Raw genomic sequence first — 42,506 nt, 5'->3', positions numbered from 1 at the left:
GCTCAAGCTCGTCCCGCTGCATGTGAGGATCGAATCAGCCAACCCGCTCCTGCGCAAGGGGGGGGTGGGTAATTACGCGGCTTCTACAAGATCGGCCTATATTCCTCGCATATGACCGGCGCGGTCTCGACCATGGCGGACCGGCTGGCGCTCGGCGATGCGGTGGGGGCGCTGGTCTGCCTCGGCCTGGTGGCGGCCTTCATCGCGGGTGCCGCCCTCTCCACCCTGCTCGCCAATGAGGGGCTGCGGCGGGGCCTGGCCGGCATCCATGCTCTGAGCATCCTCGCCGAGGCGGTGCTGCTGGCAGGCCTCGCCGCGGCCGATGCCTGGGCGCCGGGCTTCGGCGGCGGCTTCGGCTTCGTCCTCGGGATGAGTGCGCTGATGGGGCTGCAGAACGCCGTCGTCACCCGCATCTCCAATGCCCGGATCCGCACCACCCATGTGACTGGGATGGTGACCGATATCGGGATCGAGCTCGGCAACCTGCTCGACATCGCGCTGCGCCGGCGGCGGCAGTCGGAGACGGCGGCGAATCTCGAGAAGCTCGGCCTGCATGTGCCGACCGTGCTGGCCTTCTTCCTCGGCGGGGTGCTGGGCGTCTTCGCCTATCGCGCCATCGGCTCGGGGATGCTGCTGGCCGTCGCGCTCGGCCTCGCGGCGCTGGCGCTGCCCGGCATCCTGGCGACGCGGCGGCCGGCCGCTAGCGCCGCTCCCCCCGAGGGTCGAGCGCATCCCGCAGCCCGTCGCCCATCAGGTTGAAGGCCAGCACCACCAGGAAGATCGCCAGGCCGGGGAAGACGGCCAGCCAGGGCGCCTGGGTCAGGAAGCGCTGAGCGCTGTTCAGCATGCTCCCCCAGGAGGGCGCCGGCGGCTGCTGGCCGAGGCCGAGGAAGCTCAGCGAGGCCTCGGCAATGATCGCCTCCGCAATCGCCAGCGTCGCCTGCACCAGCAGCGGCGGCACGATATTCGGCAGCACATGCACGAGGCCGAGCCGCCAGGGCGGGTTGCCCAGCGCCCGCGCCGCCTCCACCCAATCCGTCGTCCGCGCATCCAGCGCCATCCCGCGCGCCAGCCGGACGAAAATGGGCGAGGCGGTGACGGCGATCGCCAGCATCGCATTCTCGAGCGCCGGGCCGAGGAAGGCGGCCAGCGCGATGGCAAGGATCAGGAACGGGACGGAGAGCATGGCATCGGCGATGCGGGCGATCACCGCATCCACCCAGCCGCCGGCGAGCCCTGCCAGCAGCCCGATCGGCACGCCGATCAGCAGCGCGACCGAGACCGAGATCACCCCCGCCGCCATCGAGGCCCGCGCGCCATACAGCACGCGGGCCAGCACATCCCGCCCATTCTCGTCCGTCCCGAACCAATGCGCCGCAGAGGGCGGCTTGCGGATGGCGGTCCAGGAGGTCTGCAGGGGATCGGCCGGGGAAATCCAGGGCGCCAGCAAGGCCGCCAGGACGAAGACAACCACTACCACCAGGCCGAAGACAGCCAGGCGGTGCCGCAGGAAGCGCCGCAGCGCTCGGCGGAACGGACTGTCCGGCGCCGTCATGCCGTGCGCAGCCGCGGATTGACGGCCATGTAGAGAATATCGGCGATCAGCGAGAGGCTGACGAAGATCAGCGCCGTCGCCATCACCACGCCCTGCACAACGGGATAGTCGCGGTTGAAGACGGCATCGACGATCAGCTTGCCGAAGCCGGGGATAGTGAAGATCTGCTCGGTCAGCACGGCGCCGGCCAGCAGCCGGCCGAATTCGATGGTGCCGAGCGTCACCACCGGGATCAGCGCGTTGCGTAGCGCATGCTTGCCGACCACCGCCCGCTCGCCCAGCCCCTTGGCCCGCGCCGTCCGCACATAATCCTGGCCAAGCGCGCCCAGCATCGCCGCCCGGGTATGGCGCATGAGCACGCCTGCAATGCCGGAGCCGAGCACGAAGGCCGGCATGATGGTGGTAGCGAGGCTCTGCACCGGATCCTCCGTCAGCGGGACATAGCCGGAGGGCGGCAGCCATCCGAGCTGCACGCTGAACAGCAGGATCATCATGATGCCGAGCCAGAAATTCGGCGTCGAGATGCCGAAGAGCGCAAAGCCATTCACCAGCCAGTCCACCGGCCGGTCCCGCCGCACCGCGGAAAGCACCCCGGCCGGGATGCCGATCACCAGCGCGATCAGGAAGGCCATGGTGGCAAGCTGGAAGGTGACGGGCAGCTTCTCCAGGATCAGCTTCGCCACCGGTTCCCGGATGCGCCAGGAAAAGCCGAAATCGCCCTGCACCGCGCGGCCGATCCAGTGCAGGTATTGCTCGGGCAGGGAACGGTCGAGGAAGAGCTCGGCCCGGATCTGCGCCAGCACCTGCGGATCGCCGCGCTCCTCGCCGGCCAGGATCAGCGCCGGGTCGCCCGGCATCAGCTGCTGCAGCCCGAAGATCAGCACCGAGAGGATCAGCAGCGTCGGGATGATCTGCCCGAGCCGGCGCAGGAACCAGATGAGCATCCTAGTTCAGCCGCAGCCCCTGCGGCCGGATCAGCCCGTCCGCGATGGGGACGAAGCCCGAGAGCCGCGCGGTATGGGCGACGATATTCTTGCGATGCCAGAGATAGATGCGGCTGCGGTCCCGACGCAGCGCGATCTCGAAGACCTTGGCATAGAGCGCCCGGCGCGCCGCCACATCCGTCTCGGCCCGTGCCTGGTCGAGCAGCCGGTCCACCTCCGGGTTGCTGTATTTGCCGTCATTCTGCCCGCCCTGGCTGTGGAGGAAGGTCCAGGTATTGCCGTCGGGGTCGACCCGGCCCGACCAAGCGGTCAGATAGGTCTCGAAATCCCCGCGATTGGCGGACTGCAGGCTGCTGGCGAATTCCATGGCGTTGAGCTTCAGGGCGAAGCCCGCCTCCTGCACCATGGCCTGGATCACCTCGGCCGCCTGGCGGAGATCGGGGTTGTTCGGCACCGTCATTTCGACCGGCACCGGGCCGGTCACGCCCGCCTCGCGCAACAGGGCGCGGGCGCGCGCCACATCGCGCGCCTCCGGCACGAAGCCTGGGGCGTGGTAGGGGTTTTCGGGCGGGACGGGCTGGGCGGTCGGGGTATAGGTGCCCTCATAGACCACCTGGTTCACCGCCTGCCGGTCGATCGCCAGCTCGAAGGCGGCGCGGATGCGCGGATCGCGGGCGAGGGCGGTATTGGCCCGCGGACCGTTGCCGATATTGAGGGCGATGCTCTGATAGCCGAGCTCATCATAGCTCACGACCTTCAGCCGGCTATTGCGCTGCAGGGATTTGGCATCGTCCGGCTCGATGGTCTGGACCATCTCCAGCGCGCCGGATTGCAGATTGGCCAGCCGCACCGTGTTGTCCGGAATGGGCAGGTAGGTGATGCGCTGGATCTGGATGCGGCCGGCATCCCAGTAGCCGGGGAAGCGCTCGACCACGATACGGTCCTGCGCCACCCGTTCGACCAGGCGATAGGGACCGGCGCAGACCGGCGCATTGCCGAAATTCCGCCCCGCCGCCTCGGCGGCCTTGGGGCTGACGATCATCCCCGCCCGGTCCGTGAGCTGGGAGAGGAAGGGCGCCGAGGCCTCGCGCAGCCGGATGCGGATGGTGAGCGGATCGACCACCTCGATCGCCTCGGCAATGCCGATCTCGCTGCGGCGGAAGCTGCCCTGCAGCGTCAGGTGGCGGTTCAGGGAATAGCGCACCGCCTCCGCATCCATCGGCTCCCCGTCATGGAAGCGCACGCCCTCGCGCAGCGTGATCCGCAGGGTCTTCGGATCCTCCCAGACATGGCCGGTGGCGAGCTGCGGGACGATCTCCAGCTTCTCGTTGATGTCGAAAAGCTTGTCGCAGAGCGCGGCGAAGACGATGCGGCCGACGAAGGTGCGGGCCAAGGTCGGGTCGAGGATGTCGGGATCCTCCCGCAGCCCGATGCGCAGGTTCTGCGCCTCGGCCGCCCCCGCGAGGCCGAGCGAGGCGAGGGCGGCAAGAAGGGTGCGTCGGATCATGCGTCGGTCCCCGCGGGTTGGAAGAAGGCCTGCAACCGGCGCAGCCGGTCGCCGCCGGGCTCCGCATCGCGCAGGGGCGGCGCCGGCGGCAGCCGGTCTTGCAAATGGCAGGCCGCGCGATGCTCGCCACCGACCAGGGCCGGGGCCTGCTCGCGGCAGAGCGCCTCGGCATGGGGGCAGCGGGTGTGGAAGCGGCAGCCGGCTGGTGGGGCGATCGGGCTCGGCACATCGCCCTCGATCGGCGGCGCCTGGATGCCGCGGCCCGGCACGGCCGCGAGCAGCGCCCGGGTATAGGGATGGCGCGGCGCGGCAAACAGGTCGGCCGCCGGCCCTTCCTCGACGATGCTGCCGAGATACATCACCGCCACCCGGTCGGCGATGTGCCGCACCACGCCGAGATCATGGCTGATGAGGACGAAGGTGAGGCCGAGATCGCGGATCAGGTCCGCCAGCAGGTTGACCACCTGCGCCTGCACCGAGACATCGAGGGCGCTGATCGGCTCGTCGCCGATGACGAGCCGTGGTCCGCTGGCGAGCGCCCGGGCGATGGCGACGCGCTGGCGCTGCCCGCCGCTGAACTCATGCGGCCAGCGCCGGGCGCTCTCGGGCCGCAGCCCGACCCGTTCCAGCAGCTCGGCGACGCGGGCGGCCTCGCCGCTGCGGGGCACGATGCGGTGCAGCCGCAGCGGCTCGGCGATGGCGGCGCCCACGGTCATGCGCGGGTCGAGGCTGGCGAAGGGGTCCTGGAAGATCAGCTGCATATCGCGCCGCCGGGCGCGCAGCGCGGCCGGCGAGAGGGCATGCAGATCCTCGCCATCGAAGCGGATGCTGCCGGAATCCGGCTCGATCAGCCGTAGCGCCAGCCGGCCGAGGGTCGACTTGCCGCAGCCGCTCTCGCCGACGATGGCAAGCACCGTGCCGCGCGCGACCGAGAGCGAGACGCCATCCACCGCCCGCACCGCACCGCGCGATCGTCCGAGCGCATCGCGCACGGGGAAATAGCGCTTGAGGTCGCGCAGCTCGAGCAGCGGCTCGCTCATGCCGCGAGCACCCGGTCGAGCGGCGCTCGCCAGCAGGCCGCGGCATGACCCGGCTCGATCTCGGCCAACGGCGGCTGGCGGGCGCAATCGGCGCCGCGGAAGGGGCAGCGCGGGGCGAAGCGGCAGCCTTCCGGCGGGCGCAGCAGGTCGGGCACCGTGCCCTCGATGCTGGCGAGGCGGCCGGCGCCACCCTCGATCCGCGGCGCGGCGCCGAGCAGGCCGACCGTGTAGGGATGCTCCGGCCGGGCAAACAGGCGCGCGGCGGGCGCCCGTTCGGCGACCCGGCCGGCATACATCACCACCACCTCATCGGCATGGTCGGCGACGACGCCGAGATCATGGGTGATGAGCACCACCGCCATGCCCGTCTCGCGCTTCAGCTCATCCAGCAGGGCGAGGATCTGCGCCTGCACCGTGACGTCGAGCGCGGTGGTCGGCTCGTCGGCGATCAGCAGCCGCGGCCGGCAGGCCAGCGCCATGGCGATCATCACCCGCTGGCGCATGCCGCCCGAGAGCTGATGCGGATATTGCCGCGCCCGCCGCGCTGCATCGGGGATGCGGACCCGGTCGAGCAGCGCCACGGCGCGGTCGAAGGCGGCGCGGCGGCCGAGCCCCTCATGCACCCGCAGCGCCTCGGCCACCTGGTCGCCGGCGGTGAAGGCAGGGTTCAGGCTGGTCATCGGTTCCTGGAAGATCATGGCGAGGTCGCGGCCGCGGCGATCGCGCCATTCCTCCGGCGTCAGCGAGGTCATCTCCCGCCCGAGCAGGCGGATCGAGCCATCGAGCCGCGCGGCGGGGGGCAGGAGGCCCATCGTCGCCAGCGCGGTGACGGACTTGCCGCAACCGCTCTCGCCCACCACCGCGAGGGTGCGCCCGGCTTCGACGGAGAAGGAGATGCCATCCACGGCCCGCAAGGGGCCGCGATCCGTGGCGAAGGTGACGCCGAGGTCACGAAGCTCGAGCACCATCAAGGCGTGGTGCCCGGGCAAGGGTCAGGGGGCGGCGGGAACCTCGGCATGCCCCACTACAGCCATGCCGGCAGCGGGGCGCAAGGGGCCGTCAGCGGCGCGGCATGGCCTGGGCGCTGCGCAGCGGCTGGAGCCCCTGCAGGGCGAAGCCACGGCCCTCGGGCGCCTCGGCCACCTGCTCGTAGCGGGCGCTGCTGCGGAGCTGCATGCCGGCATAGGCGGTGCCGGTGTTCACGCCGTCATCCGGCCGGTTGTAGATGAAGCCGAAGGTCGGATAGGTGCGGCCGAAGCTGTCATTGTCATAGCCGACCTGGACCTTCACCGCCGACCAGTCATTGGCATCGGAGACGTCGATCACGCTGACGCCCTGCATGACGCTGCCGCGGCGGATGCCGGGGCCGGCCCAGTTGGCGTGGTCGATCAGCACCTCGCGCGGGCTGACGATCCGGCGCACCACGGCGACATGGCCACGGGACATGCCGCTGGTGGCACGGAAGGCCATGACGGCGCCCGGCTCCGGCCGATGGCCGCGGTCATAGAGGCCGGCGGCGTTGCCCCACCAGTCGCCGCCATTGCCGGTGACCTGAAGGCCGCTGACCGCGCGGGCATAGGGGACGCAGGAGATGCCGCCGCTGCTGGCCACCGCGACCGCACGATTACGGCGGTGGGTGGCGAGGCCATGCCGCTTACCCCCCGCCCGGTGCGGCATGGCCTGCGCGCGGTGCATGGCGGGCTTGCGCACCGCTTCCCGCCCTGGTCGACCGGCAACGCTCTGGTCCCGCCGCGCCGCCATCGCGTCCCCCGACACGGTCAGCGCACCGATCACCATGCAGCATGCCAGAGCCGTCCGATGCATCCCCATACCCATCCCCTCATAGGCGTGGACCACCTCGCGAGGCCGTAACCTCGTGACACAGATCGGTTACCTGGGGTGGGCGGGAGCGGCAACCGGGGGTGGCGAAATACTGTGAAATGCGGGGTGATTTGTTCAATCGGGCGATGCTTAACCGTTCGTGAACGGAGGATCGTCCTAGGACTGGTCTCAGAAATGAGCCATGCCACAGTGTGGTGGCAGATATGCAACAGAAGCAAAGGAGGCGGCACCAAGCCCTGGCGCCGCCCCGGCTGGACGGAGTCTAGGCCTGCTCAGCGGCAGGCATTGACCATGATTTCAACGAGGTGGCGCGGATCGGCCATATTGGCCTGGACGCAGGCGCGGGCCGGACGGCCGGCATCGCCGAGCCATTCCACCCAGACCTTGTTCATGGCTTCGCGGTCGCGGATGTCCTTCAGCCAGATCTGGGCATTCAGCAGCCGGGTCGTGTCGGTGCCATTGGCCTCCAGTGCGGCGGTGATCTTGGCCAGCACCTGGCGGGTCTGGCCGGTGATGTCCTGCGAGAGGTCATCGGCGGTCATGCCGGCCAGGAAGACGAAATTATGATACTCGACCGAAGTCGACAGGATGGCATTGCTGCCCTGGCGGGTGATCTTGGACATCCTCTGCCCCTCCTCCGTTGCGGAAGAGAGGTTCTAGGGCCCGATCACGGAGGCGACAAGCCGGGGCGGCCAAGGTGGGGGTCACTATGCGACGGCGTAGGAACTGCCCGAAGCCGCGGCACCGATCATCGCTTCGAAGACCGCGACGCCATGGATCGCCTGCTCGGCCGGCAGGGGATAGGCGAGGCCGCCGGCGACCGCGGCGGCGAAGGCCTCCAGTTCGGCCGCCTCGATATCCACCTTCTCGAAGTCCCGCGCCCAGCCCTGGCCCTCGACGGGCGTGAAGACTAGCCGGTCCTGGCCCTGCATCTCCAGATGCCCCTTGGTCCCGAACAGGGCGACGCGCCAATAGCGCGCGGTGAGCGAGAGCGTGGCGAAATTGCAGGTGGCGCCGGAGGCGAAGCGGGCCAGCATCGCCGTCGTGTCGTCGATATGCTCCGAGACGCGCGGGAAGGATTGCACGGTGACCTCGGCAAAGGGGCCCATCAGGTTCACCAGCATGTCGATCATATGGATGCCCATGGCGCCCATGCCGCCGAGCGGGCTTTCCTCGCGGTCGGCGCGCCACATGCCGGGCTTCCAGCCGAAGGCGCCGGGGCCGCTGATATGCCCCTCGGCATGCAGCACCGTGCCGAGCTCGCCGGCCTCCAGCATCCGCTTCATCTCGAGCGTGGTCGGCAGGAAGCGGCGGTTATGGCCGAGCGCGAGCACCACCCCGGCCTGGCGGCAGGCGGCGACGCAGGCCTCGGCGCTGGCCTTGCTGAGAGTGAAGGGCTTCTCGACGAAGACATGCTTGCCCGCGGCGGCGGCGGCGATGACCTGCTCGGCATGCTGCTTGTGCGGCGTGGCCAGCGCCACGGCCTGCACCGCGGGGTCGGCCAGCACCGCGGCGTAGTCGGGATGCAGGCGGATGCCCTGCTCGGCCGCCCAGGCCGCGGCCTTCGCGGGCGTGCCGGTAGTGCCGGCGACGAAGCGGAGCCCCGCCCCATTCTTCCGCTGCACGCTCTCCACCAGGGTGCGGCCCCAGCGGCCCATGCCCACGATCGCGGTGTTCAGCATCATCGATTGTCCTGAGTGTGGCGGCGCAGCCTATCCGCGCCGCTGCCGCTCAGGAAGCCGTGAGGAATTCCCGCAGCAGCGCCACGGTGCGCTCCGGCTGTTCCTGCTGCACCCAATGCCCGGCGCCCTCGATCAGGTGGCAGCCGACCATCCGGGCACAGGCCTCCCCCTGCATCCGCTCCAGGCTGCCCGGCACCTGGTAGACGCCCCAATCGCTGGAGCCGGCGAGGAAGACCGAGGGCTGCTCGATCCGCCGTCCGGCCATGAGCTGCAGCTCCGCCTCGAAGCGGCCCTCGGTCCGGCAGCGGTACCATTGCAGCCCGCCCTGGAAGCCGGTGCGGGCATATTCCCCGGCATAGACCGCCAGTTCGGAGTCGGGCAGCCAGGCATTGGCGGCGACGGCCTCGGGCGGCGGCAGGTCGGGCGCCACTTGCTCCGCCATGCCCTTGCCGAGATCCATGATGTAGTAGCCAGGCATCTCCGCTAGCGCCTCGGCGGTCCAGCCGGCGAGGCGATAGGGGCGGTTCGCCGCCCAGTCGGCGCTCTTCACATGGTAATAGGCGCGGAGGAAGGCCGGCAGGCCGCCCGGCGCCGCCATCATCTCCTCATTCGCGCCGCGGGTGGAGTAGTGCCACTGGTAGTGCTTGCGCGGCCGCGGCAGCGCCGCCAGCGCGGCATGGATATCGGGTCCAGGCGCACGGCGCGGTGCCCCTTCCGGCAGGCCGGGCGGGCCGCCGAATGGTGCGCTCATCAGCGCGACGCGGCGGAAGATGTCGGGCCGCAGCAGCGCGCACCAGGCCGCGACCGGCGAGCCGAAATCATGCCCCACCACCGCCTCGACCGAGGCGTGGCCGAGCGCGGCCAGCAGCCCCATCGCGTCGCGCACCAGGTTGAACATGCGGAAGGGGGCGAGGTCGCCGTCGTAGTCGGCGCTCCAGCCCGTGGTGCGGCCATAGCCACGCTGGTCCGGGGCGACGACGTGGTAGCCGGCCTCCGCCAGCGGCAGCATCACCTTGCGCCAGGAATAAGCCAGTTCCGGGAAGCCGTGCAGCAGCAGCAGGCAGGGCGCCTTCGGATCACCCGCTTCGAGCACATGCATGCTGAGGCCGTTCACGCCTTCGATGCGGCGCGTCCGGATGCCGGGCGGCAGGGGCAGGTCCTTCATCGGGCGTATCCTCCTCGCGGGCGCCGTTCAGCCGCGCCCTTCCAGCTCCGCCACCATCCGTGGCTTGCGGCTCCAGCCCCAGGTGACGACCAGCAGCGCCAGCAGCATGGCGGAGATGGTCGGCCAGCGCAGCCCGAAGATCTCGCCGGCCGTGCCGAGGGCCAGCGCGCCGCTGGCCGGGCAGGCGCGCACGATCATGCCCCAAAGGCTCAGCACCCGGCCGCGCATGGAGGGATCGGCGGCGTTCTGCACCAGGGTCTGGGTCGAGATGCCATGCACCGAGCCGGCCGCGCCCATCAGCGCGGCGCAGAGCAGGGCGAAGGGGAAGAAGCCGGTGGCGACAAAGCCGATGGTGCAGACCGCCTGGCAGGCCACCGCCCCGACCGAGAGCGCGACCGCGCCTTCCAGCTTGCCCCGGCTCGCCACCCAGAGGCCGGAGCAGAGGGCGCCGATGCCGATGCTCGCGGTCAGCATCGCCAGGCCGTCGGCGCCGCGCTCGAACAGCCGCTCGACGAAGGGTGGCAGGATCTCCTGCACCCCGCGCATGAGGATGGAGGCCACGGCCGCGAAGCCGAGCAGCGGGCCGATCCCCGGATGCCGCCCGGCATAGCGGAAGCCCGCCAGCGTATCCGCCCAGACGCTGCCGCCCGAGGGCTGGCCGCGACGCTGCGCCGCCTCGACCCGGAGGCTGGGCATGGTCAGCGTCGCAGCGAGATAGGCAAGGCTGTTGAGGAAGACCGCCGGGGCGACGCCGGCGACGGCGATCAGCGGCCCGGCGATGGCTGGCCCGATGAAGCGCGCCACGTTGAAGCAGAGCGAATTGCAGGCGACCGCGGCCGGGAGGTCGCTGCGCGGCACCAGACCCGGCATCAGGCTCTGCCGCGCCGGCTGGGCGAAGGAGGAGGCGATGCCCTTGCCCATCTCCAGCGCCAGCAGCAGGCCGATGGTGAGCTGGCCGGTGGCGATCAGCAAGGCGATGGCCGCCGCTTCCAGCGCGATCGTCGCCTGGGAGGCCATGGTGAGCTTCACCCGGTCCATCCGGTCGGCGACCGCCCCGGCGATCGGGCTGAAGATCACCGCCGGCGCCAGGTCGCAGAAGGAGACCATGCCGACCCAGAAGGCGCTCTTCGTCATCTCCCAGGCCAGCCAGGCGACGGCGATCTGGTGCACCCAGAGCCCGGTCCAGGAGGTGAGCGAGGCGCCGAAGAACAGCCGCGCATCGCGGTGCGAGAGGGCCCGCCCCAGCGCGCCGAAGGCGGTGAGGCCGCGAAAGGCCATTCCCGGCGTCTAGCGTCGCCGCGACGCGCCCGTATTCGTCCTCGCATTCGGCGGTGGGGCTGCCGCCGGGGCAGCTGCCGCAGGTGTCGCTGGAGTCGCCGCTTGCGGTGGGGTGGTGGTGTTCTGCTGCACGCAATCCTCGGCGATCCGGTCGCGCTCGAAGATGCGGCCCAGCCGGTCGGTCTCGGCGCGGCGGGCATAGATGCTGGCATCGGTGCCGATGCGGGCATCCCGCTCATCCTCGCGCATCAGCTGGCCGCGGTCGCGATAGGTGACGATGCGGTCGGCATCGGCCCGGCAGGCCGCGGCCAGCGCCGCCTGGTCGCGCACCGCCGCATTGGCGGGCGGGGCGACATAGCTGTTGGGCGTGCCGCGCGGGACCGGGGGCCGGGCCATCATCGCGGCGCCGCCCGAGGCGGGCGCGGAGGCGGCCGGGTCGCGGTCGCTGCAGCCGATCGGCCCGGCGGCAAGCACGGCAAGCAGGATCAGGCGCTTCATGCTGGTTCTCGTCATGCGGTGCGGCCGAGGCCGGAAATCCCGCCCCCGGCCGGCTCGGCCCGGGGCAGTCGCCGCGACAATAGCCTGCGCAAGCCGGATTCGTCGAACCGGGCCCCGGCATCGAGCGGCATGGCCGCCGCCGCCCCGAGCAGGGCAGGGTGGAGGTCGATCCCCGAGGGCGTCACCGCGAAGAGGGCGGTGAGCCAGCGCGCCCGCCCCAGCAGTTCAACGAGGGCCAGCAGCCGCAGGCAGAGGCTGAGCCCGGCCATGGTGTCGAGGCCGATCGCGGCATCAATCGCCTCCGCCCAGGCCCCGGCATCGCGGTCGGCGATGGCGAGCTCGGACGGGCTGCCCTCGGCGGGCGGGAAGAGGAGAAGGCGCGGCTTGCCCCATTGCTGGCGGTCGGCCGCTTCCCGCGCCAGTTCCCAGGCGGCGAGGAGCTGGCGCGGCGCGACCGGCGGCAGGGATTGCGGCGGCACGGGGATGGCATAGGTCAGGGCGCCATTGGGCGCTTCCGCCACGCGGATGGAATGCGGCATCGGCCCAATCTGGGGTCGCGCCGGGGCTGGCGCCAGCGATGTTGCGGCCTAAGCTGGGTTCATGAGCGATCCCGCCACCCTCTCTGCCCTCGATGCCAGCCAGCGCCTGCGCGACGGCCGGCTTTCCGCCACAGCCCTGACCGAGGCGCTGCTCGACCGCATCGCCGCGCGCGAGCCCTCCATCCGGGCCTTCGTCCATCTCGACCCGGCCCTGGCGTTGCGCCAGGCGGCGGCGCTGGATGCGCGGGCGAAGGCGGGGCGGGCAGGGCCGCTGCATGGCCTCGCCCTCGGGGTGAAGGATGTGCTGGATACGGCCGACCAGCCCTCGCAATACGGCTCGCCGATCTGGGCCGGGCATCGGCCGCGCGGGGATGCGGCCTGTGTCGCGCTGGCGCGGCGGGCCGGAGCGGTGATCCTTGGCAAGACCGTGACCACGGAATTCGCCACGCGCCATCCGGGGCCGACTGCCAATCCGCGCAAGCCGGGGCATACGCCGGGCGGCTCCTCCTCCGGCTCGGCGGCCGGGGCGGCGGCCGGCTTCTTCCATGCCGGCTTCGGCACCCAGACCGCCGGCAGCATCATCCGCCCCGCCGCCTATTGCGGCGCGGTCGGCTTCAAGCCGAGCTTCGGCACCCTGCACCGGGCCGGGATGAAGGTGATGAGCGAGAGCCTCGACACGATCGGGGTGATCGCCGGCAGCGTCGCCGATGCGGCCCTGGTCATGGCGGGGCTGACCGGCGGCGATTACGGCGCCCCGGCGCAGCGGCTGGACCGGGCGCCGCGGCTTGGCCTCTGCTGGGGCCCGGCCGCCGACCAGGCATCGCCGGAGACGCGGGCGCTGCTGGAACGGGTGGCGGGGGCCGCCTCACGCGCCGGAGCGGAGGTGACGCCGGTCGAGATGCCGCCTGCCATCGCCGCCGGCTATGAGGCCCATGCGGCGGTGATGAATGGCGAATCGGCTGAGGCCCTGTGCTGGGAGATGGACCATGCCGCGGCCCAGCTCAGCAAGGGGCTGCGGGAGCGGCTGGGGTGGGGCGGCGGCCTCGGCGCCGCTCGGATCGCAGAGGGGCGGGCGGCCTTCGCCACCGCCCGCGCCGCCTTCGCCGATGTGGTGGCGCCTTTCGATGCCATCCTGACCCCGAGCGCCCCGGGCGAGGCGCCGGAAGGGCTGGGCTGGACCGGCGATCCCGCCTTCAACTCGCTCTGGACCCTGCTCCATGTCCCCTGCGTGACGGTGCCGATGGGGGAGGGGCCGCGCGGCCTGCCGCTCGGCGTGCAATTGGTGGCGGGCTTCGGCCGGGACCGGGAGGCGCTGGCCTGGGCCGGCTGGGTGGGCGCGCTGACCGTCTGAAGAAGGGCGTTTTTCACATCGCGGCCTCGCGATGTATGCTATCTGGGCCGCGGAGACCGCAGCCTTGCTCAATATCGTCATCCCCATGGCCGGGGCCGGAAGCCGGTTCGCCAAGGCCGGCTATGCGTTGCCGAAGCCGCTCATCCCCGTGCATGGCGTGCCCATGATCCGGCTGGTGGCGGAGAATATCCGCCCCAGCCGGCCGCACCGCTTCATCTATGTCTGCCAGCAGGCCCATATGCGGGAGCACGGGCTGCGGGAGCGGTTGCTGGCCTGGACGCCGGGCGCCGAGATCATCGAGACCGACGGCCTGACCGAGGGCGCCGCCTGCACCGTGCTGCTGGCCCGGCGCTTCATCGACAATGGCGACGCTCTGATGATCGCCAATGCCGACCAGTATGTGGACACCGCGATCGACGCCTATCTGGCGGAGCAGGACCGGCGCGGGCTCGACGGCCTCATCATGACCATGACCGCGGACGACCCGAAATGGTCCTTCGCCGCGGTCGATGCGGAAGGCTTGGTGACGCAGGTGGCGGAGAAGGAGGTCATCTCCCACCACGCGACGGTCGGCATCTATAACTTCCGCGCCGGCCGCGACTTCGTCCGCTTCGCCGAGGAGATGATCGCGCTCGACCTCCGGGTGAACAACGAATTCTATGTCGCGCCGGTCTACAACCGCATGATCGCCGCCGGCGGCCGCATCGGGATCTTCGATATCGGCGCCGAGGCGGCCGGGATGTATGGCCTCGGCATCCCCACCGATCTCGACCTTTTCCTTGGCCTGCCCCTGTCGCGCCGCGCCACCGCCGGGATCGGGGACGCGGCATGATCATCCTCAGCCATCGCGGCTATTGGCGCGAGGCGGCGGAGAAGAACCAGCCCGTCGCCTTCCGCCGCTCCTTCGATCTCGGCTACGGGACCGAGACGGATGTGCGGGACAGCCTCGGCCGCCTTGTCATCGCACATGACATGCCGCGCGGGGGCGAGCTGGATCTCGCCGGCATGCTCGGCATCCTCGGCGGACGCGACCTGCCGATGGCGATGAACATCAAGGCGGATGGCCTCGCCGCGCCGCTCGCCGCGGCGATGCGGGAGGCAGGCCTCACCCGCTGGTTCACCTTCGACATGTCCGTCCCCGAGATGCTGGTGCAGCTCCGCCTCGGCCTGCCGGTCTTCACCCGCGCCAGCGAGTTCGAGCGCGTCCCGGCCTGCTATGACCGCGCCATCGGCGTCTGGGTCGATGATTTCGGCGCCGGCTGGTACGGCGTGGCGGAGATCCGTGGCTTCCTCGCCGATGGCAAGCAGGTGGCGCTGGTCTCGCCGGAGCTGCATGGCCGCGACCATCGCGCCCTCTGGTCGATGCTGCGCGCGGCCGGGCTGGTCGGCGCGCCGGGGCTGATGCTCTGCACCGACCTGCCGGAGGATGCCACTGCCTATTTCGGGATGAAGCCATGATTCGGGCCGTGATCTTCGATATGGACGGCGTGCTGATCGAGGCCAAGGACTGGCATTACGAGGCGCTGAACCGCGCCCTCCGCCTGTTCGGCTACGAGATCAACCGCCTCGACCACCTCACCACCTTCGACGGGTTGCCGACCCGGCGGAAGCTCGAGATGCTGACGGTGGAACGCGGCCTGCCGCCGCAGCTGCACGGCTTCATCAATGAGCTGAAGCAGCAATACACGATGGAGATCGTGCACACCCACTGCAAGCCGCGCTTCAACCACGAATACGCCCTGTCGCGACTGCGCGCCGAGGGTTATCGCCTCGCGGTCTGCTCCAATTCCATCCGCAGCACGATCGAGGTGATGATGCGGGCCGCGGCGCTGGAGCAGTATCTGGAATTCACCATCTCGAACCAGGACGTCACCCGGCCGAAGCCGGATCCGGAGATGTATGCGACCGCCATCGCCCGGCTTGGCCTGGCGCCGCATGAGTGCCTGGTGGTGGAGGACAACCAGAACGGACTGCGCGCAGCCCAGGCCGCCGGCGCCCCGGTGCTGGAGGTGCGCGACGTGGCCGAGGTGACCTATCCGGCCATCATGCGCCGCATCCAGCAGTTGGCGGTGGAGCAGGCGGCATGACGATGCGCGTCCTCATCCTCGGCGGCGGCCATGCGACCGTGGCCGAGGGCCCGCCGGTGCTGCTGGCCGAGAATAACGGGGAGCTGCTGCTGGAGCGCTTCGTCCGGCTCTGCGCCGGGCTCGATGCCAGGCTGATCTTCGCCATCCGCGAGGCCGATCTCCGGCGCTATCATATCGACAATGTCGTGGCGCTCGCCGCGCCCGGCGCCGCGGTGGTGCCGATCAGCGGCGAGACGGGGGGCGCCGCCTGCACCGCGCTGCTCGCCATCGCCCATATCGCGCCGGAGGAGGAGCTGCTGGTCCTCGCCTCCAACGAACTGCTCGAGATCGACTTCCGCGCCGCGGTGGACGAGATGCGCGGGCGCGGGCTGGATGGCGGCACGGTGGTCTTCCCCTCGCTGCATCCGCGCTACGCCTATGTCGCGCTGGACGAGGCGGGATACATGATCGAGGCCTCGGAGAAGAATCCGATCTCGCGCCTCGCCACGGCCAGCTTCTACTGGTTCCGCCGCGGCGCCGACTTCATCGCGGCGGTGCAGGACATGATCCGCAAGGACGCGCATGTGAACGGCGCCTTCTACATCAACCTCGCCTTCAACCAGATGATCCTGCGCCAGCGCCGCCTCGGCGTCGTGCAGATCGAGGCGCGGCACTACCGGCCGCTGAAATCGCCGCGGCAGATCGCCGCCTATGAGGCCGAGGATGCCATGGCGGGGGCGCTGCCATGAAGCATGCCCGGCTCGAAGATATGGTGAAGGGCTGGTTCGTCGGCGACTTCGCGCCGAGCGTGCTGCGCACCACCGCCTGCGAGGTGGCGGTGAAGCGCTACAAGGCAGGCGAGGCCGAGGCGGCGCATCTGCACCGGGTGGCGACCGAGGTGACGCTCGTCCTCTCCGGCCGGGTCCGCATGCTCGGCCGGGAGTGGAGCGAGGGGGACATCATCACCATCGAGCCGGGCGAGGCGACGGACTTCCTCGCCCTGACCGACGCGGTGAACGTCGTGGTGAAGCTGCCCTCCGCGGCCGGGGACAAATACCCGGCCTAGACCACGAGCCGCGATGATTGGATCGCGGATCACGGTCTAGGCTTTCGTTTGGTCGCATGATTCACGCCTTCGGCCGTTTCGGCCTTTGGCGATCATGCTCTAGCGCACGCCGGCGAAGCCCGGCGCCTTGCGCAGCGCGTCGGTGGTGTCGAAATCCCGCAGCACGGCGTCGTCGGCCATCTCGACCTCCGCCACCCGGTCGGCATGCAGCCCGACCAGGTGCCGGGCACCGACATCGCCGCTGATCGCCATCATCTCCGGCAGGAATTCCATCGACCAGAGCATCGGGTTGCCCTGCTTGCCGCGGAAGGTCGGCATGACGATAGCGCGTCCTTCCTCGGGGTCGAAGGCGGTCATCAGCCGGTCGATCATCGGCCCCGCCACCAGCGGCATGTCGCCGAGGCAGATGACGACGCCGTCCAGATCCTTGGGCAGCGCCGCCAAGCCGGCCTTGAGGCTGGCCGAGAGGCCCTCGGCATAATCCTCGGCATGGGCGAGGATCACGGCGCGGCCGGCCAGCGCCGCCTCGACCCGTGCCCGCTCATGCCCCGTCACCACCACCACCGGTCGTGCGCGGGAGGCGAGGACATTGTCCACCACCCGTGCCACCATCGGCATGCCCTGGTCATCCGCGACCAGCAGCTTGTTCAGCGGCGCCATCCGCCGGCTGCGCCCGGCCGCCAGCACCAGCGCAGCAATCTTCCGCCCGCGCCGTGGCGCCTGGGCGGCACCCGCGCCCTGCCCGGCCTGGTCGCGCGGCAGCGGCCGCGCCTCCATCTCCTTCAGCAGGCCGCCGACCCCCATGCCCATGACATCGGCCGGCGTCACCCGCAGCCCGGCAAACAGGCGCTGCAGCACCCAGTCGATGCCGTTCAGCTTGGGCGACTTGGCGCAGCCGGGCAGGACCAGCGCCGGAATCTCGTCGATATGGCCGAGGCAGATCAGGTTGCCGGGATCGACCGGCATGCCGAAATGGTCGATCGCCCCGCCCGAGCGGATGATCGCGGCCGGCCCGACATCGCGCCGGTCCACCACCGCCGAGGCGCCGGCGACCAGCAACAGCTCCGCCCCCGCCCGGCGCAGCCGGTTCAACGCATCGGCGATGGGCTGGGTCTCGTGCCGCACCCGCTCCGGCGGCAGCAAGGTGCCGCAGAGGCCCTCCACCCGGTCGCGCGTCGCCTCGACCGCACCCTCCATGACGCTTTCCTTCACCCCCGGCAGCTCGGACAGCACCAGCCCGACCTTCAGCGGCCGGAAGGGATGCACCGCGAGGGCAGGGGGGCCGCTGCGGGCCAGCAGCTCCGCGACTTCCAGCACCGCGCCGGGGACGGCGAAGGGGATGACCTTGATGGTCGCCAGCATCTCCCTCGCCGAAACCGGGACGTAGGAGGGAAGCGTCGCGACCGTCAGCGATTCGTCGAGGGCGTTCAGCCGGTTCACCACCGTCGGGTCCACCACCAGCAGCCCCGCGGCATCGGCGAAGAGGTTCACCCGTCCGGTCGAGGCGCGGGAGCGCGCCAGCAGCGGCCCCATCAGCGCATTGGCCAGCCGGTCCGCCGCCTCATCCTCCGGCACGTCGCCAGCTTCGAGCCGGGCGGCGATGACGTTGCCATGGCCGCCGGCCTGGAGCGCGCTGATGGCCGCCGCATCCAGCACCGTGCCTTTCTTCAAGACACGGCCACTGAGCCGGACGGTATGCGCGAGGACGGCGCCGCGCGCTTCCTCGATCGGGGTGGGGCCGAAGATCATGCCGCGAGCACCGGTCGGCGGGAGAGTGCGGCGCCGCGCCGCGCCGCGACGATCTCGGCCAGGATCGAGAGCGCGATCTCGGGCGCCGTCACCGCTTCGATGTTGAGGCCCACGGGGGCGTGGATGCGGGCGATGGCGGCCTCGCCATGGCCCATCTCCTGCAGCCGCGCCACGCGCTTGGCATGCGTCCGCCGGCTGCCGAGGGCGCCGATATAGAAGCAGTCGGATTTCAGCGCGACGTCGAGGCCGGGATCGTCGAGCTTCGGGTCATGCGTCAGCGTCACCACCGCCGTCCGGCTATCCGGCGCCAGGGCGGCGACGGCGTCGTCCGACCATTCATGGATCAGGGTGATGCCCGGGAAGCGGTCGGCCGTCGCCCAGGCACGCCGCGGATCGACCACGGTCACGGCGAAGCCCACCGTCTGCGCCATCGGCACCAGCGCCTGGGCGATATGCACGGCGCCGACGACGATCAGCCGCAGCGGCGGGTTGTGCGGATGGATGAACCAGGCCGCGCCCTCGAGGGTGAGGTTGGCCGCGGCATCCTCGCGCAGCGCCTCAGCCGCAGCCTCGGCCAGCGCTTCCGGCACCTCGGCGCCCGGCCAGAGGAATTGCGCGCCATCGGTCAGCCGGGTCAGCAGCGCGACCGGACGCTTCGCCGCCTTCGCCGCTTCCAGCGCCGCCAGGATATCCGGTGTCACGAGAGCTTCTCCACGAAGACCTTCAGCTTGCCGCCGCAGGCGAGGCCGACTTCCCAGGCCCGTTCGTCGGAGATGCCGAAATCCAGCAGCTGCGGCGCCCCGCTGGCCATGGTCTGCTTGGCGGCATCGGCGACCGCGCCCTCGATGCAGCCGCCGGAGACGCTGCCGGCGAGCCGGCCCGAGGCGCTGACCGCCAGGCGCGATCCGGCCGGGCGCGGCGAGCTGCCCCAGGTTTCCACCACGGTCGCCAGCGCCACCGTCTCGCCGGCGGCACGCCAAGCGGCGGCCGTTGCCAGCACATCCTCGGAATCGCTCATGCGGCACTCCCTCCGATCGGCCTGCGGACGGGTTGCGGCCCGCTGAGGGTCGCCACCAGACTGCGCAGGCTTGCCAGGTTATGCACCGGGCGGAACTCGTCCACATGCGGCAGCATCGCCCGGATCCCCTGGGATCTGGGCTGGAACCCCTCCCAACGCAACAGGGGGTTCAGCCAGATCAGCCGCCGGCAGGATCGCCGCAGCCGGTCGGTGGCCTCGGCGAGGCCCTTGGCACCCTCGCGATCCAGCCCATCGGTGATGAGCAGCACCACCGCACCCTGGCCGAGCACCCGCCGCGCCCAGTGCCGGTTGAACAGCTCCAGGCTCTCGCCGATCCGCGTGCCACCCGACCAATCCGGCACCACATGCGCCACCAGTTCGAAGGCGACCTCGGCATCGCGGCTCTTGAGCTGGCGGGTGACATTGGTCAGGCGGGTGCCAAACAGGAAGGAACTGACGCGGTCCCGGTCATTGGTCACCGCATGCAGGAAATGCAGCAGGATCTGCGCATAGCGGGACATGCTGCCGGAGATGTCGCAAAGCGCGACCAGCGGCGGCGGCCGCTCGACATGGCGGCGGCGCTCCAGGCTCAGCACCTCGCCGCCCATGCGGAGGCTCTCTCGCAGGGTTGCGCGGAGATCGACCACCGGGCCGGCACGGTCGGGGCGGAAGCGGCGGGTCCGGCGTTCGTCGAGCGGCAGGACCAGGCGCCTGATCTCCTGCTTGGCGGCGGCGATCTCGGCGGCCGACATCGCCTCGAAATCCATGCTCTGGAGGCGTTCCCGCTCGCTGACGGTCATCGCCACCTCGACCGGCGGGCGTTCCTCCGGCGGCTGGGGCGGGCTTGGCTGGTGGGCGGGCGGGGTCATCGCCTCGGCGAGGCGTCGGCTGGTCGGCGGTGGCTTGTCGCGTTCCTTGAAGCCTTCGAGCATCGCCATGGCGGCGGCATTGCGCCCCGCCTCCGGGTCCCGCCAGAACAGCAGGAAGGCCTGGTCGAAGACCTCGAAATGCTCGCGCCGGTGGACCATCACGCCGCGCAGCGCCGCATGGACCTGCCGCCGGTCACCGATCTCGACCAGGCTCAGCGCCTCGGCCGCCGCGAGCACCTCGGCCGGGCCGACCGGCACCCCGGTCCGGCGCAGCAGCCGGCCGAAGGCGAGCAGGTTGCCGGCCAGCGCCCCCCGCCCGGCGCCGATGCCGGCGCTGGCGAGCTGCATCGCCTGGCCGAGATGGGACGGCATGTCGCTCATGCGGCGATCACGCCGCTTTCGCCTCCGCGACCAGCCGGGCCGCTTCCGCCCCGCGCAGCTTGGCGATGTCGTCCTGGTATTTCAGCAGCACGCCGAGCGTCTCATCCACCGCCGCCGGCTCCAGCTCGGTGGCATCGAGCGCGGCCAGGGCAGAGGCCCAGTCGATGGTCTCCGCGACGCCGGGCAGCTTGAAGTAGTCGCCGCCACGCAGCCGCTGCACGAAGGCGACCACCTGGGCCGAGAGCGCCTCCGGCACATGCGGCGCGCGGATCTGCAGGATCGCCCGTTCCCGCACCGCATCCGGGTAGTCCACCCAGTGATAGAGGCAGCGGCGGCGGATGGCGTCGTGGACCTCCCGCGTGCGGTTGCTGGTGAGGATGACGACGGGCGGCACCTCGGCCTTCACCGTGCCGAGTTCCGGGATCGAGAGCTGGAAATCGGCCAGGATCTCCAGCAGGAAGGCCTCGAAGGGCTCGTCGGCGCGGTCCAGCTCGTCGATCAGCAGCACCGCCGGGCCGCCCTCCGGGCTCAGCGCCTGGAGGAGGGGGCGTTCCTGGAGGAAGCGGCGGTCATAGATGCCGCGCTCCAGCGCCGCCCGGTCGGCCTTCTCGCCGCTCGCCTCGGCCAGGCGGATCGCCATGAGCTGGCGGGCATGGTTCCACTCATAGGCCGCGGCCGAGAGGTCGAGCCCATCATAGCATTGCAGCCGCACCAGCCGGCGCGGCAGGCCGGCGGCCAGGACCTTGGCGATCTCGGTCTTGCCCGTGCCCGGCTCGCCCTCGAGGAAGAGCGGCCGGCCCATCTTCAGCGCCAGATGCACGGTGGTCGCCAGCGCTCGGTCGGCGACATAGCCGCCGGCGGCGAGCAGGCGCTGGGTGGCCTCGACGCTGTCCGGCAGGTCGCTCACAGGAAGAGCAGCGCAAGGATAACCAGCATGATCGCGCAGCCGCCCCAGAATTGCAGCGGCAGGCCGAAGGGCTGGAAGGAGCCGAGCAGGCGCAGCGGCTGCGCTGCGACCGGGTCGATCGGGCGCGGATTCGGGCGGTGCACCGGCTTGCCGGCGGCGCTCGGCCCCTCGGCGCCGTGCTGGGTCAGCGGGCCCGGGCCGCCGATATCCCGCAGGTATTCGGTATCGGTGTTCTGGACCGGCTGGGCGGTCACCACCCCATCGGCCTGGGGCGGGGCGCCATTCGCCGTGGCCATGGCCGGGGCCGGCTCGGCCACGGGCTCTGCCGGCGGCGGCGGCGTGAGGTGGGCGGCAAAGCGGTTGAAGAACTGGTCGGCCATCTGCTTCGCGGTGCTGTCGATCAGCCGTCCCCCAAGCTGCGCCATCTTGCCGCCGACCTGCGCCTTCACATTGTAGGTCAGCAAGGTCTCGGAGGGCCCGATCTCCTCCAGCGCGACATCGGCGCCACCCTTGGCGAAGCCCATCGCGCCGCCATTGCCTTCACCGGTGATGGTGTAGCTGGCCGGCGGGTTCAGGTTCTCGAGCTTCACCTTGCCGCCGAATTTCGCCGACATGGGCCCGAGCTTGAGGGCAACCTTGGCCTGGAACTGGTCGTCGCCGACCCGCTCCACCGATTCGCAGCCGGGGATCGAGGCCTGGAGGACCTCCGGGTCGTTCAGGGCTTCCCAGACTGTCTGGCGCGGCGCGGGGATGCGCCGCTCGCCGGTCATTTCCATGCTCTGCTCCCGAGTTTGCGGCGGACCTTAGTGGCCGGGCCAGGGAAGGGGAACCCCACCCCCGTATCGAACCGATACGGCCCGGCCGGGCCCAGACGATGATCCGCGCCCAACGCAGCGCCAAGCGGGTGGGTTCACCCCCGGTCCGGTCTGCCCTAAAGCCCGATGGCAGGATGGAGAGATCGGATGGCCTGGCTGGCCCTGGCGATGCTGCTGCTTGGGGCCGGACCGGCCGCGGCGGCGGAGGCGGTGGATGGCGCGGCGCTGTCCCTCGCCTGGGGGGTGCCCTTCCTCGGCCTGCTGCTCTCGATCGCCCTGCTGCCGCTGCTGGCCGGGCGGCTCTGGCACGATCACGACGGCAAGATCGCGGCCGGCTGGGCGCTGCTGCTGCTGCTGCCCTTCGCCGCCGTCTTCGGGCCGGCAGCGGCGGCGGCGACCGTCTGGCACGTGCTGCTGGAGGAATACCTGCCCTTCATCGCCCTGCTGCTCGCCCTCTACACCACCGGCGGCGGGGTGCTGCTGACGGGGCGGCTGGTCGGCACCCCAGGGGTGAATACCGCGCTGCTAGCGATCGGGACGCTGGCCGCGAGCGTCATGGGCACCACCGGCGCTTCCATGGTGCTGATCCGGCCGCTTCTGCGAGCCAATGCGCACCGGGCGCGGAAGACCCACAGCTTCGTCTTCTTCATCTTCCTGGTGAGCAATATCGGCGGCTCGCTCACCCCGCTCGGCGATCCGCCGCTTTATCTGGGCTTCCTCCAGGGGGTGAGCTTCTTCTGGACCACCGAGCACCTGCTGGCGGAATTCCTGTTCTGCGCCGCGCTGCTGCTGGCGATCTACTGGGCGATCGACAGCTGGATGTGGTCGCGGGAACGGCCGGCCGACCTCGCGGCGGAGGAGGCCGACTACCAGCCGCTGCGGATCGAGGGCTGGTGGAACCTGGCGCTGCTGGGCGGAATCCTTGGCCTGGTGCTGATGCAGGGTCTCTGGCAGCCAGGAGAGGTGGTGCTGCTCGGCCTGCCGGTCGGCGCGGAGCGGCTTCTGGCCATGGCCGGCTTCCTCGCCATCACCCTGGCCTCGATCCGCGTCACGCCGCGGCCGTTGCGGGAGGCCAATGGCTTCGCCTGGGGAGCCATGGCCGAGGTCGCCCGCCTGTTTGCCGCGATCTTCGTGTGCATGGCGCCGGTGCTCGCGATCCTGAAGGCGGGCGAGGCGGGGGCGGCCGGGCCGCTGGTGGCGCTGGCTTCGGACGGCGCCGGGCGGCCGATCCCCTGGGTTTATTTCTGGGCCTCCGGGACGCTGTCCAGCTTCCTCGACAATGCGCCGACCTATCTGGTCTTCTTCAACCTGGCCGGCGGCGACCCGGTGCGGCTGATGGGGGAAGGGGCGGCGACCCTCGCCGCCCTGTCCTGCGGGGCGGTCTTCATGGGGGCGAACAGCTATATCGGCAACGCGCCCAATTTCATGGTCAAGGCCATCGTCGAGGAGCAGGGGGTCCGCATGCCGAGCTTCTTCGGCTATTGCGCCTGGGCGGTTGCCTTTCTGGTCCCCGTGTTCATCCTGGCGACCTTCGTCTTCTTCCGCTGAGGAACAGCCCCATGCCCTATGTGATCGGCGCCGACATCCCGGAGGAACCCGCCGGCCGGCGCTTCGCCCGGCTGCTGGAACGGCCGCAGATCCTCCAGCTTCCCGGCGCCCATAACGGCATGGCCGGGCTGCTGGCCAAGCGCGAGGGGTTCGAGGGGCTTTACCTCTCCGGCGCCGCCATGACCCTCTCCATGGGCATCCCCGATCTCGGGATGATCACGGTCGATGAGGTCGCCTTCCATATCCGCCAGATCACCCGCGCCACGGCGCTGCCGCTGCTGGTCGATGGCGATACCGGCTATGGCGAGGCGCTGAACGTCATGCACATGGTCCGCACCTTCGAGGATGCGGGCGCCGCCGCGGTGCATCTCGAGGATCAGCTCCTGCCGAAGAAATGCGGCCACCTGAACGACAAGAAGATGGCGGATGCGCATGACATGGCAGCCAAGGTGGCGGCGGCGCGGAAGGCGCGGCGGCACCTCTATATCATCGCCCGCACCGATGCCGCAGCCAGCGAGGGCATGGATGGCGCACTCGCCCGGGCCAAGCTCTATCTCGACAGCGGGGCGGATGCGATCTTCCCCGAGGCGCTGAACAGCCGCGAGATGTTCACCGAATTCTCCCGCCGCATCCGGGCCGAGGGCTATCCGGACGTGAAGCTGCTGGCGAACATGACCGAGTTCGGCCGCACGCCCTTCTTCACCGCCCAGGAATTCCAGGAGATGGGATACCAGATGGTGATCTGGCCGGTCTCCGCCGCCCGCGTCGCCAACAAGGCGATGCAGGAGCTGTTCCAGTCGATCCGCGAGAATGGCGGCACCCACAAGCTGGTGGACCGCATGCAGACCCGCGCCGAACTCTACGACGTCATCAACCTGCATGCCTATGAGGCGCTGGACAGCAGCCTGATCCAGACCGTCATCCCGACGGCGATGCCGCAGCGATAAGGAGCGAACCTATGCGCACCGGCGTCTTCTACTTCCCGACCGAATACGGGATCGAGACCGGGGAGCTGGCCCGGGCGCTGGAGGAGCGGGGCTTCGATTCGCTCTTCCTCTGCGAGCACACGCATATCCCGACCAGCCGCCGCTCGCCCTTCCCGGGCGGCGGCGAGCTGCCGCGGCGCTACAAGCACACCCATGATCCCTTCGTGGCGCTGAGTTTCGCAGCGGCGGCGACCAAGACGCTGCTGCTCGGCACCGGCGTCTGCCTGGTGCCGCAGCGGGATCCGATCATCACCGCGAAATCGGTCGCCAGCCTCGACCGCCTCTCGGGCGGGCGCTTCGTCTTCGGCGTCGGTGGCGGCTGGAATGTCGAGGAGATGGAGAATCACGGCGCCCGCTACCCGACGCGCTTCAAGCTGATGGAGGAGCGCATCCGGGCGATGCAGGCGCTCTGGACCGAGGAGGAGGCGAGCTTCCACGGGGAGTTCGTGAATTTCGACCCGGTCTGGTGCTACCCGAAGCCGGTGCAGAGGCCGCATCCGCCGGTGCTGCTGGGCGGCGAGACCGACTACACGCTGAAGCGCGTCGCCGCCTTCTGCCAGGGCTGGTTCCCGCGCGCCGGCGGCGATTTCGACCCGCAGATTGCGCGCGAGCGGCTGCGCCGGGTGGCGGAGGGCGCCGGGCGCGACCCGGCCAGCCTCTCCATCACCGTCTTCCGGGCCCCGCCCGAAGCCGGGAAGCTCGAGGCCTATCGCGCGGCGGGCATCGAGCGGGTGCTGCTGGAGGTGCCCGATCTCGACCGCGACGGCATCCTGCGCCGGCTGGATGAACTGGCGGCGCTGATCGCCTGAGCGCAGGGAACCGGGCGGGGCCCCGGGCATTCCCCAGATGTGCCCTTCCTCGATCCCGAGTCACGTGAGTTGCTGCGTCAGGCCCTTGGCCTTGACCGCGCCGCGGTGCCGTATCGCAACCACTACCCGGCGGCGGCCGACGACCCGATCGCCACGCGGCTGGCCAGCCTCGGCCTGCTGCACCGGGGCGAGGCGATCGCGGGCGGCCGGGTCATCTTCCAGGTGACCGAGGCCGGCGCCCGCCAGCTTGGGGCGACCCTGCCCGGCCCCGACCCGGCCCGCTGAGCCTCCCCCGGATGGCCGAAGCCGCATTGACCGCGGCGCGGGAACATGCGGCACTCCGCCCATCGTGAAGGGGAGGGAACCGATGTTCCTCGAACAGCGCATCTACACCATGCATCCGGGCAAACTGCCGGCCTGGCTGAAATGCTACCAGGAGTGCGGCGGTCCCGCCTCCTCGCGCACGCTGACGCCGCTGATCGGCATGTTCACGGTCGAATTCGGCCAGATCAACCGTATCCTCTTCGTCCGCGGCTATGACGACATCGACGAGCGCGAGCGCGGCATGGGCCGCCGCGACGCCGACCCCGAATGGCAGCGCTTCCTGCGCGAGAGCCGCGACACCGGCGCCCTGATGGCGCAGGAGGCGAAGCTCCTCAAGACCGTGCCATTCTCGCCGCTGCAGAAGGTCGGCCAGGCATTCGAGCGGAAGATCGAGGGCCCGGAGATGTGGGTCGATCACCGCACCTATGATTTCGTGCCGGGCAAGGCGCAGGCCTGGATCGATCTCTATCGGGATCTGGGCAAGCCGGTGCAGGACCGCCTGCTCGGGCAGCTGCTCTGGTTCGCGGTGACCGAATGCGGGCCGATCAACCAGGCCGTCTTCGCCTGGGCCTACAGCTCGCTCGGCGACCGGGACAAGCGGCGCGCGGCGATGGCGGCCGATCCGGGCTGGGCGGAGTTCCAGAAGGCAACGGCCCCGCTCGGCGCGCTGAAGCAGCAGACGACGATGGTGCTGAAGCCCACCTCCAACTCGCCGATGCGCTGAGGCCATGATGCTGAAACGCCTTCTGGCCGGCGCGGCGCTCGCGCTCGGCCTTTCCGCCTCCGCCCAGGCGGGCCAGACCTTCGAGGCCGTGAAGGCGCGGGGGATGCTCAATTGCGGTGTCAATGTCGGCGTCGCCGGCTTCTCCCTGCCGGATAGCCAGGGTGTCTGGCGCGGCATGGATGCCGATCTCTGCCGCGGCGTCGCGGCAGCGGTCTTCGGCGACCCGAACAAGGTCCGCTTCGTGCCGCTGACCGCGGTGCAGCGCTTCACCGCCCTGCAATCGGGCGAGATCGACGTGCTGATACGCCAGACCACGTTGACCATGACGCGCGACACCACGCTCGGCCTGCGCATGGTCGCGGTGAACCTCTATGACGGCCATGGCTTCATGGTCCGCAAGGATGCCGGCGTGACGGAGCCGAAGGGGATGGATGGCATGACCATCTGCCTTTCGCCCGGCACGACGAATGAGCTGGTGACGACGGACTGGTTCCGCGCCAACAACCTGCGCTTCACCCCGCTGCTGCAGGAGCGGATGCAGGACAATGCGACCGCGCTGCAGGCGGGCCGGTGCGATGCCATCGGCACGGATGCGACGCAGCTCGCGGCGCTGCGGAGCCAATTTACCAATCCCGGCAATTTCGTGATCCTGCCGCAGCGCTTCAGCAAGGAGCCCTATGGGCCGGTGGTCCGCCGCGACGACCAGGAATGGTTCGACGTGATCCGCTGGACCCTCTCCGCGCTGATCCAGGCGGAGGAGCTGGGCGTGGCCAGCACCAACCTTGATGCGATGAAGGCCAGCCCGAACCCGGAGATTCGCCGCCTGCTCGGCACCGATCCGGTGCTCGGCCAGGCGCTGAAGCTGGACCCGGCCTGGGCCTTCAACGCGATCAAGGCGATCGGCAACTATGGCGAGCTGTTCGAGCGCCATCTGGGACAGAAGACGCCGATCGGGCTGGAGCGGGGCATGAACCGGCTCTGGACCGATGGCGGGCTGATGTATTCCTGGCCGATGCGGTAATCCCCGGCGCGGCGGCAGCCTCCATGGTTGCCGCCGCGCCGCCGAACGCCTAGTTTGCGGCCCGGTCGGGGCGTGGCGCAGTCTGGTAGCGCATCTGCTTTGGGAGCAGAGGGTCGGAGGTTCGAATCCTCTCGCCCCGAGACCGGCTTCGCATCGAGGACGCCCTATGTCGCAGCTTGCCCGCATCTTCGTCGTCCCGCGCTCCGCCATGCAGTCCGGCCGGGGGCGCTCCCAGGGCTGGACCCTGGCCTATGAGCCGGGCGAGCGGCAGCTTATCGACCCGCTGATGGGCTGGGCCGGGTCGGGCGATACCAATGCCCAGGTCTCCCTGCATTTTGCGACCAAGGAGGACGCCATCGCCTATGCCGAGGCGCATGGCATTCCCTATGAGGTCGAGGAGCCGAAGCCGGTCCGCATCAAGGCCAAGGTCTATGCCGATAATTTCCGCTTTGGCCGGCCGGAGAACTGGACCCACTGACCGATTCGCGCCCGTAGCTCAGCTGGATAGAGCACGCGCCTTCTAAGCGTGTGGTCGTGGGTTCGAATCCCGCCGGGCGCGCCACCTTCTAGCCGAGCGTCACCGACCAGCCGGCGCGGAATTCGCCCCCCGGCGGGATGGAGACCACCCCGGGCTTCTCGGCGAAGTCGCCATCCCAGCCCTCGGGGCTGTGGAAGCCCTGCCAGGGCTCGATGCAGAGGAAGCCCGCACCCGGCCGGCACCAGAGGGCGAGCACGGGAAAGCCGCTGAATTCGAAGCGCAGCCCGGCACCGCCCGCCGCGCGGTAATCAAGGCCGCGGCTGGCGACGCGGTCGAGGATCAGCGCATCCGCCGCGAACAGGCCGGGCTCGAGATCGAGCCGCCGGTCCTGGATCGGCGTCGGCACCGGCGCCGCTTCCAGCAGCCCGCCCGAGAGGCGCCGGACCGGGGCCGGCTCCGGCTGGTCGAACAGGATCGCATGCGGCTCGCCTTCGGCGCCCGGCAGGGGCCAGCGGAAGGCCGGATGGGCGCCGAGCGAGGCGGGCAGGGCCTCCTCGCCTGAATTGGACAGCACATACTCCACCCGCAGCCTGCTGCCGGCGACGGCGTAATGAAGCTCGAGCGCGAAGGCGAAGGGATAGGCCTCCCGCGTCGCGGCGTCGTCGGTCAGGCGGAAGGCGCAGCGATCCGCCTCGGCGGCGATGGGGGTGAAGTCGCGGTCGCGGGCAAAGCCGTGCTGGGTCATGGCGTACCGCTGGCCGGCATGGCGGTAAGCGTCGCCCGCCAGCTTGCCGATGATGGGGAAGAGCACCGGCGAATGCCGCGGCCAGGTCGGGCCGGCCTCCCAGAGGAAGTCCCGGCCGGCCCCATCCTGCAACCGGCAGAGCTCCGCACCCTGCGGCTTGATCTCGGCGGCGATGCCGGCGGCGGCGATCCGCATCAGACCGGCTCCAGCCGCCGGTGGGGCGGCGGCGGCAGCTCGACCGTGATCGCATCCCCGGGCCGCACCGGCCCCCCTGTCACGACGACCGCCATGATCCCCGCCTTCCGCACCAGCCTGCCATCGGCGTCGCGGTCGAGCACTGCAGCCAGCAGCCCAGGTTGCCAACGCTCGATCTGGCTGCAGGGATTGCGCAGCCCAGTGACCTCCACCACGGCCTCCGCTCCGAGCCGCAGCCGCGTCCCCGTCGGCAGGCCAAGCAGGTCGATGCCGCTTGTGGTGACATTCTCCCCCAGCTCGGCCGGCGCGACCCGGAAGCCGCCCGCCGCGACCTCCTCGAACAGCTCGGCCTGGAGCAGATGGACCTGGCGCAGATTGGGCTGGCTCGGGTCGCGGGCGACGCGGGAGCGGTGCTTCACCGTGATGCCGGCATGCGCATCGCCGGCGATGCCGAGCCCTTCGACCAGCGTGATCTCGGGCGTCAGCCCCTTCGAGAACCGATGCGCGCCATCCAGCGCCACCGCCACCACCTGTCCCATCAATGCCCCCGGATCACCGTGCGAATGGCGAAGCTCGACTGGATGCGGGCGACGCCGGGCAGGCGGGAGAGCACCTCCTTATGGATGCGCTCGTAATCCGCCGCGTCGCGCGCCTCGACCCGCAGCAGGTAGTCGGCGATGCCGGTCATGAGATAGCACTCCCGCACCTCGGCGCAGCGCCGCACCGCCTCCTCGAAGCGCTTCAGATGCTCATCGGTCTGGCGGTCGAGGGTGATCTGCACGATCACCACCACCAGGTCGCGCGGCGCGGCCTCCTCGATCAGGGCGGTATAGCCACGGATGATGCCGCGATGCTCCAGCAGCCGGACCCGCCGCAGGCAGGCCGAGGGCGAGAGCCCCACCGCCTCGGCGAGGTCGGCATTGGTCATCCGCCCGTCGGCGCGGAGCAGGCGGAGGATGACGCGGTCGGTCTCGTCCAGGGCGAGCATCGAAGACTCTGCGAATTCGCCGCAGATCATGCCGAAAATTCGAGGCTTTGTGCAGGACCATCGAAGCTCTGGCGTGAAATTCGCATCTCCTGACGCCTAGGCTCGTTTGGACAATGAGGCGGAGGGGGCGATGCGGGTTCTGGTGCTCGGCAGCGGCGTGGTCGGGGTGACCAGCGCCTGGTATCTCTCCCGCGCCGGCCACCAGGTGACTGTCATCGACCGCCAGCCGGCGGCCGGGATGGAGACCAGCTTCGCCAATGCCGGCCAGGTCTCGCCCGGCTATTCCGCCCCCTGGGCCGGCCCGGGCATCCCGGTCAAGGCGCTGAAATGGCTGATGATGCGCCACCGGCCGCTGGTCTTCTGGCCGCAGGCCAAGGGCGGGCTCTATCCCTGGCTGGCGCGGATGCTCGCGAACTGCACCGAGGATGCCTACGCCACCAACAAGGCGCGCATGGTGCGGCTGGCGGAATACAGCCGCGACTGCCTCCGCGATTTGCGGGACGAAACCGGCATCGCCTATGACCAGCGGACCCAGGGCACGCTGCAGCTTTTCCGCACCCAGAAGCAGCTCGACTCGGTCGGCGGCGACACCGCCGTGCTCGATGCCTTCCATGTCCCCTATGAGCTGCTGGACCCCAAGGGCTGCGTCGGCGCCGAGCCGGCGCTCGGCCTAGTCGAGGGCAAATTCGTCGGCGGCCTCCGCCTTCCAGGCGACGAGACCGGCGATGCGCATGTCTTCACCCAGCGGCTCGCCGCCATGGCGGCCGAGGCGGAGGTCGAATTTCGCCAGGGCGTAACCATCCAGGCGATCGAGAGCGAGGGCGACCGCATCACCGGCGTCGCCACCGGTCAGGGCCGCTTCACCGCCGACGGCTACGTGGTCGCGCTCGGCAGCTACTCGACCGCGCTGCTGCGGCCGCTCGGCGTGCAGGTCCCGGTCTATCCGGTGAAGGGCTATTCGCTGACCCTGCCGGTCACCGAGGAAGCGGCGGCGCCGGTCTCGACCGTGATGGACGAGACCTACAAGGTGGCGATCACCCGGCTCGGCGACCGTATCCGGGTCGGCGGCACGGCGGAGCTGGCGGGGTTCAACCTGAAGCTCCGCGGCCCGCGGCGGGAGACGCTGGCGCATTCGGTGGGCGATCTCTTCCCCCATGGTGGCGACCTGGCTCAGGCGCAGTTCTGGACCGGCCTGCGGCCGATGACGCCGGACGGGACGCCGGTGGTGGGGCCGACACGCTACCGCAACCTGCATCTGAACACCGGCCATGGCACGCTCGGCTGGACCATGGCCTGCGGCAGCGGCCGGCTGCTGGCGGACCTCGTCACCGGCCGCACCCCCGAGATCGCTGCCGACGACCTCGCGCTCACGCGCTACGCGGCGGCTTGACGGGCCTGCCGGGGGCGGCCTGACTGGCCGCCTGGAGCGTGATCGCCGGAGGCTGGAAGGGCCGAAGGCGTGAATCACGCGACCAAAAAAATGCGTTGGATACCGCGCCGCGATCCCTGCATCGCGGCGCGTTGTCCAACGGGAGGCTAGTCATGGAATACCGCACCCTCGGCCGCAGCGGCCTCAGCGTCAGCCGATTCTGCCTTGGCACCATGATGTTCGGCGGCCCGACCGATGCCGCCACCAGCGCGCGGCTGATCGACCGTGCGGCCGAGGCCGGGATCAATTTCCTCGACACCGCCGATGCCTATAACGGCGGCCGGTCCGAGGAGGTGGTCGGCCAGGCCATCGCCGCCCGGCGCCATGCCTGGGTGGTGGCGACCAAGATCGCCAACAAGGTCGGCCAGGGTCCGAACGAGGGTGGCCTCTCCCGCAAATGGGTGGTCCAGGGGACGGAGGCCTGCCTCCGCCGCCTCGGCACCGATTTCATCGACATCCTCTACCTCCACAAGGAGGACCATGCGACGCCGCTGGAGACCACCGTGCGGGCACTGGCGGATCTGGTGCGGTCGGGGAAGATCCGCCATTTCGGCGTCTCCAATTACCGCTCCTGGCGGATCGCCGAGATTTGCCGCCTCTGCGACCAGGCGGGGATCGACCGGCCCGTCGTCTCCCAGCCCTATTACAATGCCATGAACCGCCAGCCGGAGGTGGAGCAGCTGCCGGTCGCCGCCCATTACGGCCTCGGCATCTTCCCCTATTCGCCGCTCGCCCGCGGGGTGCTGACGGCGAAGTACCGCCCCGGCGCCGAGCCCGAGGCCGGCAGCCGCGCCGCCCGCCGCGACAAGCGCATGCTGGAGACCGAGCTGCGTCCGGAGTCGCTGGAGATTGCCCAGACCATCCGCGAGCATGCGGAGCGGGCTGGCACCACCCCGGTGCATTTCGCCATCGCCTGGGTGCTCAACAACCGGCTGATCACCGGCAGCATCCTCGGCCCCCGCACCGAGGCGCATCTGGAGGACTACCTGGCCGCGCTCGACTATCGCTTCACCGCCGAGGACGAGGCGCTCGTCGACCGGCTGGTGCCGCCCGGACATCCCTCGACGCCCGGCTACAACGATCCGCAATACCCGATCGAGGGGCGGGTGCCCGTCGTCAGCTAGGCCTCAACCCTCAGCCAGCGCCACGTCCAGGAGCCGTTCCAGCACTTCCGGCTCCTGCGCGCCGGCGATGGCGCTGCGGCCGCCGACGACGAAGCAGGGCACGCCGTTGATGCCGAGCCGATGGGCGCGGAGATTGTCGGCATGCACCGCCTCGACCTCGGCGACGGTCGAGAGAAAGCGGCGGGCCAGCGGCCCATCCAGCCCCTGATGCGCCGCGATGCCGGCCAGCGCATGAGCGTCGCCGATATCCGCGCCCTCGGTGAAATAGGCCTCGAAAATCGCCTCGACCACCGCATCGGCGGCGCCGAAGCGACCGGCCCAGCGGACCAGCCGATGCGCATCGAGCGAATGCGGAATGCGGCGGATGCGGTCGAAGCGGAACTCGATCCCCTCTGCCCGGCCGAGATCGGTGATGGTGCCGTGCAGCCGCCGCGCCCGGTCCTCGCCGCCGAATTTCCGCGCCATGTAGTCCTGGCGCGGCACGCCCTGGGGCGAGAGATCAGGGTTCAGCAGGAAGGGCCGCCAGACCAGCTCCGCCAGCACATCCGGGCGGGACCGCAGCATGCGCCGCAGCCGCCGGATGCCAAGATAGCACCAGGGGCAGACGAGGTCATAGACAACCTCGATCGGCAGCCGGGCGCGGGGAGGGGCGAGCAGGTTCACGCGCGCATCATAGGCCCAAGCCTGCGGCCGGGCGAAGGCCCCGCTACAGCGTCGTGACCACCGTATCGCCCCCGGCACGGCGGGCCGCCCGCCGTAGCCCTTGCGCCCGGGCGAGCAGCGCCGGCCCATCCTCCTCATGCCCGCGGCTGAGGGCGAGGCCGATGCTGCAGGTCACCGGCAGGGCGCCGAAGGGCGTCGGCACCGGCTGCAAGCGCACCGCCCGCAGCAGCCGCTGGGCCGCGCCATGCGCCTGGGCGGGGAAGATCTCGGCCAGGCAGATGCCCAAGCCCCCATCGACCAGCCCGATCAGGTCCTGGATCCGGATGCGTTCCTGCATCCGGTCGGCGACGCCGAGCAGCACCGCCTCCCGCAGGGCGGGGCCATGCGCGGCGGCCAGCCGGTCGAGCCCATCCACCTCGAGGCAGAGCATCCCGACCTGCGGCCCGTTCGGTTCCGCCATGGCCAGCACCGCATCCAGGAAGCGCAGCAGGGACTCCTCGGTCGCGGCCCCGGTCACCGGGTCGCGGTGGCGGCCATTCGGGTCGTCGCTGAGCGGCGCGGGGATCATCGGCGGGTCCTGCGGATTGCGGTCGAGCCTCCATTGTGACGAACCCGGTTGGCGATTGCTTAACCGACCGGCACGACCCGCGATGACGTTTTCGGCAAGTTTCGGACAAAACCCCCTTCGGGTAGGGAAAGGCGGAAATTCTATAGGAATATCAGCCCATTGATGCCGCCTTGTCAAGGGCTGGCGGCGATGGCCCCTGGACTTGCGCCGGCGGCGGCAGTCTGCTCGGCCGGTCCAGCCGGGGAACCCGCATGTCCGCCTTCGACGCCATCAGCCGCCGCCAGCCCGAACTCGCCGCCATTCGTCGGGACATCCATGCCCATCCCGAACTCGGCATGGAGGAGCACCGCACCGCCGAGCTGGTGGCGCGCAAGCTGGAGGAATGGGGGATTGAGGTGCATCGCGGCGTGGGCGGCACCGGCGTGATCGGCGTGCTGCGTTCGGGCAATGGCGAGGCGGCGATCGGGCTGCGTGCCGACATGGATGCCCTGCCGATGGAGGAGGCGAATGACCTGCCCTATCGCAGCACCGCGCCGGGCCGGATGCATGCCTGCGGCCATGACGGCCACACCACCATGCTGCTCGGCGCGGCGCAGTATCTGGCGGAGACGCGGGCCTTCAACGGCACGGTGAATTTCATCTTCCAGCCGGGCGAGGAGGGCTGCGGCGGCGCACTCGCCATGCTGCAGGACGGGCTGTTCGAGCGCTTCCCCTGCAACCAGGTCTTCGCCATGCACAACCGGCCCGGCCTGCCGGTCGGCGAATATGCGATCCGCAGCGGCCCGACCGCGGCCGGCGGCGCCTTCTTCGACATCCTCGTCGAGGGCAAGGGATCGCATGGCGCCCGGCCGGAGGCAGGGATCGACCCGGTGCTGGCGGCCTGCCACATCGCCACCGCGCTGCAGTCCATCGTCTCCCGCAACATGCCGCCGATGGACACCGCGGTGGTCAGCGTGACGAAGATTCAGGGCGGCGACGCCTATAACGTCATCCCGCAGACCGCGAAGCTGTCCGGCACGGCGCGCTTCTTCTCCGACCGGGCGCGGGGGCTAATCGAGGCCGGGCTGGCACGGGTGGCGGAAGGCGTCGCGGCCGGCTTCGGCGCCACCGCGAGCCTCGATTTCCGCCTGATCTTCGCGCCCACCATCAACGCCCCGGAACAGACCGAGCGGTTCGCCGCCGCCGCGGCCGAGCTGGTCGGCGAGGGGAAGGTCGATAGGACCAAGGCGCCGGGCATGGGCTCGGAGGATTTCAGCTTCATGATGGAGCGGGTGCCGGGCGCCTATCTGCATGTCGGCAATGGCGACAGCGCCTCGGTCCACAATCAGCACTACAATTTCAACGACGCGGCCATTCCCTATGGCGCGGCGCTGCTGGCGCGGCTGATTGAGCGGGAGATGCCGAAGGGGGTGGGGTAGGGGCGACGGGTCGGATGGCGGATGGGATTCGAACCCCAAGGGCGCGCTTGCGCGCCCGTTACACTTGCCATCGTGGGTTCGAAAGGATCGCAGGTTGAGGCTGGCGGATGGGGTGACCGTCGAACTCTGGTCCCTGGTTGTCTCGCGGTGCCTCTGAAGTTCCCGGTAGGCACGGTGTTCCAGGCAAACTCCCGAGGTCGTCGTCCCCCACCATCCCGGCTTGTGCCTCTCCAGTCCACAAGGTATTTGTGGCCTAGTTTGTGGACGGGCGAGCGATGGCCAAGCTGACAGCGACGGCGGTTAAGGCGCTGGTGGCGAAGGGCAAGCCCGGCGCTCATGCCGATGGCGGTAACCTCTACCTCCGCGTTGCCGGTCCCGGCTCGGCGAAATGGACCCTTCGCTACATGCGGTCCGGGAAGGCGCGCGAGATGGGCCTCGGCGCCTGCGACCCCGAAGGCAGGGACGGCGTGACTTTAGCCCAGGCTCGTATCCGGGCGGAGGAGGTCCGGGCTGTCTTGCGGCAAGGGCTCGACCCCCTTGAGGAACGGAAAGCCGCTACGGAAGCAGAAAAGCAGGCCAAGGCGGCTGCCGAGGCCGCGACTCGCACCTTCCGGGATGTGGCCGAGATGCACGTCAGCGCCCATGAGGCGGGATGGCGGAACGAGAAGCACCGGGCACAGTGGCGCTCCACGCTGGAGGCCTACGCCTATCCGGTCATGAGAGAGTTGCCGGTAGCCGCGATTGAGACCGACCACGTCCTGCGGGTCTTGCAGCCCATCTGGACCGAGAAGCCGGAGACGGCATCCAGGGTGCGCGGCCGGATCGAGGCGGTGCTCTCCTACGCCACGGCTCGGAACTGGCGCCAGGGGGAGAACCCGGCGCGATGGCGGGGCCATCTCGATCACCTGTTGCCGCGGCGCTCCAAGGTAGCGACGGTTGAGAACCACGCCGCTCTGCCCTGGCAGCAGATTGCGACATTCATGGGCGCGCTGCAGGGCATCAGCGCGACGGCTGCTCGTGCCCTTGAGTTTACGATCCTGACCGCCTGCCGCAGCGGCGAGGTCCTGGGCGCCAAGTGGTCCGAGATCGACATGGAGGCTGCCGTCTGGACCGTCCCGGCGAGCCGTATGAAGGCCGGCCGGGAGCATCGTGTCCCGCTCTCGTCAGCTGCGCTGGGGGTATTGGCCCAGATGGCGCCGCTGCGGCCGGCCAAGGGCGACACCTACGTCTTCCCTGGCCAAGTGAAGGGCAAGCCGCTGTCCAACATGGCGATGCTCATGCTGCTGCGCCGGATGAACCCCGAGGTGGAAGGCGAGCCGCCGCGCTGGCGTGATGGGCGGAGTGGCTCCGCAATCACCGCCCATGGCTTTCGCAGCAGCTTCCGCGACTGGTGCGAGGAGGCGACCAGCACGCCGCATGCGGTATCGGAGGCGGCGCTGGCTCACACTATCGGCGACAAGGTTGAGGCAGCTTATCGGCGCGGCGACCTGTTCCAGAAGCGGGCTGCGCTCATGCAGGAATGGGCAGACTTCTGCGGATGGGAGCCAGCAGAGGTCCGCGGAGTGCGCCCAAGGGAGCAAGCGACCGCTTGACCGTCAGCGGCGGGGCTGTGCTGGCCGCAACGGGCCAGGCCCTTCCCGCTACACATTGCCAATTAGTCGATAGCGTGAAGCAATCTGCGGAGGTGGGCTTGTCGGACCGCGGGAAACTTAGTGCCAGCGAACTGACCGAGGAACTGTGTTCCGAATTGACCAAGGCGGCATCGGCATACGGACAAACCGACGATCCGGATCTCCGTCGTGATGCTGCACTGGATCAGCTCATGAGGATTGCGTCGTATCTGCCGCATTTAGGGATTCCGCATGACGCGCTCAGACCGATGACTGCCATCATCCATGCCATCGCCGATATCGACCGTGGGACAGTCCCTCGTATACTCAAACGGATTAGGCGAGTTAGCGATCAACGAATTCCTTTCGAGCATCTCGCTCAGCGTGGGATAGCGGCTGCTGCGGTGACCCTGTATTACGAAGCCGATAATGAGCAGGGCAGTGACGAAAAGAGGCTCGATCGCGCACTAAAGAAAGTGGCGATACGCATTAGAAATTGGCCGGCGGTTACCCAAAGGTCGAGTAAGCGCAACGGTCCCCAAAGCATGGTGGAACCGCTGCGAGACTGGCGAAATGCAGCCATGGCAGGCGGTTCGGAAGACTTGGACCACACGAAGTACATCGCGGCTCTTCAGACGCGACCCAAGGACGTGCATTCACCCGCCAGCTGGGCGGAATGGCTCCTCACCCACGGGGTGAAGCTCTACCTGTGAAATCCGAATAGGCGCGCGACTATTCGGATGCAGCCTTCGCCATCGTCCTCCCACGCACCCTGGGGCTCCAGGGGACGGGGAGACAAAGACACATGACTTCCGAGCACATCGCACCGCTTGCCGTGCCGCTGCCGCAGGCTCCTACGGTAACGGGTCTGAGCCGCAGCACGATCTACCGCGAGGCCGCGCGGGGGAACATCCGGCTCCTCAAGGCAGGCCGCTCGACCCTTGTCGATATGGCCAGCGTGCGCGCCTTTCTGGCCAGCCTGCCCACCGCCTCGATCCGCGCGCCTCAACAGGCCGCCTGAAACGCAAAACCCGCCCGGCGGACCGGACGGGCTGCGGAAACTATGGCGTGGACACTGACACCCGCGACATAGCAGGCCGAGCCACGAATTTCCAGCCCGCCGCGCCTCCAACCGGAGCCGCGATACCGTGACCATTCATCCTCTCGATGCCCTCCGCCTTCAGCGCGGGGTGGAACACCTCCACCAGCTCGGGCCACGCGCCACTGCCGAACTGTTGGCCGAGCTGACCGCTCGGATCGGCGGCATGCCGGCCTTGTTGCGGCTGCTGGAGGAATACCAGAACCGCCTATCGCCCAAGCTCCTCCGCTCTGCCGGCGGTGACCGCTTTCCGCGCCGGCCGCTGCATGAGGTGCGCGCATGAGCGGGCAGAACAAGCCACGTGACCGCGGCGGCCCAATGCTCACCGCGGCCAAGCTCTGGCGTCGGACCAGCGGGAAAGGTACTGACTACCTGGCTGGTCGCCTGGGTGGGGTGAAAGTCCTGGTGATGGAGAACCGGGACCGGCAGGGCGATGACGACGCCACCCACCTCCTGATGTTCGCCGAGGCTTCGCCTCGCACCGGGGGCGGCCAATGAAGCGCCGGCCTGACATGCCCGAGGTCGCGGCACTGCTTGGTCAGCGCATGACCGAGCTGGCGCTCGAACTGACGGGCGCCAAGGCGACCGCCCAGGGCCGCCAGGAATGGCGGTTCCGCGGCAAGGGCTCGCTGTCGGTGGTCGTGGCTGGCTCCGATCGCGGATCCTGGTTCGACCACGAGGCCGGCTGCGGTGGCGACGCCCTGGCACTGGTGGCGCATCTTCGCCACCTGCCGATGTTCAGTGCCTGGCGCTGGGCTCTGGGCTGGCTGGGGCTTGGCGAGGATGCAACCCAGGCAGCGCCCTATCCGCGCCTTCTGACGCCGCCCGAGGCTCCGCGCGAAGCCGTCCAGCCGGCCACCCTCGATCTGGCGCAGCGCCTTTGGCGGGAGGCTGTGGCGGCCGATGCGCCTGGGTCGCTGGTGCCTGTCTATCTGGGTTCGCGTGGGGTGGGGCTTGAGCCTGGCGCCCCGCTGCGCTTCCACCCGGAATGTCCGCGCGGTGCGGAGCGGTGGCCGGCCATGCTGGCGCTGATGACCGACCCGGTCACCGGCGCGGCCTGTGGCGTGCATCGAACCTTCCTCGCACGGGATGGGAGCGGGAAGGCACCCGGCCCGCTGCCGGCGAAGATGATGGCGGGCCAGGCCGGGGTGGTGCGGCTTGTGCCGGACGAGGAGGTGACGGCCGGCCTCGGTATCGCCGAGGGGATCGAGACCGCGCTGAGCGTGATGCAAGGCTTCGGCTGGCGGCCGGTCTGGGCGGCGACCTCGGCTGGGATGATGCGCTCGCTGCCGGTGCTGCCCGGCATTGAGGCCCTGACCATCTTCGCCGATGCGGACGGCGCCGGCATGGCCGCGGCCACCGCTTGTGCTGCCCGATGGACCGAGGCCGGGGCGGAGGCCCGTATGGTCGCCGCACCGGCTAACCGGGACTTCAACGACCTAATGAGGGAGCGAGCGGCGTGATGCATGGCAGAGCGTCCCCTGAGGAGATGCTGCGCGCTGCCGGCGCCACCATCTCCGACCCGCCCGTTACCGATGCCGAGCCGCCTGAATATTCGGACGATGCAGTGGCGCTCGCCTTCTCGGCCCGGCACGCGGGCAACCTGCTGTTCGTCCCGGAATGGGGGTTCTGGCTGCGCTGGGATGGCTCCCGCTGGGCCCGCGACACCACCCTGGCCGTCTTCGACCTCGTGCGGGTGGTCTGCCGCCAGCAGGCGGCCGAGGCACAGGCCCAGGCGGACGGCGTCCCGGCCTGGATCTCCAAGATCGCCAGCGGGCAGAAGGTGGCCGCGGTCGAGCGGCTGGCCCGTGCCGACCGGCGCCATGTGCGTGCCGCAGCGCTATTCGATGCCGATCCATGGGAGCTGAACACCCCAATCGGAGTTGTCGACCTCCGCACCGGCAAGCTGCGGCGGCAACGCACCGCCGATCTCTTCACGAAGGTGGCGCAGGTAACACCTGGTGGTGACTGCCCGCGGTGGCGGGCCTTCCTGCTCGAAGTCATGCAGGGCGACGCCGAGGCGGTGGCCTACCTGCAGCGCTGGGCTGGCTACCTGCTCACCGGCCTGACCCGGGAGCATGCCTTCCTCTTTGCCTTCGGACCCGGCGGCAACGGCAAGTCGGTGCTGGTGAACACCCTCGCCGCGGTCCTCGGCGACTACGCGACCACGGCGCCGATGGAGACCTTCATGGCGTCGAACACCGACCGCCACCCCACCGACCTGGCCGCCCTCCGCGGCGCACGTCTGGTGGTGGCGTCCGAGACGGAAGCCGGCCGGGCCCTGGCCGAGAGCCGGATCAAGGCCCTCACCGGCGGAGACAAGATCGCGGCCCGGTTCATGCGGGGCGATTTTTTCGAATATGTGCCCGCCTTCAAGCTGGTGATGGTGGGCAATCACCGCCCGTCCATCCGCAACCCGGACGACGCCATGCGCCGCCGGCTGCACCTCCTGCCCATCACCTTCAAGCCGCCGCAGCCCGACCACGATCTCCAGGAGCGGCTTCGGTCCGAGCTGCCTGGCATCCTAGCCTGGGCGATCGAGGGTTGCCTTGCCTGGCAGAGCGAAGGCTTGGGCATGCCGCAGGTGGTAGCGGATGCGACGGTTGAATACTTCGCCGAGCAGGACATGCTCGCGCAGTGGCTGACCGAGCGGTGCGAGCCCATCCCAAGGGCAGAAGCACCCTCAGCGGCCCTCTACCGCGACTGGCGAGCCTGGGCCGAAGGCCGGGGCGAGGTGGCTGGGACCAACAAAGCCTTCTCGGCGGCGCTGGAGCGGCATCACGCCAAGAAAGCAACCAAAGCAGGAGCGGTGTTCGTCGGCATCCGCCTCCGTCCTTCCGACAGCGGGGTGCTCTAATGAAGCCGCTTTTGCAAGCCGGGTGGTGGGTTGTGGTGGGTCTCCCTTTTCAAGCGTCTTATTATCGCGCGAGCGCACGCGCGAATTATAACGCTCGAAATGTAGAACCCACCACAACCCACCACCGACCGGCCAGTGCTGTGGTGGTGGTGGCATGAGCGCCGGCCGCCGCGTTGCAAACCGAGGAAGCGCCCACCCAATAGCGGCAGCGACCCTCCACTCACCCGCAGCCAGAGGCCCCATGCCGGGGATTCAGCCGTGAGCACCGACCCTGAAAATGCAGAACCGAAACAGCGTGGCCGACCGTTCGAGCGCGGCCAATCCGGCAATCCAGCTGGCAAGCCGAAGGGGACGCGGCACAAAGCGCTGATAGCGCTGGATGCCATCGGCACCGAGGGGGCGGAGGACGTGCTGCGCAAGGTCGTGGAGGATGCCAAAGCCGGCGACATGCGGGCTGCCGAGATTCTACTGCGGCGGGTTTGGCCGGAGCGGAAGGGGAGGCTGGTGGAGCTCGACCTGCCGCCGGTCGCTACCGCTGCGGATGCCGTGAAGGCTGCAGCAGCCATCGTCGCCGCGGTGGCAACGGGCGAGCTAACGCCGGAGGAAGCGCAGGCAGTGGCCGGCGTGGTGGAGATCCAACGTCGCACGATCGAGACCGCGGAACTGGCGGAGCGGATCGCGGTGCTCGAGGCGAGGGCTGGGCAATGACGGAGCGGAGCATGGGCCGTCGCGTGGCGCGGATGGAGCGGGCCTGGGGCGGCCGGGATGACCTATCGCGCCTCTCCGACGCCGAACTTGACGCAGCGATCAACGATGTGCAGCGGCGGATGATTGAGGGCTACGCAGGTCGCCTTCACCGCTTCAACGCACCGGAGGAAGCCGATGAGGCCGAGGCAGCGCTGCGGAAATGGGTTGAGTGGGGCGAGATAGCCGCGCGGCTGATCGCTGGCCGCACCGCGCCGCGCAGCGCCATCAGCGGGGAGGGTCAACCATGAAGCCAATCGAACAGCGCCTCGCACGCCTTGAGCGAGCCCATGGGGCGGGCTGGGAAGCATACCGGCATGTCCCGCCGGAGCAGTGGCCCGACGCCGCCCTGCTGGCCTTCCTGGGGCTGCCGGTTGATGCGAGTGATGCGGACCTGCAGCGGATCATTGACGAGGAGCCGGAGGCGGAGCCGAAGCCGTGAGTGGGCTCATGCAGCGGCTCCTGAGGCTCTCGCTTGGCCTTCCTGCCCCCGTGGTGTGAAAGCCTCAAGGCCCGGGCTCACACGGAGAAGACTGGAGGTCTCACTGGACATCCGCATCGCCCTCACGCGAGAACCGGACACTGACACCAAATCACGCCGATCAGCACTTGTGGGATAAAGCGGCTCCGCCGAGGCGGGGGCGCAGCTGCATCGGGACGGCCCTTGCCGCCGATAGGTTGGGATCAGCGGGGCTTGGTATAAGGCCCGTTTCCTCAGCGGGAACCCCCTCCCTTCCAATGCGGGTTCAAGCTGACTATGGGTTTCTTTGTTGCGGACGTCCGAAGTTTGCCATCGTGCGCAACACGCTCCGAGGCCCTCCTTGGACCCCAGCTCTGATCAAAATCCTACCTTGGGTTTTCCAAAGGCTTGGAGAAAGTGAAAATTTTAAAGCGGCCCTAACAA

Annotated in this window: 51 protein-coding genes and 2 tRNA genes (1 of these 53 cut by a window edge); 29 read left to right on the top strand and 24 right to left on the bottom strand. The window is 69.8% G+C overall.

Annotation, left to right across the window (positions count from 1 at the left end; translation table 11 throughout):
* The first annotated feature begins 90 nt into the window (after positions 1–90).
* The gene (locus JMJ55_RS21320; protein WP_328702730.1) at positions 91–759 is read left to right on the top strand and encodes a YoaK family protein; all 669 of its coding nucleotides are present in this window, start codon (positions 91–93) and stop codon (positions 757–759) included.
* On the opposite strand, the gene JMJ55_RS21315 is transcribed toward JMJ55_RS21320, so the two are convergent.
* The 12 genes from JMJ55_RS21315 to JMJ55_RS21260 all read right to left on the bottom strand — a co-directional run bounded on the left by JMJ55_RS21315 (position 701) and on the right by JMJ55_RS21260 (position 12,050).
* Entirely contained in the window at positions 701–1,555 is an 855-nt protein-coding gene (locus JMJ55_RS21315; RefSeq protein ID WP_202827616.1) for an ABC transporter permease, read from the bottom strand. The two genes, JMJ55_RS21320 and JMJ55_RS21315, sit on opposite strands and share 59 nt — an antisense overlap.
* The gene (locus JMJ55_RS21310) at positions 1,552–2,499 is read right to left on the bottom strand and encodes an ABC transporter permease (RefSeq protein ID WP_202827615.1); all 948 of its coding nucleotides are present in this window, start codon (positions 2,497–2,499) and stop codon (positions 1,552–1,554) included. Before JMJ55_RS21310 ends, JMJ55_RS21315 begins: the two co-directional genes overlap by 4 nt.
* A 1-nt stretch (position 2,500) precedes the next feature.
* Entirely contained in the window at positions 2,501–4,006 is a 1,506-nt protein-coding gene (locus tag JMJ55_RS21305; RefSeq protein WP_236033889.1) for an ABC transporter substrate-binding protein, read from the bottom strand.
* Positions 4,003–5,046, bottom strand: a complete 1,044-nt coding sequence (locus tag JMJ55_RS21300) for an ABC transporter ATP-binding protein (protein ID WP_202827614.1) — start codon at positions 5,044–5,046, stop codon at positions 4,003–4,005. Before JMJ55_RS21300 ends, JMJ55_RS21305 begins: the two co-directional genes overlap by 4 nt.
* A complete protein-coding gene (locus JMJ55_RS21295; protein WP_202827613.1) occupies positions 5,043–6,014 on the bottom strand; it encodes an ABC transporter ATP-binding protein in 972 nt (323 codons plus the stop codon). The genes JMJ55_RS21300 and JMJ55_RS21295 overlap by 4 nt, the downstream gene beginning before the upstream one ends.
* 91 nt (positions 6,015–6,105) lie before the next feature.
* Entirely contained in the window at positions 6,106–6,870 is a 765-nt protein-coding gene (locus JMJ55_RS21290) for a CHAP domain-containing protein (RefSeq protein ID WP_236033888.1), read from the bottom strand.
* Positions 6,871–7,160: 290 nt separating this feature from the next.
* The gene (locus tag JMJ55_RS21285) at positions 7,161–7,511 is read right to left on the bottom strand and encodes a RidA family protein (RefSeq protein ID WP_202827612.1); all 351 of its coding nucleotides are present in this window, start codon (positions 7,509–7,511) and stop codon (positions 7,161–7,163) included.
* 84 nt (positions 7,512–7,595) lie between these two features.
* Positions 7,596–8,573, bottom strand: a complete 978-nt coding sequence (locus JMJ55_RS21280; RefSeq protein WP_202827611.1) for a Gfo/Idh/MocA family protein — start codon at positions 8,571–8,573, stop codon at positions 7,596–7,598.
* Between the two features lie 46 nt (positions 8,574–8,619).
* Positions 8,620–9,735 (bottom strand): alpha/beta hydrolase, encoded by a 1,116-nt coding sequence (locus JMJ55_RS21275; RefSeq protein ID WP_202827610.1) that lies wholly within the window; start codon positions 9,733–9,735, stop codon positions 8,620–8,622.
* 27 nt (positions 9,736–9,762) lie between these two features.
* Positions 9,763–11,013: an MFS transporter gene (locus tag JMJ55_RS21270; RefSeq protein WP_202827609.1), complete on the bottom strand. Its 1,251-nt coding sequence runs from the start codon at positions 11,011–11,013 to the stop codon at positions 9,763–9,765.
* A gap of 9 nt (positions 11,014–11,022) precedes the next feature.
* Positions 11,023–11,511, bottom strand: a complete 489-nt coding sequence (locus tag JMJ55_RS21265) for a hypothetical protein (protein WP_202827608.1) — start codon at positions 11,509–11,511, stop codon at positions 11,023–11,025.
* An 11-nt stretch (positions 11,512–11,522) separates the two neighbouring features.
* Positions 11,523–12,050, bottom strand: a complete 528-nt coding sequence (locus JMJ55_RS21260) for a hypothetical protein (protein WP_202827607.1) — start codon at positions 12,048–12,050, stop codon at positions 11,523–11,525.
* Between the two features lie 61 nt (positions 12,051–12,111).
* On the opposite strand from JMJ55_RS21260, the gene JMJ55_RS21255 reads away from it, so the two are divergent.
* The 6 genes from JMJ55_RS21255 to JMJ55_RS21230 all read left to right on the top strand — a co-directional run bounded on the left by JMJ55_RS21255 (position 12,112) and on the right by JMJ55_RS21230 (position 16,533).
* The gene (locus JMJ55_RS21255) at positions 12,112–13,401 is read left to right on the top strand and encodes an amidase (protein WP_202827606.1); all 1,290 of its coding nucleotides are present in this window, start codon (positions 12,112–12,114) and stop codon (positions 13,399–13,401) included.
* A gap of 64 nt (positions 13,402–13,465) precedes the next feature.
* A complete protein-coding gene (locus JMJ55_RS21250; protein ID WP_236033887.1) occupies positions 13,466–14,233 on the top strand; it encodes a glycosyltransferase family 2 protein in 768 nt (255 codons plus the stop codon).
* Complete coding sequence (locus tag JMJ55_RS21245) at positions 14,230–14,859, top strand: PI-PLC domain-containing protein (protein WP_202827604.1); 630 nt, start codon at positions 14,230–14,232, stop codon at positions 14,857–14,859. Before JMJ55_RS21250 ends, JMJ55_RS21245 begins: the two co-directional genes overlap by 4 nt.
* Positions 14,856–15,488 (top strand): HAD family hydrolase, encoded by a 633-nt coding sequence (locus tag JMJ55_RS21240; RefSeq protein WP_202827603.1) that lies wholly within the window; start codon positions 14,856–14,858, stop codon positions 15,486–15,488. Before JMJ55_RS21245 ends, JMJ55_RS21240 begins: the two co-directional genes overlap by 4 nt.
* Positions 15,485–16,216, top strand: a complete 732-nt coding sequence (locus tag JMJ55_RS21235; protein ID WP_202827602.1) for a glycosyltransferase family 2 protein — start codon at positions 15,485–15,487, stop codon at positions 16,214–16,216. The genes JMJ55_RS21240 and JMJ55_RS21235 overlap by 4 nt, the downstream gene beginning before the upstream one ends.
* Positions 16,213–16,533: a cupin domain-containing protein gene (locus tag JMJ55_RS21230; RefSeq protein WP_202827601.1), complete on the top strand. Its 321-nt coding sequence runs from the start codon at positions 16,213–16,215 to the stop codon at positions 16,531–16,533. Before JMJ55_RS21235 ends, JMJ55_RS21230 begins: the two co-directional genes overlap by 4 nt.
* 99 nt (positions 16,534–16,632) lie before the next feature.
* Here the strand turns inward: JMJ55_RS21230 and JMJ55_RS21225 are convergent, their stop codons facing one another.
* Genes JMJ55_RS21225 through JMJ55_RS21200 form a run of 6 tightly spaced genes read right to left on the bottom strand, consistent with a single transcriptional unit; the run spans position 16,633 to position 22,233 of the window.
* Positions 16,633–18,282, bottom strand: coding sequence for an NTP transferase domain-containing protein (locus tag JMJ55_RS21225; RefSeq protein WP_202827600.1), 1,650 nt, complete (start codon positions 18,280–18,282; stop codon positions 16,633–16,635).
* On the bottom strand, positions 18,279–18,983 hold the full coding sequence (locus tag JMJ55_RS21220; protein WP_202827599.1) for an XdhC family protein: 705 nt from the start codon (positions 18,981–18,983) through the stop codon (positions 18,279–18,281). The genes JMJ55_RS21225 and JMJ55_RS21220 overlap by 4 nt, the downstream gene beginning before the upstream one ends.
* Positions 18,980–19,300, bottom strand: coding sequence for an XdhC family protein (locus tag JMJ55_RS21215; protein WP_202827598.1), 321 nt, complete (start codon positions 19,298–19,300; stop codon positions 18,980–18,982). The genes JMJ55_RS21220 and JMJ55_RS21215 overlap by 4 nt, the downstream gene beginning before the upstream one ends.
* The gene (locus tag JMJ55_RS21210; protein ID WP_328702727.1) at positions 19,297–20,550 is read right to left on the bottom strand and encodes a VWA domain-containing protein; all 1,254 of its coding nucleotides are present in this window, start codon (positions 20,548–20,550) and stop codon (positions 19,297–19,299) included. The genes JMJ55_RS21215 and JMJ55_RS21210 overlap by 4 nt, the downstream gene beginning before the upstream one ends.
* A gap of 7 nt (positions 20,551–20,557) precedes the next feature.
* On the bottom strand, positions 20,558–21,457 hold the full coding sequence (locus JMJ55_RS21205) for an AAA family ATPase (protein ID WP_202827597.1): 900 nt from the start codon (positions 21,455–21,457) through the stop codon (positions 20,558–20,560).
* A complete protein-coding gene (locus JMJ55_RS21200) occupies positions 21,454–22,233 on the bottom strand; it encodes an SRPBCC family protein (protein WP_202827596.1) in 780 nt (259 codons plus the stop codon). Before JMJ55_RS21200 ends, JMJ55_RS21205 begins: the two co-directional genes overlap by 4 nt.
* A 186-nt stretch (positions 22,234–22,419) precedes the next feature.
* Here JMJ55_RS21200 and JMJ55_RS21195 point away from each other — a divergent pair, with 186 nt between their 5' ends.
* From JMJ55_RS21195 to JMJ55_RS21155, 9 genes are all read left to right on the top strand, one after another.
* A complete protein-coding gene (locus JMJ55_RS21195; RefSeq protein ID WP_202827595.1) occupies positions 22,420–23,820 on the top strand; it encodes a sodium:proton antiporter in 1,401 nt (466 codons plus the stop codon).
* Positions 23,821–23,831: 11 nt separating this feature from the next.
* On the top strand, positions 23,832–24,767 hold the full coding sequence (gene prpB / locus JMJ55_RS21190; protein WP_202827594.1) for a methylisocitrate lyase: 936 nt from the start codon (positions 23,832–23,834) through the stop codon (positions 24,765–24,767).
* Positions 24,768–24,778: 11 nt separating this feature from the next.
* Positions 24,779–25,615 carry an LLM class F420-dependent oxidoreductase gene (locus JMJ55_RS21185; RefSeq protein WP_202827593.1) on the top strand — a complete coding sequence of 279 codons (837 nt, stop codon included), beginning with the start codon at positions 24,779–24,781 and terminating at the stop codon, positions 25,613–25,615.
* A 39-nt stretch (positions 25,616–25,654) separates the two neighbouring features.
* Positions 25,655–25,900: a hypothetical protein gene (locus tag JMJ55_RS21180; RefSeq protein ID WP_202827592.1), complete on the top strand. Its 246-nt coding sequence runs from the start codon at positions 25,655–25,657 to the stop codon at positions 25,898–25,900.
* An 82-nt stretch (positions 25,901–25,982) separates the two neighbouring features.
* Entirely contained in the window at positions 25,983–26,663 is a 681-nt protein-coding gene (locus tag JMJ55_RS21175) for an NIPSNAP family protein (RefSeq protein ID WP_202827591.1), read from the top strand.
* A 4-nt stretch (positions 26,664–26,667) separates the two neighbouring features.
* A complete protein-coding gene (locus JMJ55_RS21170) occupies positions 26,668–27,684 on the top strand; it encodes an amino acid ABC transporter substrate-binding protein (protein ID WP_202827590.1) in 1,017 nt (338 codons plus the stop codon).
* 66 nt (positions 27,685–27,750) lie between these two features.
* A tRNA-Pro gene (locus tag JMJ55_RS21165) sits at positions 27,751–27,824 on the top strand.
* 26 nt (positions 27,825–27,850) lie between these two features.
* Entirely contained in the window at positions 27,851–28,162 is a 312-nt protein-coding gene (locus JMJ55_RS21160; RefSeq protein ID WP_202827589.1) for an ETC complex I subunit, read from the top strand.
* 7 nt (positions 28,163–28,169) lie between these two features.
* Positions 28,170–28,246 (top strand) — tRNA-Arg (locus JMJ55_RS21155).
* Positions 28,247–28,250: 4 nt separating this feature from the next.
* Here the strand turns inward: JMJ55_RS21155 and JMJ55_RS21150 are convergent.
* The 3 genes from JMJ55_RS21150 to JMJ55_RS21140 are packed head-to-tail and all read right to left on the bottom strand — an operon-like array spanning position 28,251 to position 30,090.
* The gene (locus JMJ55_RS21150) at positions 28,251–29,102 is read right to left on the bottom strand and encodes an aldose 1-epimerase family protein (protein ID WP_202827588.1); all 852 of its coding nucleotides are present in this window, start codon (positions 29,100–29,102) and stop codon (positions 28,251–28,253) included.
* A complete protein-coding gene (locus JMJ55_RS21145) occupies positions 29,102–29,641 on the bottom strand; it encodes an MOSC domain-containing protein (protein WP_202827587.1) in 540 nt (179 codons plus the stop codon). Before JMJ55_RS21145 ends, JMJ55_RS21150 begins: the two co-directional genes overlap by 1 nt.
* Positions 29,641–30,090, bottom strand: coding sequence for an Lrp/AsnC family transcriptional regulator (locus tag JMJ55_RS21140; RefSeq protein ID WP_202827586.1), 450 nt, complete (start codon positions 30,088–30,090; stop codon positions 29,641–29,643). Before JMJ55_RS21140 ends, JMJ55_RS21145 begins: the two co-directional genes overlap by 1 nt.
* A 130-nt stretch (positions 30,091–30,220) precedes the next feature.
* On the opposite strand from JMJ55_RS21140, the gene JMJ55_RS21135 reads away from it, so the two are divergent.
* Together JMJ55_RS21135 and JMJ55_RS21130 are read left to right on the top strand one after the other, a co-directional pair.
* A complete protein-coding gene (locus JMJ55_RS21135) occupies positions 30,221–31,480 on the top strand; it encodes a D-amino acid dehydrogenase (protein ID WP_202827585.1) in 1,260 nt (419 codons plus the stop codon).
* A gap of 152 nt (positions 31,481–31,632) precedes the next feature.
* A complete protein-coding gene (locus JMJ55_RS21130) occupies positions 31,633–32,643 on the top strand; it encodes an aldo/keto reductase (protein WP_202827584.1) in 1,011 nt (336 codons plus the stop codon).
* 3 nt (positions 32,644–32,646) lie between these two features.
* Here JMJ55_RS21130 and JMJ55_RS21125 read toward each other — a convergent pair whose 3' ends face one another.
* The gene (locus tag JMJ55_RS21125; RefSeq protein ID WP_328702726.1) at positions 32,647–33,306 is read right to left on the bottom strand and encodes a DsbA family oxidoreductase; all 660 of its coding nucleotides are present in this window, start codon (positions 33,304–33,306) and stop codon (positions 32,647–32,649) included.
* Positions 33,307–33,349: 43 nt separating this feature from the next.
* A complete protein-coding gene (locus JMJ55_RS21120) occupies positions 33,350–33,874 on the bottom strand; it encodes a GGDEF domain-containing protein (RefSeq protein ID WP_202827582.1) in 525 nt (174 codons plus the stop codon).
* 251 nt (positions 33,875–34,125) lie between these two features.
* Here JMJ55_RS21120 and JMJ55_RS21115 point away from each other — a divergent pair, with 251 nt between their 5' ends.
* From JMJ55_RS21115 to JMJ55_RS21065, 11 genes are all read left to right on the top strand, one after another.
* A complete protein-coding gene (locus tag JMJ55_RS21115) occupies positions 34,126–35,292 on the top strand; it encodes a M20 aminoacylase family protein (RefSeq protein WP_202827581.1) in 1,167 nt (388 codons plus the stop codon).
* 275 nt (positions 35,293–35,567) lie between these two features.
* Entirely contained in the window at positions 35,568–36,884 is a 1,317-nt protein-coding gene (locus JMJ55_RS21110) for a tyrosine-type recombinase/integrase (protein ID WP_202827580.1), read from the top strand.
* On the top strand, positions 36,881–37,615 hold the full coding sequence (locus JMJ55_RS21105; RefSeq protein WP_202827579.1) for a hypothetical protein: 735 nt from the start codon (positions 36,881–36,883) through the stop codon (positions 37,613–37,615). Before JMJ55_RS21110 ends, JMJ55_RS21105 begins: the two co-directional genes overlap by 4 nt.
* Positions 37,616–37,707: 92 nt before the next feature.
* On the top strand, positions 37,708–37,923 hold the full coding sequence (locus tag JMJ55_RS21100; RefSeq protein WP_202827578.1) for a helix-turn-helix transcriptional regulator: 216 nt from the start codon (positions 37,708–37,710) through the stop codon (positions 37,921–37,923).
* Positions 37,924–38,050: 127 nt separating this feature from the next.
* Positions 38,051–38,284 (top strand): hypothetical protein, encoded by a 234-nt coding sequence (locus tag JMJ55_RS21095; RefSeq protein ID WP_202827577.1) that lies wholly within the window; start codon positions 38,051–38,053, stop codon positions 38,282–38,284.
* Positions 38,281–38,499, top strand: coding sequence for a hypothetical protein (locus JMJ55_RS21090; RefSeq protein WP_202827576.1), 219 nt, complete (start codon positions 38,281–38,283; stop codon positions 38,497–38,499). The genes JMJ55_RS21095 and JMJ55_RS21090 overlap by 4 nt, the downstream gene beginning before the upstream one ends.
* Positions 38,496–39,464 (top strand): DUF7146 domain-containing protein, encoded by a 969-nt coding sequence (locus tag JMJ55_RS21085; RefSeq protein ID WP_236033886.1) that lies wholly within the window; start codon positions 38,496–38,498, stop codon positions 39,462–39,464. Before JMJ55_RS21090 ends, JMJ55_RS21085 begins: the two co-directional genes overlap by 4 nt.
* Before the next feature lie 104 nt (positions 39,465–39,568).
* Positions 39,569–40,858, top strand: a complete 1,290-nt coding sequence (locus JMJ55_RS21080; protein ID WP_202827574.1) for a phage/plasmid primase, P4 family — start codon at positions 39,569–39,571, stop codon at positions 40,856–40,858.
* 258 nt (positions 40,859–41,116) lie between these two features.
* Complete coding sequence (locus tag JMJ55_RS31685) at positions 41,117–41,566, top strand: DUF5681 domain-containing protein (RefSeq protein ID WP_202827573.1); 450 nt, start codon at positions 41,117–41,119, stop codon at positions 41,564–41,566.
* Positions 41,567–41,577: 11 nt separating this feature from the next.
* On the top strand, positions 41,578–41,853 hold the full coding sequence (locus JMJ55_RS21070) for a hypothetical protein (RefSeq protein ID WP_202827572.1): 276 nt from the start codon (positions 41,578–41,580) through the stop codon (positions 41,851–41,853).
* The gene (locus JMJ55_RS21065) at positions 41,850–42,044 is read left to right on the top strand and encodes a hypothetical protein (RefSeq protein WP_202827571.1); all 195 of its coding nucleotides are present in this window, start codon (positions 41,850–41,852) and stop codon (positions 42,042–42,044) included. The genes JMJ55_RS21070 and JMJ55_RS21065 overlap by 4 nt, the downstream gene beginning before the upstream one ends.
* A gap of 313 nt (positions 42,045–42,357) precedes the next feature.
* Here JMJ55_RS21065 and JMJ55_RS21060 read toward each other — a convergent pair whose 3' ends face one another.
* A protein-coding gene (locus JMJ55_RS21060) for a hypothetical protein (RefSeq protein ID WP_202827570.1) crosses the window boundary here: on the bottom strand, positions 42,358–42,506 show its 3' portion. 1,621 nt of this gene lie beyond the right edge of the window; only the last 149 of its 1,770 coding nucleotides appear in the window; its start codon lies beyond the right edge, outside the window — the gene reads right to left on this strand; its stop codon occupies positions 42,358–42,360.

Source organism: Belnapia mucosa (assembly GCF_016775475.1).
GTDB lineage: Bacteria > Pseudomonadota > Alphaproteobacteria > Acetobacterales > Acetobacteraceae > Belnapia > Belnapia mucosa.
The sequence above is the reverse complement of the archived record's forward strand: the minus strand, read 5'-3'. Positions and strand labels throughout refer to the sequence as shown.

Excerpts from the sequence above, each read along its gene's own strand:
- JMJ55_RS21315 (WP_202827616.1), bottom strand. The coding sequence starts at position 1,555 with ATGACGGCGCCGGACAGTCCGTTCCGCCGAGCGCTGCGGCGCTTCCTG.
- JMJ55_RS21310 (WP_202827615.1), bottom strand. The coding sequence starts at position 2,499 with ATGCTCATCTGGTTCCTGCGCCGGCTCGGGCAGATCATCCCGACGCTG.
- JMJ55_RS21305 (WP_236033889.1), bottom strand. The coding sequence starts at position 4,006 with ATGATCCGACGCACCCTTCTTGCCGCCCTCGCCTCGCTCGGCCTCGCG.
- JMJ55_RS21300 (WP_202827614.1), bottom strand. The coding sequence starts at position 5,046 with ATGAGCGAGCCGCTGCTCGAGCTGCGCGACCTCAAGCGCTATTTCCCC.
- JMJ55_RS21295 (WP_202827613.1), bottom strand. The coding sequence starts at position 6,014 with ATGGTGCTCGAGCTTCGTGACCTCGGCGTCACCTTCGCCACGGATCGC.
- JMJ55_RS21290 (WP_236033888.1), bottom strand. The coding sequence starts at position 6,870 with ATGCATCGGACGGCTCTGGCATGCTGCATGGTGATCGGTGCGCTGACC.
- JMJ55_RS21285 (WP_202827612.1), bottom strand. The coding sequence starts at position 7,511 with ATGTCCAAGATCACCCGCCAGGGCAGCAATGCCATCCTGTCGACTTCG.
- JMJ55_RS21280 (WP_202827611.1), bottom strand. The coding sequence starts at position 8,573 with ATGATGCTGAACACCGCGATCGTGGGCATGGGCCGCTGGGGCCGCACC.
- JMJ55_RS21275 (WP_202827610.1), bottom strand. The coding sequence starts at position 9,735 with ATGAAGGACCTGCCCCTGCCGCCCGGCATCCGGACGCGCCGCATCGAA.
- JMJ55_RS21270 (WP_202827609.1), bottom strand. The coding sequence starts at position 11,013 with ATGGCCTTTCGCGGCCTCACCGCCTTCGGCGCGCTGGGGCGGGCCCTC.
- JMJ55_RS21265 (WP_202827608.1), bottom strand. The coding sequence starts at position 11,511 with ATGAAGCGCCTGATCCTGCTTGCCGTGCTTGCCGCCGGGCCGATCGGC.
- JMJ55_RS21260 (WP_202827607.1), bottom strand. The coding sequence starts at position 12,050 with ATGCCGCATTCCATCCGCGTGGCGGAAGCGCCCAATGGCGCCCTGACC.
- JMJ55_RS21255 (WP_202827606.1), top strand. The coding sequence starts at position 12,112 with ATGAGCGATCCCGCCACCCTCTCTGCCCTCGATGCCAGCCAGCGCCTG.
- JMJ55_RS21245 (WP_202827604.1), top strand. The coding sequence starts at position 14,230 with ATGATCATCCTCAGCCATCGCGGCTATTGGCGCGAGGCGGCGGAGAAG.
- JMJ55_RS21240 (WP_202827603.1), top strand. The coding sequence starts at position 14,856 with ATGATTCGGGCCGTGATCTTCGATATGGACGGCGTGCTGATCGAGGCC.
- JMJ55_RS21235 (WP_202827602.1), top strand. The coding sequence starts at position 15,485 with ATGACGATGCGCGTCCTCATCCTCGGCGGCGGCCATGCGACCGTGGCC.
- JMJ55_RS21230 (WP_202827601.1), top strand. The coding sequence starts at position 16,213 with ATGAAGCATGCCCGGCTCGAAGATATGGTGAAGGGCTGGTTCGTCGGC.
- JMJ55_RS21225 (WP_202827600.1), bottom strand. The coding sequence starts at position 18,282 with ATGATCTTCGGCCCCACCCCGATCGAGGAAGCGCGCGGCGCCGTCCTC.
- JMJ55_RS21215 (WP_202827598.1), bottom strand. The coding sequence starts at position 19,300 with ATGAGCGATTCCGAGGATGTGCTGGCAACGGCCGCCGCTTGGCGTGCC.
- JMJ55_RS21210 (WP_328702727.1), bottom strand. The coding sequence starts at position 20,550 with ATGAGCGACATGCCGTCCCATCTCGGCCAGGCGATGCAGCTCGCCAGC.
- JMJ55_RS21200 (WP_202827596.1), bottom strand. The coding sequence starts at position 22,233 with ATGGAAATGACCGGCGAGCGGCGCATCCCCGCGCCGCGCCAGACAGTC.
- JMJ55_RS21195 (WP_202827595.1), top strand. The coding sequence starts at position 22,420 with ATGGCCTGGCTGGCCCTGGCGATGCTGCTGCTTGGGGCCGGACCGGCC.
- prpB (WP_202827594.1), top strand. The coding sequence starts at position 23,832 with ATGCCCTATGTGATCGGCGCCGACATCCCGGAGGAACCCGCCGGCCGG.
- JMJ55_RS21185 (WP_202827593.1), top strand. The coding sequence starts at position 24,779 with ATGCGCACCGGCGTCTTCTACTTCCCGACCGAATACGGGATCGAGACC.
- JMJ55_RS21175 (WP_202827591.1), top strand. The coding sequence starts at position 25,983 with ATGTTCCTCGAACAGCGCATCTACACCATGCATCCGGGCAAACTGCCG.
- JMJ55_RS21170 (WP_202827590.1), top strand. The coding sequence starts at position 26,668 with ATGATGCTGAAACGCCTTCTGGCCGGCGCGGCGCTCGCGCTCGGCCTT.
- JMJ55_RS21160 (WP_202827589.1), top strand. The coding sequence starts at position 27,851 with ATGTCGCAGCTTGCCCGCATCTTCGTCGTCCCGCGCTCCGCCATGCAG.
- JMJ55_RS21150 (WP_202827588.1), bottom strand. The coding sequence starts at position 29,102 with ATGCGGATCGCCGCCGCCGGCATCGCCGCCGAGATCAAGCCGCAGGGT.
- JMJ55_RS21145 (WP_202827587.1), bottom strand. The coding sequence starts at position 29,641 with ATGGGACAGGTGGTGGCGGTGGCGCTGGATGGCGCGCATCGGTTCTCG.
- JMJ55_RS21140 (WP_202827586.1), bottom strand. The coding sequence starts at position 30,090 with ATGCTCGCCCTGGACGAGACCGACCGCGTCATCCTCCGCCTGCTCCGC.
- JMJ55_RS21135 (WP_202827585.1), top strand. The coding sequence starts at position 30,221 with ATGCGGGTTCTGGTGCTCGGCAGCGGCGTGGTCGGGGTGACCAGCGCC.
- JMJ55_RS21130 (WP_202827584.1), top strand. The coding sequence starts at position 31,633 with ATGGAATACCGCACCCTCGGCCGCAGCGGCCTCAGCGTCAGCCGATTC.
- JMJ55_RS21120 (WP_202827582.1), bottom strand. The coding sequence starts at position 33,874 with ATGATCCCCGCGCCGCTCAGCGACGACCCGAATGGCCGCCACCGCGAC.
- JMJ55_RS21115 (WP_202827581.1), top strand. The coding sequence starts at position 34,126 with ATGTCCGCCTTCGACGCCATCAGCCGCCGCCAGCCCGAACTCGCCGCC.
- JMJ55_RS21110 (WP_202827580.1), top strand. The coding sequence starts at position 35,568 with ATGGCCAAGCTGACAGCGACGGCGGTTAAGGCGCTGGTGGCGAAGGGC.
- JMJ55_RS21100 (WP_202827578.1), top strand. The coding sequence starts at position 37,708 with ATGACTTCCGAGCACATCGCACCGCTTGCCGTGCCGCTGCCGCAGGCT.
- JMJ55_RS21090 (WP_202827576.1), top strand. The coding sequence starts at position 38,281 with ATGAGCGGGCAGAACAAGCCACGTGACCGCGGCGGCCCAATGCTCACC.
- JMJ55_RS21085 (WP_236033886.1), top strand. The coding sequence starts at position 38,496 with ATGAAGCGCCGGCCTGACATGCCCGAGGTCGCGGCACTGCTTGGTCAG.
- JMJ55_RS21070 (WP_202827572.1), top strand. The coding sequence starts at position 41,578 with ATGGGCCGTCGCGTGGCGCGGATGGAGCGGGCCTGGGGCGGCCGGGAT.
- JMJ55_RS21065 (WP_202827571.1), top strand. The coding sequence starts at position 41,850 with ATGAAGCCAATCGAACAGCGCCTCGCACGCCTTGAGCGAGCCCATGGG.